This is a genomic window from Methylobacterium symbioticum, assembly GCF_902141845.1.
GTDB classification, from domain to species: domain Bacteria; phylum Pseudomonadota; class Alphaproteobacteria; order Rhizobiales; family Beijerinckiaceae; genus Methylobacterium; species Methylobacterium symbioticum.
This window is the reverse complement of sequence record NZ_CABFPH010000006.1, coordinates 57,672-108,280: the sequence shown is the minus strand read 5'-3', so window position 1 is coordinate 108,280 and position 50,609 is coordinate 57,672. Positions and strand designations below refer to the sequence as shown.

The following is a 50,609-nucleotide window of genomic DNA, read 5'->3' as shown; positions in this document are numbered from 1 at the left end:
CGCGCCCGGCCTCGGGCACGCAGGAGGCGCCGCGCGAGACCTCCGGCTCGCACGAGGGCGGCGCGGCGCGCCGGGCCGCGCGGACGGAGGCGGATCGCGGGCGGCAGGCCGAGTCCCCCTCGGAGATTCCTGCGGCGGGCTGGAAGGATATCGGCCTGCGCGTCATCCACGACGTCTCCGAGAACCGCCTCGTCACGGTCGCGGCCGGCGTGACCTTCTACGTGCTGCTCGCGATCTTCCCCGCCACCGCGGCGCTCGTCGCCTGCTACGGCCTGTTCGCCGACGTGAACGAGATCAACCGCCACCTCGCCAGCCTGCACGGGATCCTGCCGTCGGGCGCGGTCGACATCGTCGGCGATCAGGTCAAGCGCATCGCCGAGACGCGCGACGGGACCCTGGGGCTGACGGCGGTCACCGGCATCCTGCTCTCCCTGTGGAGTGCCAATGGCGGCGTGAAGAGCGTCTTCGACGCTCTGAACGTCGTCTACGAGGAGCGCGAGAAGCGCGGCTTCATCCGTCTCAACCTGATCTCGCTGACCTTCACCGTCGGGGCGCTGGTCTTCATCCTTCTGGCCTTCGGCGCCATCGTGGTGCTGCCGGTGCTGTTCCAGACGGTCGGGCTCAGCACGGATGCATGGTACGTCGCGCTGCTGCGCTGGCCGGTGCTGCTCGTCGCCGTCCTGCTCGCGCTCGCCGCGCTCTACCGCTACGGGCCGAGCCGCGACGCGCCGCGCTGGCGCTGGGTGACCTGGGGCAGTGCCCTCGCCGCCATCCTCTGGCTCGGCGGCTCGGCCCTGTTCTCGTGGTACGTCGCCCATTTCGGCACCTACAACAAGACCTACGGCTCGCTCGGTGCGGTCATCGGCTTCATGACCTGGATCTGGCTCTCGACGATCATCGTGCTGATCGGGGCCGAGGTGAACGCCGAGATGGAGCACCAGACCGCCCGCGACACCACGCGGGGCCGGCCCGAGCCTCTGGGCCGCCGCGAGGCCCGCATGGCCGACACGGTGGGGGAGGCCGTCGGCACGTCCTGAACGCGGTGCGCAGGCTCGGTGCCGGGAGGGCGCCGGCTGGAAACATTCGCATACAATGCGCGGGCCGTCGCCCTGTATCGGGCGGTCACGTTGATTGGAAACATTCGAATTTGAGCGAGATCGGCCGGTCGAATACCGCGTTCGTCTTGACCGGCAGGCCGACCGGCCGCTAGAGCCGTGCCCGATCACGCCGGATCGGGCACGGCCCAAGGTCTCTGATGTCTCGCGCTCCCTCGCGCCGAACCGACCCCCGCTTCGGCGGAGCGCGCGTCCCATCGGCCCGCCCCGCGCACGGCAGGAGCCGGTGAGCGCGATGCGTCCGAGCCTGCGCACCGTCCTGTTCCGGACCCACTGGCTGCTCGGCCTCACCGCCGGCCTCGTCCTGGCGCTGATGGGCGTCACCGGTGCCCTGATGAGCTACGAGGAGACGGTGACGGACGCGCTCAACGCGGAGCGCGCCGCCATCGTCCCGGCGGACCGGGCGCGCCTCGCGCCCGAGGCGCTGGTCACCCGGATCGAGGCCGACCACCCGGGCCTGCGCGTCGGCGGCCTGACCCTCTACGCCGATCCGACCCGGGCGGTGCGCGTGCGCTTCGCGGGCGCGGTGCCGGGCGAGCACCTGTCCTCCCACTATGCCGACCCGTATGACGGCGCGGATCGCGGGGCGGTCGCGGGCGAGGCCGCGTTCGAGACGATCCGCGAACTGCACCGCTGGCTGCTCCTGCCCGGCGGCGGACGCGGCTGGGGCCGCACGATCACCGGGATCTGCGCGATCGCGCTTCTCGTCTTCCTCGGCACGGGGCTCTACCTGCGCTGGCCGAAGCTGCACCGCTGGACGATCTGGCTTCGCCCCAGCCTCGCGCGGCCTGGGCGCCCGCGCTGGTGGTCGCTCCACGCGGTGGTCGGCACCTGGGTCATGCCGATCTACCTCGTCATCGCCCTCACGGGCCTGTGGTGGTCCTTCGAATCCTACCGGGCCGGCGCCACCTACCTGCTGACCGGAAGCTGGCCCGAGCAGCGCCCGCCGCGGACCGCCGCACAGACGGAACCCGCCCAGCCCGAGCGGGGCCGGCGCGAGGGTTCCCGCGCCGAACGCCGGCCCGTCGCCCTCGACAGGGCGTGGCAGGCCTTCGCGTCAAGGGAGGGGGCCGGCGCTGCCGTGGCCGTCGTGACCCTGCCGAGAGGCCGGGACGGCGACATCCGGATCCGCTACCTCGCCCAGGCCGACGATCCCCTGAGCGCACGCTCCGAGGCGATCTTCGATGCGGCCTCGGGAGCCCTCGTCTCCGTGTCGCGCGCGGCCGACAAGTCGCTCGGCAGGCGCATCGCCGACAACATGCTGGAGGTCCATCGCGGGCGCTTCTTCGGGGGCGCCGTCGCCCTGGTCTTCTGCCTCGCCGCGCTCGCCATGCCGCTCTTCGCGGCGACGGGGCTCACCCTCTACATCCTCCGCCGCCGCGCGGCGCGCCGACGGGCGGCGCTGCCCGTCCGAGGCGAGCCGGCCCGCGCCTGAGGACGGCGGTTCCCGCGACCGCATCGGGCGTTTCCGTCGGGCCGTTATGGCTCTAGACAGGGCCACCCGCACCGCACGCGAAGGCCCGATGAGCGCGCAGACCGAGACCCAACCGAGCGCGGACGCCGCGGACACGGAGAAGCCCGTCGGCCCCGACGATCAGGTCATCCTGGTCGATGGCTCGTCCTTCATCTTCCGGGCCTACTTCCAGTCGATCAATCAGGACCAGAAGTACAACTCGCGCCCCTCGGACGGCCTGCCCACCGGGGCCGTGCGCCTGTTCTGCACCAAGATCGCGCAGTTCCTGCAGGACGGTGCGGCGGGCACGATGCCGACCCATCTCGGCATCGTCTTCGACAAGTCGGAGGGCTCGTTCCGCAAGGAGATGTTCCCCGACTACAAGGGCCATCGTCCCGACGCGCCGGACGACCTCAAGCGGCAGATGCCGCTGATGCGCGACGCGGTGCGCGCCTTCGGCCTCCACGCGGTGGAGCTGGAGCGCTACGAGGCCGACGACCTCATCGCCACCTACACGCGGCAGGCCGAGGCGCGGGGGGCGGGCGTCATCATCGTCTCCTCCGACAAGGACCTGATGCAGCTCGTCGGGCCGCTGGTGCGCTTCTACGATTTCGAGTCCGGCGCCAAGGGCAAGCCCGGCTACCGGCCCGAGCGGAACCTCGACGTGGACGCCATCGTCGCGAAGTGGGAGGGGCTGCAGCCCGCTCAGATCGGTGACGCCCTGGCGCTCATCGGCGACACGTCGGACAACGTGCCGGGCGTGCCGGGCATCGGCCTGAAGACGGCGGCGGCGCTGATCAAGGAATACGGCAGTCTGGACGGGCTGCTGGAGCGGGCCGGCGAGATCAAGCAGCCCAAGCGCCGTGAGACGCTGCTCGCCAATATCGATCAGGCGAAGCTCTCCCGGAAGCTCGTCGCCCTGATGGAGGATGTCTCCGTCCCCGTGCCGCTCGACGCGCTGCGCGTGCCCAAGCCCGATCCGGAGCGCCTCGTCGGCTTCCTCAAGGCGATGGAGTTCAACACGCTCACGCGGCGCATCGCGCAGATGCTCCACGTCGATCCCGAGGCGGTGAAGCCCGATCCGCGACTGCTGCCCGGCGCCCGGCCGCACGGCTACGCCAATGCCGAGGGCGGCAGCGACGCGCTGCCCTTCTTCGGCGATGCCGTGCCGCCCGACCCCGAGACCCAGGCGGCCGGCGCCGAGCGGCCGCCGGGCGCGGCGCCCCCGGGATCCGGTGAGCCGGATCCGTTCGCCGAGTTCGACCTGCCCGACGCGGCCCCGAAGCCGCGCACCCCGCCCGAGCCGACGCCCGGCAATCTCGTGGCCGCGCGCGCGGCCGAGTCGGTGAAGCCGTTCGACACGGCGGCCTACGACACGGTGCTGAGCCTCGAACAGCTCGACGCCTGGATCGCCGAGGCCGAGGAGGCGGGCGTGGTGGCGGTCGATACCGAGACCGATTCCCTCGACGCGAACCATGCCGGGCTCGTCGGGGTCTCGCTGGCGGTGGCGGCCGGCCGGGCCTGCTACATCCCCCTGGCCCATGTCCGCGCGGCCAAGCCCGACCGGAACGAGGGCGACCTGTTCGGCGAGGGCGCAGCACCGAGCGACGCGGTCGAGCCGGTGCCGGAGCAGATTCCGATCCGCGAGGCCCTGGCCCGCCTGAAGCCGCTCCTCGAGAATCCCGGCGTCCTCAAGGTCGGCCAGAACCTGAAATACGACTGGGTCGTTCTCGCCCGACACGGCATCGAGGTGGCGCCCTTCGACGACACCATGCTGATCTCCTACGTGCTCGATGCCGGCAAGGGCGGGCACGGCATGGACGAGCTCGCCCGCCGCCATCTCGGCCACCAGCCGATCACCTTCTCGGACGTGGCCGGAACCGGCCGCGCCAAGGTCACCTTCGACCGGGTGGCGCTCGACAAGGCCACCGCCTACGCGGCGGAGGATGCCGACGTCACCCTGCGGCTCTGGCGGATGATGAAGCCGCGTCTCGTGGCCGAGCGGCGGGTCGCCGTCTACGAGACCCTGGAGCGTCCCCTGCTGCCGGTGATCGCCCGGATGGAGCGGGCCGGCATCCGCGTCGACCGCGACATGCTGAGCCGTCTCTCGGGCGACTTCTCGCAGATCCTGGCGCGGCTGGAGGACGAGATCCAGGAGGATGCGGGCGAGACATTCTCGGTCGGATCCCCGAAGCAGATCGGCGACATCCTGTTCGGCAAGATGGGCCTGCCCGGCGCCAAGAAGACGCCGTCCGGCCAGTGGGCCACCCCTGCGACCCTGCTCGAGGAGCTGGCCCAGGCCGGGCACCCGCTGCCGCGCAAGATCCTCGAATGGCGCCAGCTCTCGAAGCTGAAATCGACCTACACGGACGCGCTCCAGCAGCATGCCGACCGGGAGACGGCCCGCGTCCACACCTCGTTCTCGCTGGCCGCCACCACCACGGGCCGGCTCTCCTCGTCCGAGCCCAACCTGCAGAACATCCCGATCCGCACCGAGGAGGGCCGGCGCATCCGCCGCGCCTTCGTGGCGGCCGCGGGAAACCGGCTGATCTCGGCCGATTACAGCCAGGTGGAGCTGCGCATCCTGGCCCACATCGCCGACGTGCCCCAGCTCCGTCAGGCCTTCGAGGAGGGCATCGACATCCATGCGGCGACCGCCTCGGCGATGTTCGGGGTGCCGCTCGACGCGATGACGCCCGACCTGCGGCGGCGGGCCAAGACCATCAATTTCGGTATCATCTACGGCATCTCGGCCTTCGGCCTCGCCGACCGGCTCGGCATCGGCCAGCCGGAGGCCTCGGCCTTCATCAAGCAGTATTTCGAGCGCTTCCCGGGCATCCGCGCCTATATCGACGACACCAAGAAGCTCTGCCGCGACAAGGGCTACGTCACCACCCTGTTCGGCCGCGTCTGCCACTACCCGCAGATCCGCTCGAACAACCCGCAGGAGCGGGCGAGCGTGGAACGGCAGGCGATCAACGCGCCGATCCAGGGCACCGCCGCCGACATCATCCGCCGCGCCATGGTGCGGATGGAGGAGGCGCTCGCGGCCGAGAAGCTGACGGCGCGCATGCTCCTCCAGGTGCACGACGAACTCGTGTTCGAGGCGCCGGAAGACGAGATCGCGCGCGCGCTGCCGGTGATCAGGACCGTGATGGAGCAGGCGCCCGCCCCCGCCCTCGACCTCAAGGTCCCCCTCGTCGTGGAGGCTCGCGCCGCCGCGAACTGGGAAGAGGCGCACTGAGCGCCGCCGCCATGAGAGTCCGGGTTTCGAAAGGGGTCACCCCTTTCGTGGGTCCAGGGCGGAGCCCTGGGGGTTCCGATCAGGGCTCCGCCCCGATACCCCGCCAAAGGGACTTGTCCCTTTGGGATCCCCATTACTGAGGACAGCGCGCGTGACCCGACCCTTGCGCCTGCTGTTCTACACGCACGCCACGACCGGCGGGGGGGCGGAGCGCGTCTGGGCCTCGCTCGCGGCCAAGCTCGCCGCGCGCGGCCACGCCGTCACCTTCGCCTACGATCACGAGGAGAATCCGGCGCCGATCCCGGGCGTCGCGCTGCTGCATCTCGGGCGCGGCCATGCCCATGCGGTCCTTGGCCTGCGCCGGCATCTCGCCGCCGAACAACCCGACATCTCGATCTCGGCGCTCGGCGTCTCGAACCTGAAGCACGTGCTGGCCGCGATCGGCGCGGGCCGGCACCGGCACGCCCTCATCTCGTTCCACGGCCATCCGCAGAGCGAGCCCGAGCGCCTGAGCCGCCTCGGCAACCGGGCGACGCCGCTGCTCTCGCGCCTGACCGCCCGCTCGGTCTTCGTCTCCGAAGGCTTGCGCGACCACTACGTCCGCGAATGCGGAGCGGCCCGCACCCACTGCATCCACAACCCCGTCGAGATCACCGCCGCCGTGCCGGCGCGGGACGTGGGCGAACTCGCCGCGCGCGGGCCGGTGGTCCTCGCGGTGGGCCGCCTCGTGCCGGCCAAGGACTTCCCGACGCTGGTCCGCGCCTTCGCGCGGCTGCGTGCCGATGCCCGGCTTGTCATCGTCGGGGAGGGGCCGGAGCGCGGCGCGATCGAGGCCGAGATCGCCCGGCTCGGCCTCGGAGACCGCGCCCGGCTCGCCGGCCATGTGGAGCAGCCCTGGCGCTTCTACCGGGAGGCTGCCTGCTACGTCTCGTCCTCGCGGGCCGAGGCGTTCGGAAATGTCGTCGTCGAGGCGCTGGCCCACGGCCTGCCGGTGGTCGCCACCGCCTGCGACGGCCCGGCCGAGATACTGGCCGACGGGGCCCACGGCTGTCTGGTCCCGGTGGGGGACGAGGCGGCGATGGCGGAGGCGATCGCCGCAGCGCTCACCGATCCTGGGCCGCCGGGCCCCCGCACCGAGCGCGCCCGGGCCTTCGCGGCCGAGGTCGCCGTCGACCGCTACGAGGCCCTGTTCCGGGAGGTGGCCGCCGGGAACGGCGCCTGAGGCCTCAGGCGGCCACGACCTGCCGCGCGCCGGCCCGGTCGCCGCGCAGCGCGCGGTGGCGGGCGAACAGGCGGCTCATCTGGTTGGTGATGGCGTAGGGCTCGACCATCGCGGCGACGCGCTCCGGATCGATGCGGCCCGCCTTGATGCCCTCCCAGATCTCCACGAAGCCCGCGGCGAGCGCCTGCGCGGAGGCCTCGGGCTGCGTCTGCCGCTCCACCAGGGCGCCGCTCACGCCCCGCACCACCAGCGGGTCGTATTGCGGCAGGCGGATCGCGCCGAAGGGGCGCCCCGCGGCGAGCCCTTCGAGCAGGTAGCAGGGCATGCCCTCGAAGAACGAGGTGAGGATGCCGGCATGGCAGCGGGCCATGATCCGGGCGACACCCTCCGCATCCTGGAAGCCGTGCCGCACGGTGACGTCGCGGATCGCGGCGAACTCGGCGTAGCGCTCCGGGTCGGTCGCGCCGATATAGTGCAGCTCGACCCGGCCCAGGTTGCGCCGGAGTTCCGCCACCGTGCGGAACAGGAGCGGCGGGTCCTTGAACTCGTCGAGGCGGCCGGCGAACACGATCCGCAGGGTGTCGTCGGCGCAGTCGAACGGCGTCGGCCGGAACAGCCCGGTATCGACCGAGACGCTGAGCAGCTCCGCCTTCGGATGGGCGTGCGGGAACTCGGTCTTGAGGCGCTCCACGATCGCCGGGTTCACGCAGTAGATGCCGCGGGCGAGCCGGAGCGCCAGCCGCTCGCCGGAGCTGTGGATGTACCAGTAGGTCTTGATGAGGGAATCCATCCGGTCCTTCTTCGAGCCCTCGCCGTGGATCATCTGGATCGCGGGCAGGCCGAGCAGCCGCGCGAGCGGCGCGAACTCGAAGCGGTGGAGGTCGGCGGTGGCGGGGCCCGGCCCCAGCGCCCGGCGGATCGCGCCGATATGGCGGAGCGCGCCGAGCACGTAGCGGAGCGTCGTCGACTGGGTCAGGCGCTTGGCGGCCCGGTTCACCGCCTCCGGCTCGATCCGGGCGACCGGCAGGAAATCGAAGCTGCGTCCGCCGACACTGAGGCGCTGCACGGCGCCTAACGTGCAGTCCCCGCGCTCGTCGGTCCCGACGAACAGGACCGAGAAATCCTCCGGATGATGCCGCAGGATCTGCCGGATATGGGTCTCGATGCCGCCGACCTTCGCGCCGCGCGGATCCATCGTGTACATCAGCAAGAGACGGTGCATCGCGCTCGCTCAATGGCCTTGAGGGGTCTCGACGGGGAGGCGCAGCGGCGCCGGCTGGCCGCGCGCGGCACGCTCGGCCAGTGCCGCCACGAGGGCGATCACGCGACCGCGGTCGGATTCGGCGAGGCGGTTCCAGCGGTCGAGGTTGCTCGCCGCGAGGGTCACCTGCGCGGCGCGGGCCGAACGTTCCTCCGCCCAGGTCCCGATGCGCCGGGCGCTCGCCGCAGCGTCGGCCGGGTCGATCAGAAGGCCTGAGGTGCCGAGCACCTCCCGGAAGACCGTCGCGTCCGGCGCGATCACGGTGAGGCCGGCGAACTGCGCCTCCAGGAGCGGCAGGCCCAGGCCCTCGTCATGCGAGGTCGAAATCAGGGCGTCGGCGCTGCCGAGCAGGGCGCGGACCTGCGCGCGCTCTTGGTAGCCATGCAGGATCACGCCGGGCGTGGCGCGCAGGCGCTCGGCATCGGGTCCCCATCCGGCGCGGCCGACGACGTGGAGGCGCGCCTCGGGGAATCCGGTGCTGCGGAGGGCCGTGAGGATGGCGGCGGCGGCGCCGAGATTCTTGCGCGGCTCTACGGTGCCGAGCGCCACCAGATCGAGCCGGCCGGGCACCGGCACGGCTTCGGCGCGGGCGCCAGGGGCGAGATCGAAGACGTTGCGCACCCGCGGCCGGTAGAGCGTGATCTCGGCGTCCGGCCGGCAGAAGCGCTGAAGCTCGGCCCTCGTATGCTCTGAGTTCACGAGGAACCGTGGCAGCGTCCGCACCGCCCGGCGGAAAGACGGCACCATGTAGAGCTTGGCCCGCGGGTTGAGGTCGGCGGCGCGCGTCAGCAGGAACAGGTCGTGGATGTAGGGCAGGACCCGCCATCCGAGGACCGTCAGCGGCAGCGAGGGCGGGAAGCCGGGGCAGAGGATGATGGCGCGGCGGTCCATCAGGCCTGCGGCCGGCAGCCCGGCGATCTGCTGCAGCACCATCCGGTAGCGGTCGCGAGCGGTGACCGCCTCGACCGGCAGCGGCGCCAGGGCCAGCGGGGAGAACAGCTCCTGGGCGATCCGCTCCAGGCCCGTCGTGCGGCGGCCACAATGGGTCATGTCGACGAGGATGCGCCCGGCGGTCGGTTTGGCGGCGTGATCGTCTGTCATGGGGCGTCCCCAGTCTTGTCGGGAGGGATCAGAAGGCGCGGTCATGCGCCATGCGCGGCGCGCGCCAGCCCGGGCCGCCGGGGCCCTCGTGCCGGGAGCCTGTCTCGCGTAGGCTTGCCGCGCGGCTGTTGCGACGGCGCGCCGCCTGCTGCCGCAGATGGTTGAGGATGCCCGCGGCGAGGCCTGCCGCAAGCGCGCAGGCGAAGGCGATCAGCATGACGGCCCGGGTGTTGGGGCTCGCGGGCCTGGTCGCCGCGAGGGCCGGGGCGACGACGCGTGCCACCGGCGGGCTGACGCTGTCCTGGGCCACGTTGCTGCTGGCGCGCAGGAAGCGCTGGAACACTGCCTGGCTCGTCTCGACCTCGCGCTCCAGCTCGCGCAGACGAACGATCGCCTGGTTGGTCTTGGTGGCGTTGCGCTTCTGCTCCTCGATCTGCCGTTGGATCTGCGCCTCGTTTGCCTCGGTGCTCGCGAGCTCGGCGCGCTGGGCCGCCGCGAGCCGGCGCAGCTCCGCCGTGATCGAGCCGCGCAGACCGAGGAGCTGCTGGTTCACCTCTAGCAAGGCAGGATGGCGCGCACCCAAGGTCGTGGCGAGGTTGTCGCGCTGGCGCTTCACCTCGGCGTACTGGATCCGCAACTGTTGGATCAGGGCCGAGCGCAGAGCCTCCCCCGTGGCGCCCGGATCCGAGCCCGCCTGCATGGCCTGCTCGATCTGCTGGAGCCGCGCGCGGGCCTCGAAGGTTTTGAGCTGGGCGCGGGCGAGCTCGTTCGTGCCGGTCTCGAGCTGCTGCTCGTTCACCAGCCGGCCGTTGACGGTCAGGATGCGGTTCTCGACCTTGAAGGCCTCGACGCGCGCTTCGGCCTCGCGGATCTTCCCGTCGAGCTCGGCGAGGCGCGTGCGGATCCAGGTGCCTTCGGCATTCGAGGCGCGGGCCTTGGCATCGACCTGATCCTCGATGAAGGCGTCGGCGATGTCGTTGGCGAGGCGCGCCGCGGTCTCCCCATCCCGCGACCAGACGTCGAGATCGACCACGAGGGTCTTGTCGGCGCGCTTGACCACGAGCCTGTCCGCGAGCCCCGACATGGCGGTCAGGCGCTTGCCCTCCTCGCTGAGGGGCTCGGCGCGGATCCCGAGCATGCCCTTGAGGCGCTGGGTCAGACCCGGGGGCGGCACGAATTCCGGATTCTCGGCGAGGTGTTCCTTGTCGACGACGCGGCGAAGCACGGCCGCGGTCGAGATCAGGCGGATCTGGCTGTCGACCACGCTGGTGTCGATGCTCTGGCGCAGGCTGGGATCGGCGCTGAGGCTGGTTCCGCCGCGCAGGTCGAGCAGGAGGGTGGCGGTGCTGCGATAGAGCGGCTTGGCGAGGGCGAGATAGAGGCCGCCCGCCACGAGCACGCTGGCAGAGACCGAAAGGATGATGCGGGACTGATCGCGCAGGATCACGGCGAGGTCCCCCAACGTGACCGTCTCGACGGAGGACTCCGGAGAGCCTTGCGTCTCGGACGAGATCGCTGCGGGTCTGGCGAGGCTCACTCGAGGTCTCCGTTCCGGCACCGATCCGTCCCAGTCTGGGACGGATCGCTCGACTGCATCCGCTTGGTGGCATCCCTCATGCCGCGCAGCCGTGGCCTGGACTGGCTTATAGCGCATGCTTAACAATTTGATTTAAGAATAGATCTCATTTCGCGCGAATTACGAAACGGGATCCACCGGGTCGCCGGGCTATGGATATCGCGGGCTTCAAATCAGGCATCGCTCTTGCCCGATCGGGAGCTGTCAAACAACGCCGTGCTGGTGCTCGTATCGGATCGAAACAGCCTGTGCCAGCAGGATACGTTGCGTGTCTCACGTCTCGATCAGCCCGCGATGCGCGCATCGTCCGTCGATGCCGGCAGCCGACCTAGAACCAGCTTGAGGATGCCATGACCGCGACCGAAGCCCCGATCTTCACCGCCTGGGACCAGCGCGATGCCCAGCTCTGGCAGACGCAGCCCGTCCGGCTCGCCCACCGCCTGCACGAGTTGCCGCTGTTCTCGCGCGCCGGCCTCGCCGCGCTGATCGAGCGCTATCCGTCGCAGCACTACAACCTCGTCCATATGGGCCCCGCGGGCCAGCGCCGGTTCTGGCGCGAGGGCGAGATCGGGAATCTGTCCGGCGCCGAGGTGCTGACGGCGATCGAGCAGGGCCGCATCTGGATCAACCTGCGCAACGTGGCCAAGATCGATCCGGCCTATCGCGACCTCCTCAAGCAGATCTTCGTTGAGCTGCAGCAGCGGATGCCGGGCTTCAGCACCTTCAACGAGGGCATCGGAATCCTGATCTCGTCGCCGAACGCGCAGGTCTACTACCATGCCGACCTGCCGGGGCAGGCGCTCTGGCAGATCGCGGGCCGCAAGCGCCTCTATCTCTACCCGAACACCCAGCCCTTCCTGGCGCCTGAGCATCTCGAGGGGATCGCGCTGTTCGGCCACGAGATGGATGTGCCCTACGAGCCCTGGTACGACGAGTACGCCAAGGTCGTGGAGTTGCAGCCGGGCCAGATGATGCACTGGCCCCTCAACGCGCCGCATCGGATCGAGAACCTCGACTGCCTCAACGTCTCGATGACGATGGAGTACTGGACGGACGACATCCGTCGCCGCCACATCGTCAACGTGGCGAACGGCATCCTGCGCGAGGGCTTCGGCATCGCGCCGCGCAGCCGCGCCACCGCCGGCCCCGCCTTCCTTGCCAAGAAGGTGATGCAGAAGGCCCTGCGCAATCGCGACTGGAGCCCGAAGGACAAGCCGAAGCGTGGCCGCCCGCCGGTGGATTTCCGCCTCGATCCGGCCCGTCTCGGCCAGATCGTCGACCTGAAGCCCGCCGGCGCCTGAGGCCGATCCGATGTCGCTCCTCCTCGCCGCGTCCGGGAACGCCGCCGTCAGCCGCGCGACCCCGATCGCCTACGACGTCTCGGTCGCCAACGACTGGGCCGAGGTCGATCGGGTCTGGGCTCCGCTCGTCCGCACCGGAGGGGCGGCGACGCCCTTCCAGGAGCTGCCCTGGCTGGCGGCCTGGTATGCCTGCCTCGGCAGCCAGCCGGGTGTTCTGCCGCTTCTGGTGACGGTCCGCGAGCGGGGCAGCGGTCGGATCGCCGCCGCACTGCCCTTGACGCTCGCCCGATCCGGCGGCCTGCGGGTGATCGCCTTCGCTGATGATGGCATCACCGACTACAACGCGGCCATCCTCGGACCTGCGGCACCGCAGGACGCCGCGGGCTGGCGCGCACTCGCTCAAGCGGTCCGCGCGGCGTTGCCGCGCGCCGACCTCCTGCGGCTGGAGAAGCTCGCAGGTCCGACCGCGCTCTGGCCGGGCGCGCGGGACTCGACCCTGTTCGGCAACCTGATCCGGATAGGCGATTCCTACGAGACCTATCACCGCTCGAACGAGAAGACCTTCCGCAAGGAGCTGGAGCGGAGCTGGCGCGTGTTCCAGCGCCATCCCGGCGCCGCTCTGCGCCGCGTCCGCACCCGGGCAGAGGCGGATTCCTTGATGGACGCCCTCGAACGGCTTCAGCGGGAGCGCATCGCCGAGCTCGGTTTGCCCTACATCCTCGACCGCCCCGACATCGCGCGGCACTACCGCAGGCTGGTCGCCGAAGGCATCGAGCCGGGCAGCACCGTGTTGACCGCCCTGGTGGCGGGAGACGATGTGGTGGCCGCCCTGTTCGGCCTGCGTGCCGGAGAGCACTATGCCATGGTCCGCCTCGCCGTGACGGGTGACGAGACTTGGCGGAACACCTCCCCGGGCCGGCTGCTGATCGCGCAGACCATGGAGCATCTCCACGGCGAAGGCGCGCGGATCTTCGACTTCACGATCGGGGAATACGCCTATAAGCGCCGCTTCAATGTGGAGCGGGTGCCGCTGGCCACCGTCCTCGCGCCTCTCTCGGCACGCGGCGCATTGGTCTGCGCCGTCGACCGCGCCAAGCGCCTCGCCAAGCGCTCCGACCTGCTCGTGCGCTTGCGTCGCCGCCTGCGCCCGGCGCCGCAGACCGACGTGCCGTTCTGAAGGCACCCGAGGCCGAGGATCCCGAAGGCACGCTGTCCCTCCGGTGGGATGCCGGAGCAAGGCTCCGGTGTCCTTCCCGAGTTCAACCCGGACTCGCGAGAGGGGCGATCCCTCTCGACCATCGATCAGCCGGCCCGGCGGCGGGTCGGCCAGTATTCGCGGAACAGGAGGGCGAGGGCGACGAGGTAGAGCCCGCCGGACCCGGCGATGGTGAGGACGAGGCGGAGCTTCGCGCCGAGTTCGCCCTGGAGCGAAGGAGCAAGGGCGAGGGCCACGACCATCAGCGCGGTCGCGGCCGCGATCTTCAGGAGCGGCGGAAGCGTGAAGCGCAGGCCCTGCCGCCACGCCCCGACGAAGCAGATGACGAAGCCGAGCGCCGAGCCGGCGAGGCAGCCGATGCAGGCGCCCGGCAGGCCGCCCCAGGCGAGCCCGGCGGCGCAGCCGGCGAGCGTGGCCGCGGCCTCGGCCAGGTTTACGCCGAGGAGAAAGCCGGTCCGGCCGAGGAGAAGGAAGACCTGATCGACGCAGTGGACGCGCAGGTTGCGGATCGCGGCCGCGACCGTGGCGATCGGAAGGAGCACCCGGGTGGCCTCGCGGAAGTCCGCGCCGATCAGGAGATCGACGAGGGGCGGCGTCAGCCAGATCACGCCCACCGTCGAGGGGACGAGGATCGCGAGCAGCAGCAGGCTGCTCCGGGAGACCTGCGCGTAGGCGGCCTCTGGACCCGAGCGCTCCATGCGCTCCACGGCGATCGGGAAGGCGGCGGCGGTCACCAGCATGGCCGCGACCGACATCAGCCTCTGGCCGAGGCCCCAGCCGACCGAGAGCAGGCCGACCGCCGTCGCGCCCTCGAACTGCTCCACGATCACCCGTATGCCGTTCACCGTGAACCAGCCGACCGCGCCCGCAGCGAGGAGGGGGGCGCTGAAGAAGAAGGCCCGGCGCAGCACCGTGCGGTCGAGGGAGACGGTGCGCGCGGGCACCACCGCGAACCAGAGCAGGGGCAGCACGGCGATCTGCGCGATGGCGAAGCCCGCAAGTGCCGCCGCCGCCGTAGGCGTCCAGAGCACCAGCCCGATCGCGATGCCGAGACCGAGGACCGGGCCCACCGTCTGCGCGGCCGTGTAGAGGCCGATCGCCTGTGCCGCCCGTGCGCGCTCCGCCATGTGCATCGTGAGGCTGCGGCTGATCGTGTAGCCCACCGCGGCGGCGAAGAGTCCGGGGGTCAGCGGGGAATCGCCGACGGTCAGCAGCGCCACCGTGACGGCGAGCTGCAGGGCGGCGCTCACCAGTAGGACGGCGTTCTCATGCGCGCCCTGCCGCTGCCGTTCCTCCGGGCTCGTCGCTGCCGCCGCGTAGCGCAGGACGTAGCTCGACCACCAGGCGAGACAGAGTTGGAACACCAGCTCCTGCATGGCCAGGATGAGCGCCACCGTGCCGTAGGCGGCCGGCGGCATGAGATGCGTCCAGACCACCACCGCCGCAAATTGGGCGAGCGGCCCGATCAGCTGCGCCGGCAGGTAGAGGAGCGTGCGGGATAGGAGCACGGGCGCCTCGTTCAGGCCCCTCACCGCCGGGATCGGCGCGAAGCGGGCGGGCTGTGCAGGAGAGCGGCACGGGGCGGGGCACCGGTGCTCGCGTGCAGCGATTGGCGCGCCGGGATCGACGCGCGGGACGCTCGTTCTAGCCGTATCTTCTCTCCAAGACGTGAACCGGCCCCGCGCCTGTGCAACCGCTCGGATCTGTTTATCGACCTCAGCACGCGAAGGTTGCGATATCTTAAGCTGCTGTCCCCAAGCTCGTCCGGTGCGGCTGCGGCCGCTTCTCGACGGTACGCATTTCGGACAGCCTCGCCTTCCATGACCGTACAGATCCCCTCCGAGGCGGACCGGCTCGAGGCGCTGCGCAGCCTCGCCGTGCGTCCGGTGCCCGAGCCGGAATACGACGCAGTCTGCCGGACCGCCTGCGCTTTGTTTAATGCGCCGATCGCCTGGGTATCCCTGGTCGAGGCCGACTCACAATGGTTCAAGGCTCGCTGCGGTCTCGATCTTGACGGCACGACGCGCGGTGCCTCGTTCTGCACCCATACCATCCGGTCCGACGAGATCCTCGTCATTGAGGACGCATCGCAGGATCCCCGCTTCGTCTCGAGCCCCCTTGTGCGGGGCGATGCCGGCGTCCGCTTCTATGCCGGCGCGCCCCTCGTCCTCGGGCCCGGCCTGCGCCTCGGAGCCCTCTGCATCGTCGACCGGATGCCGCGCCGCTTCTCCGAGCGGGAGCGCGCGCAGTTGCAGGACCTTGCCCAGGTGGTGATGGCGCAGTTGCAGGCCGGCCGGGCTGCGCGCGAGGCCCGGGAGAGCGCGGCGAGCTTCCGCCTGCTCGCCGAGAGCACCAGTGACATGATCACCCGATGCGACCTGCAGGGTACGCGTCTCTACGTCTCGCCGGCCTCCGAGACCCTGCTCGGCTACAGGCCGGAGGAACTCATCGGCACGAAACCCCGCGACCTGATCCATCCCGACGATGCCGAAGCCTATGGGCGCCTGCTCGGTCAGGTCCGCAGCGGCGCGATCTCCCGCGCGGTCACGCAGCATCGCTACCGGCACAAGGACGGGTCCTGGGTCTGGGTCGAGGTGTCCTTCGGCTTGGCACGGGCGGATGAGGGCGAGCAGCCCGCGGGATACATCGCCGCCGTGCGCGACGTCTCCCGCCGGAAGGAGGCCGAGGATCGCATGGCGCATATGGCGCGCCACGATCCGCTGACCGACCTGCCGAACCGTCTGCTGTTCCGCGAGGAACTCGATCGGGCGCTGGCCCGACTCGACCGCGACGGAACCGGCTTCGCGCTGCTTTGCCTCGATCTCGACCACTTCAAGAGCGTCAACGACACGTTGGGCCACCAGGCCGGCGACCGCCTGCTGCGCGTGGTGGCGGGCCGGATCCGCGGCGTCCTGCGCCGCGGCGACGTGGCGGCGCGCCTCGGCGGCGACGAGTTCGTAATCATTCAGGCGGGTTGCGCCGGGCCGGAGGACGCGATGGGGCTCGCCGCGCGGGTGGTCGAAGCGATGGCCGCACCTGTCGATCTTGGTGGCTACCCGACCGGGATCGGCATCAGCATCGGCATCGCGCTTGCTCCCTGCGATGCGCGCGCGCCCGAGGATCTCCTCGCCCGCGCTGACGTAGCGCTCTATCGCGCGAAGGCGGCCGGTCGGAACACGTGGCGCCTCGCGGAGGGCGAGGCCATGCCCGATGCGGCCCCGCTGCGGACCGAGGCGCCGGGCCGCCGCCGCGCCGCCGCGGCCGTGCCGGCGATGAGGGCCGAGACCGCGAGCCGGGTTCGGATCGGTGGCGAAGTCCGCGCTGCGCTCGCGGCGCATGAGATCGTCCCCTTCTACCAGCCCAAGGTCTGCTGCCGGACCGGGCAGGTCAGCGGCTTCGAAGCGCTCGCCCGCTGGCAGCATCCGACGCGCGGCGTCCTGACGCCGGGCTATTTCGGGGCGGCCTTCGAGGATCAGGACCTCGCGACGGCGATCGGCGACACGCTGTTGCGACAGGTTGCGGCTGACATGCGCGCCTGGAACGCGGGAGGGCTCGCGTTCGGCCGCGTCGCGGTCAACGTCTCCTCGGCGGAGTTCCGCAAGCCCGACCTCGCGGGCAGCATCCTGGAGGTTCTCGCCGCCTACGGCGTGCCGACCACGCATTTCGAGCTTGAGGTCACCGAGACAGTGTTTCTCGGGCAGGGCGCCGAGAATGTCCCGGCGGTGCTGAACCGCCTTCACGACAGCGGCGTCCTCGTGACGCTCGATGATTTCGGCACGGGCTTCGCATCGCTGACGCATCTGAAGCAGTTTCCGGTCGATCACATCAAGGTGGATCAGAGCTTCGTGCGAAACATGGAGCAGGACGGTGACGATGCCGCCATCGTGGCGGCCGTGGTCGGCCTTGGCCGCAGCCTCGGCATGCGTGTAACTGCCGAGGGCGTGGAGCGTCCTGGTCAGGTCGAGCGCCTGCGCGCTCTCGGCTGCGACTACGCCCAGGGCTACCATTTCGCCAAGCCGATGGCGGCGTCCCGCGTGCCGTACTTCCTGCGAAGCTGGGTCCTGTCTGCGCCGGATCCGATCCGATTCAGATCGGTCTGAGCGTCGCTGCAGACGAACCCTTCGCACGGTCACCGCTGGCAGGAGAATGCCCGGTGAGCGGGCGTCGATCGAGAGAGTCCGAGGCACGCCGGATGGGCCGGGTCTAATCCCGATCTGTTTTGATCAAAGATCCGTGATTCTGTTGATCGACTTTGGACTCAAATGCGCTGTTATTTTGAATAGGTGAGCCTTAAGGCGATGTTTACCACTGTAGTCGGATCGCCTATCTGACTCAGCCGGCCGCCCTGCCGTGGAGTCCGGAGGCGGTCGGTCCGGTTGAGTGCACCCCACGAAGCTCTCGAGCAACGGGAGCCTCCGCTCCGGCCGCGATGGCGCGGCGGGCGCTTCGTGAGAGACATTCAGGGTTGTAATTGGCGGGAAGCGCGTCAGGGAGTCCGAGGTGCCGACACGTTCGCTCATGCGGCCGCGCGAGGAAGGACAGGGCGGGGCGTCGGGCGCCCAGGCCTTTTCCTCCCGGCATTTCCTCAAGCTCGTCGAGGATACGGGCGAGGTCGGCTTCTGGTCGGCCGACCTGCGCCGCGATCAGCTCAACGCGTCGGTCGGCCTCTCCCGCATCCTCGGCCTCGATCCCATGGCTGAGGCGACGTTCAGCATGGTCCTCGACATGCTCCACCCGGACGACCGGGCCGCGCATGTCGACCAGTTCGCGGTGCTGCGCAGCGGGCAGCCGATCAGCCGAGAGTTCCGCATCGTCCGGCCGGACCGGACCGCGCGCTGGCTCCTCCACCGTGCGGAGGTGATGATCGGCCCGGACGGACGGCCGCACCAGGCCATGGGCGTGGTCTTCGACGTGACCGCTCGGCACGACAGCCTGCGCTCGGTCGAGCAGCGGCACGACCGCTTCAATGCCTTGCTCTCGGTGACCGCGGCGGTCGTCTGGATCGTCGGTCCGGACGGTGAGCAGCGCGAGATGCCGCAATGGCAGACCCTGACCGGGCAGAGCCAGGCCGAGGTCCAGGGGATGGGCTGGCTGCGGGCCGTCCATCCGGAGGACCGCGAGCGCACGGAGGCAGCGTGGCGCACGGCCATCTCCCACGCCTCACCCTACAACACCGATTACCGGATCCTGTGCGCGGACGGCGTCTATCGCTGGTTCAACGCGCGCGGCGTGCCGATCATGAACCGCGACGGCTCGATCCGGGAATGGGTCGGCGTCTGCCTGAGCGTGCCCGGCAACAATCGTTACGGGTCGTCCGCCGCACGCGCCGAGGCCCAGGTCCCCCTCGTCGACACCTCCGACCGCGGGATCACCGCCGCCCAGGTGCGGGCGGCTCGAGGGATGACCGGATTGTCGAAGGACGAGCTCGCGCGCCGAGCCCGCGTCTCGGTCTCGACCATCGTGCGTCTCGAGGATGAGGAGACGACCGTGCGCCCCCGGGCCGACACCGTGCTCGCGGTGCGCCGGGTGCTGGAACAGGCGGGCGTCGAGTTCACCTTCGACCCGAGCGCCATGCCCGGCGTCCGGCCCGCGCTGGTCCGGTAGGACCTTCGTCCGCGGCCGACGCGGACCGGATCAGAGGTGCTTGACGCCGAAGCTGTCGAGCAGGGGCAGAAGCGTGTCGCGGGCACGCAGGCGGTGGGTGCGGGCGCTCTCCATTGCCCCGGCCGCGTCGCCGACGCGGATGCAGTCGATGATCCGCCGATGCTCCTCGACCGACGCGCCGAGCTCGCGCCGAAGCTTGAGCGTGAACATCCGCGCCCGGTGCGACTGGTCCGTGATGGTCTGGATGATCCGGATCATGCGGCCGTTGGCTGCCCCCTCGACAAGGGCGCGGTGGAAGTGCTCGTCTGCCTCACCCCAGCTGCGCAGGTCCTGCTCCGTCCAGGCCGCGTCCATCGCATCGGTCTGGACCGCCAGATCGTCCGCCACAGCTCGGCGCTGGTGCTCGGGTCTTGCGGCGATCAACTCGGCGGCCCGTCCCTCGATGGCAACGATGACGTCATAGATCTCGCGCATGTCATCGGGGGCGAGCGCGCAGATCAGGATGCCGCGGCGCGGCAGCACGCGTACGAGACCGTCCTCCTGCAGGCGGATCGCGGCCTCGTGCACGGGCGTGCGGCTCATGCCGAGGCGAAGGGCGATCTCCTGCTCTGAAGCCTGATAGCCTGGCGCGAAGCTCGAATCGCGGATCGCCTGCTTCATGGCCGCGTAGGCGTCATCCACGAGGGACGGACGCCGCTCGCTGTCCCGATCCGCGTCGGCCCGTCCGCGCACCATCATCGTCCCTCCGGATCCGCTCCGAGCGTACCAGCTTCCATGCAAGCTGCAATGGTCACTTGACAAGACGATGAGAGTCGGCGCAACTCATGCCATCTTGCATGCAAGTTGGCGCGCAAAGATCCGCTCAAGGATCGATGCAAAGATCGACGCATGTCGGGTCAAGCCGGAGGAAACGATGGACGCATCGCTCGAGCGGGCGACCATGCGCAGGGTCGCGTGGCGCCTGATCCCCTTTATCTGCCTACTCTACTTTATCGCCTTCATCGACCGCGTGAATATCGGCTTCGCGGCGCTGACAATGAACAAGGACCTCGGCTTCTCGTCGTCCGTATTCGGCTTCGGGGCCGGGGTGTTCTTCTTCGGCTACTTCCTGTTCGAAGTGCCTTCTAACATCATCCTCGACAAGGTCGGTGCGCGACTCTGGATCGCCCGCGTGATGATCACCTGGGGTATCATCTCGGGCGCCTTCGCCTTCATCAAGGGCGAGACGAGCTTCTACGTGCTGCGCTTCCTACTCGGCGCGGCCGAAGCCGGGTTCTTTCCCGGGATCATCCTCTACTTGAGCTACTGGTTCCCGGCCCGTTACCGGGCCGGCGTCGTCTCGCTGTTCATGGCGGCGGCGCCGATCTCGGTGGTGCTCGGCTCGCCCCTCTCCGGCGCGTTGCTTGAGATGGAGGGCGTCATGGGCCTCCATGGCTGGCAATGGATGTTCCTCATCGAGGCCATCCCAGCCGTGCTGCTCGGCATCATGGTGCTGTTCTACATGACGGACCGGCCTGAGAAGGCGAAGTGGCTCTCCGACGATCAACGGGCCTGGCTCGTCGCAGAGATGAACGGGGAGCGCGCCTCCAAGCAGATCTCCGCCAAGCACAGCATCTTGAGCGGGATGGCCGATCTGCGCGTACTGGCCCTGGCGCTCGTCTATTTCGGCACTTCGGCCGGCCTCTACACCCTCGGCATCTGGGCGCCGCAGATCATCAGGAGCTTCGGGCTCTCCCCGATGACGGTCGGCTTCCTGAATGCCGTGCCGCCGACCGTCGCGGTGGTCGCGATGATTCTGTGGGCCCGCCACTCCGACCGGACGGGCGAGCGCACATGGCACGTGGTCATTGCCTGTCTCGTCGCGGCTCTCGGGCTGATGCTCGCCGGCGGGGCGTCCTCGGTCGCCGCGGTCATCGCCGCACTCAGCCTCGTCAATATCGGGATCAGCGCCGCCAAGCCGCCGCTCTGGGCCATGCCGACCATGTTCCTCTCCGGCTCGGCCGCGGCGGTGGGCATCGCCACGATCAACTCGATCGGCAATCTCGGCGGCTTCGTCGGCCCCTGGGTGATCGGCTGGATCAAGGACCAGACGGGCGGCTTCACGGGTGGGCTGGTCTTCGTGGCCGCGCTGCTCGTCCTTTCCGCAATCCTCAGCCTCGTCGTCGCCCGCGTTGGGCGCCGGCCCGACACCGCCGGCGCCGTCGCGCGCTGAAATGCCTGTTCCCTGTCACGGAGATTTCTGATGAAGACCTACAGCATCGCCGCCATTCCCGCCGACGGCATCGGTATCGAGGTCATCGCCGCGGGCATCGAGGTGCTCGACGCGCTGGCCGAGAAGACCGGCAGCTTCCGGTTCAAGTTCGACCATTTCGACTGGGGCTCGGACTACTACAAGACGCACGGCGTGATGATGCCTGCCGACGGGCGCGAGCAGATCAAGGACCACGACGCGATCTTCTTCGGCGCCGTGGGAGCGCCGGACGTGCCGGACCACATCACGCTCTGGGGCCTGCGGCTCGCCATCTGCCAGCCCTTCGACCAGTACGCCAATGTGCGGCCGACCCGGATCCTGCCGGGGATCACCAGCCCGCTGCGCCACGTCTCCGGCCCGGAGCTGAACTGGGTGATCGTGCGCGAGAACTCCGAGGGCGAGTATGCCGGGGTCGGCGGCCGGGTCCACCAAGGCCATCCCAATGAGGTCGCCACGGACGTCTCGATGATGACCCGCTCCGGTGTCGACCGTATCATCCGCTTCGCGTTCAAGCTGGCGCAGTCGCGTCCGCGCAAGCTCCTGACCGTGGTGACCAAGTCGAACGCGCAGCGCCATGCCATGGTGATGTGGGACGAGATCGCGGCCGAGGTGGCGAAGGACTTCCCCGACGTGACCTGGGACAAGATGCTCGTCGATGCGATGACCATGCGCATGACGATGAAGCCGGAGACCCTCGACACGATCGTCGCGACGAACCTTCACGCCGACATCCTCTCGGACCTCGCGGCGGCGCTGGCAGGCTCGCTCGGCATCGCGCCGACCGCCAACATCAATCCCGAGCGGACCTATCCCTCGATGTTCGAGCCGATCCACGGCTCGGCCTTCGACATCACGGGCAAGGGCATCGCCAACCCGATCGCCACCTTCTGGACGGCGTGCCAGATGCTGGAGCATCTCGGCGAGAAGCCGGCCGCCGACCGGCTGATGCGGGCAGTCGAGCGCGTCACCGCGGATCCGAGCCTGCACACGCCCGATCTCGGCGGCAAGGCAACGACCCGTCAGGTCACGGATGCGGTGATCGCGGCCGTGCAGGGCGACAACGAGTAGGCTATCACGCACTCGAATCCGGGATTCCGAAGGGACCTCGTCCCTTGGAGTTCCGGGACCTGAGGTCCACGCTTGCGAGAGGCGGCCTGTCCGGGCCGAGGACACCATGCGTCGTCACCGCCACGCCAAGATCGTCGCCACGGTCGGACCCGCCACCCATACGCCGGAGATGCTGAAAGCCCTGTTCCTGGCCGGCGTCGACACCTTCCGTCTCAATTTCAGCCATGGCATCCAGGCCGACCACGCCAAGGTTCACGCCGCGATCCGCGCGCTGGAACAGGAGGTCGGCCGTCCCATCGCCATCCTGCAGGACCTGCAAGGCCCGAAGATCCGCGTCGGTACCGTCCGCGACGGCCGGCTCGCGGTAGCGCCGGGCGAGAGCCTGCGCTTCGTGCTGCGCGGCGCCGACGGCGACGCCCGCGCAATCCCGCTGCCCCATCCGGAGATCTTCGCCGCCGTTGTGCCCGGTCAGGAACTCCTGATCGATGACGGCCGCGTGCGGGTGCGCGTCACGGGCATCGAGGCGGAGGCGATCGAGGCCGAGGTGGTGATCGGCGGCGCCATCTCGAACCGCAAGGGCGTGAACCTGCCAGGCACGCTGCTCGATGTGTCGCCGCTGACGGAGAAGGACCGGGCCGACCTCGCCTTCGGTCTCGATCTCGGCGTCGATTGGGTGGCCCTCTCCTTCGTGCAGAAGCCCGCCGACCTGATCGAGGCGCGCGGCCTGATCGGGGACCGGGCCGGCATCATGACCAAGGTCGAGAAGCCGCAGGCGCTCGACCGGATCGAGGACATCATCCGACTCTCGGACGCGGTGATGGTGGCGCGCGGCGATCTCGGCGTCGAAATCCCGCACGAGGACGTGCCGGGCCGCCAGAAGGAGCTGATCCGGGCCTGCCGGCTGGCGGTGAAGCCCGTGGTGGTGGCGACCCAGATGCTCGACTCGATGGTGTCGGCCCCGACGCCGACCCGGGCCGAGGCCTCGGATGTGGCGACCGCGATCTATGATGGCGCGGATGCCGTGATGCTCTCGGCGGAATCAGCCACCGGCCGCTATCCGGTCGAGGCGGTGGCGATGATGGACCGCATCATCCGCTCCGTGGAGGGACACAAGCTCTATCGCTCGATCGTCGCCGCCTCGGAGCCCGGCGAGGAGGAGACACCGCCCCACGCGGTCGCCACCGCGACGGCCGAACTCGCGCAGGCCGTGCACGCTTCGGCGATTGTGACCTACACCCTGTCGGGGACCACGGCCGCGCGCGTTGCCCGCAAGCGCCCGGCGGTGCCGATCCTGGCGCTGACGCCGGATCTGGGCACGTCGCGGCGGCTGAGCCTGCTCTGGGGGACGCACAGCGTGCGAGCGGACGAGGTCTCGACCTACGAGGAGATGGTCGCCAACGCGACGGCGCACGCGGTGGAGGAAGGCTTCGCCCGCGCGAGCGATCTCGTCGTGATCACCGCCGGCATCCCCTTCGCGGTGATGGGGACGACGAACAACATCCGCATCGCGCAGATCCCGGTGACGTAGGGACGGAAACCAGCGTTCTGAGGCGAATGACAGTAGAGCTTTTCGCCGATTCTTGTCCGATCTCGAATTCTGCGCCTGTCCGGATTTGCGACGCGGGACCGCTCTCGACACGACCGTTTCCGTCGGGATCAAGCTTAGCGGGTTCGGCTTCCGACCGTTGACGCGACGCCCCACAATGGCCGACACGCGGGCAGTTTCTGCTCAGGAAGGCGCGCCCTGTGTCCGACGACCGTCATCCGCCCGCCCGTTTCAACGCCGCCCGCTACTGCCTCGGCGCGAACGCGGCCGTGCGGCCCGACAAGACCGCGCTGGTGATGGTAGGGGAGGGCGGCGCGGTCGCGAGCCTGACCTTCGGTGAGGCGGACCGTGCTGTGCGCGGCATCGCGGCAGGGCTCCTCGGGCTCGGATTGCAGCGCGGCGACCGCGTGATGATCCGCATGGGCAATGAGGCGGATTACGTGCTGGTCTATTTCGGCGCGCTCGCTGCCGGCCTCGTCGCCTTGCCGTCCTCGCCGCAGCTGACGCCGTCCGAGGCTGCTTTCCTGATGGAGAATTCGGGCGCGGCCGCCGTCGCGGTGGCGAGCGGCTGCATGGTCGACCGCGCGGCGCTCGCCGGCCGGATCCTGCTCGGGCCCGACGACATCGCTGCGATGAAAGCCGGCGGGCCGGTCGCGGACTACGCCGACACCGCAGCCGACGATCCGGCGACCCTCGTCTACACCTCCGGCACGACGAGCCGCCCGAAGGGCGTGCTGCATGCTCACCGCACCATCTATGGCCGCCGGCCGATGCTGGCCCACTGGCTCGGTCTCTCCGAGAGCGACGTGATGCTGCATGCGGGTACCATGAACTGGACCTACACGCTGGGCGTCGGCATCACCGACCCCTGGGCGGTGGGGGCGACCTCGGTGCTCTATAACGGCCCGCGCGACCCGGGCGTGTGGCCGCGCCTGATCGCCGAGCGGCGGGCCACGATCTTCGCCGCAGTCCCGAGCCTCTATCGGCAGATCCTCAAATACGGTGACCTGCCCGCCCACGACCTCGCTAGTCTGCGCCACGGCTGCACGGCGGGCGAGGCGCTGCCTGTTGACATCCTGGAGGCCTGGCGCACGGCGACGGGCAAACCGCTCTACGAGGCTCTCGGCATGAGCGAGATCTCGACCTACGTGTCGAGCGGGCCGACGATCCCGGTGCGCCCTGGCTCGCCGGGCAAGCCGCAGCCGGGGCGGCGCGTCGCGATCCTGGCGCCCGAGGGCGCGCCTGAGCCGCTGCCCGCGGGCGAGACGGGCTTGCTCGCCGTCCACCGCTCGGAGCCTGGGCTGATGCTCGGCTACTGGAACCGTCCGGACGAGGAGGCGCAGGTCTTCCGGGGCGACTGGTTCGCGGGCGGCGATCTCGCCCGGCTCGATGCCGATGGCTACCTCTGGTTCGAGGGCCGCAACGACGACCTGATGAACGCGATGGGCTACCGCGTCTCGCCGAACGAAGTGGAGGGCGTGCTCGCCGAGCACCCGGATGTCGCCGAGGTCGGGGTGGCGGAACTCGCTGTGCGGTCGGATGTCCGCGTGGTCTGCGGCTTCGTCGTTCTGCAGCCGGGAGCCGAGCCGGACGCCGAGGCGCTGTTGGGTTGGTGCCGCGCGCGGCTTGCCGCCTACAAATGCCCTCGCGAGATCCGCTTCCTCGAAGCCCTGCCGCGTACGGCCAACGGCAAGGTGCAGCGCAAGCGCCTCGCCGACGCCCTGGCCTGAGGTCCGGCGATGTCCGTCCCGCACGCGGTCCTGCCGCTCTCCGTCTTCATCATCGCCAAGAACGAGGCCGACCGGATCGGCGCCACCATCCGCGCGGTGCGCGACCTGACCGACGACCTCGTCGTGGTCGATTCCGGCTCGACGGACGGCACGCAGGCTCTCGCCGAGAGCCTCGGCGCCCGGGTGATCCACAATTCCTGGCCGGGCTACGGGCCGCAGAAGCGCTTTGCCGAGGAGCAGTGCCGCCATCCCTGGCTCCTGAACCTCGACGCCGACGAGGTGGTGCCGCCCGAGCTCGCCGCGGAGATCCGCGCCCTGTTCGCGCAGGGCGAGCCGCGCCTGCCCGCCTGGCGCACCGGGATTGCCGAGATTTTTCCCGGCGAGGGCCGGCCGCACCGCTGGGCCTACACGCTCACCCCCGTGCGCCTCTACCGGATCGATGCCGGCCGTTATTCGCCGTCCCCGGTCCACGACCGGGTGGATTTGCGACCGGGGATCGTGCCCGGGCGCCTGCGCGGGGTGATCCACCATTTCTCGGTGCGCTCGCTCGGCGACCAGCTCGACAAGCTGAATCGCTACTCCGACCAGCAGGCGGACGACCTTGAGGCCCGCGGCGTTGTCATCCCGAGCTGGCGCGTTTTCGTCGAGCTGCCGGGCAATTTCCTGAAGGCCTATCTCGGCCGGCGCCACTTCGTGCGCGGCGTCTACGGCTTCCTCACCGCGATGAACTACGCGATCTCGCGCCACCTGCGCGTCGCCAAGCACTACGAACGCCGTCGCACCGCTGCCACAGCCCCGGCTTCAACGCGGGACCGGGTTGACCGACGCGAGGCGAACTCTTAGAGCCGGTGGTGCCGGAGACGTGGCCGAGAGGCTGAAGGCACTCGTTTGCTAAATGAGCATACCCCTAAAAAGGGTATCGAGGGTTCGAATCCCTCCGTCTCCGCCACTCCTTCTCTCGTCCTGCAAATCTCTGATTCGGAACGGCTTTTTCGCTCGCTGTTTTCATATTTGTCCCCGATTTGTCCCCGCAGAAGCCGGCGCCCGAAGGACCGGGTGGAGTACAGAGGAAAGAGATGCCGGCCGTCGTGACGGCGGCGGCTCGATATTTCGTTCCTTCGAATCCCTGCGAATCGCAAAGTCACCTCCGCCGGCCGATGTCGGGTCAGGTCCCGCGACGGCGCTCCCCGTCGCGGTGCCCGGGCTGGAGCGGGATGCGTCGGTTAGCCGATCTGCGGTCCCTGCGCGGCGAGGAGCGCTCCGTCGGCTGCTCGGACAGATCCCGCCCGGCTGGCCGGATCGACCCCCAGCCGCTTCGACCACTCCGACAGATTCTGAGGTCGGTAGGCGGGGTTCGCACGCCATCGTTCGAAGACGCTTCCGTCGATGGTCTCGTTGATGCGGGAGGTCGTCTTCGTGGATCCGACCCTTGGCGGCGACCCCACCGGCCGATCGAAGGGACGTGCGATCATGCGGAGGGGAGCGGGCACGAACTGGGCATAGGAATCCGCGATCGGCGCCGTCGCATCCGACGCGTCGGTCTCGAAACCTGGGCGGAACCGGAGTCCAGCGAGCGCCGCCTTGTCCATCAGCCATTTCAGAGGCGCCTGGGCGAGGATGTCGCTCGAATAGCCTCCGCCCACGTTCGCATGCGCACCGACGAACCAGCGCTGTTCGACTTCGTCGAGCGACCGGGTCGGTCCTGCGGCCGGCGTCGTGCTCTCGATCGTGCGGGTCCAGAAGGTTGGTTCGAAGGAACGGCGATGCTCGTCGAGGGCGAGCGCGTGGAAGGCACGCCTGTTCCAGCGATAGAGGTGGGTGTCGAGGAAGCGATATCTGGCGATGCGCGACGACAGGCTCGACAATGGGCTGCCCATCGAGCCGACGGTATCGAACACGCCGACGAACTCGATGTCGGCGGCATGGCAGCAGGCGGCGACCCAACGCTCCTCCAGGCTCGACGGCGCGTTAGCAGGGGCGCCCAGGAGGGTTCTAATCGTCTTCTCGTTTCCGCGCCGGTAGCGGGCGTAGAGCTGCTCGAGCGAGAGCGGAGCTCCCGGGCGCAACACGCCGCACTTGGCGATCAGCCCCGAGAGGCTTCTGGCGGCATAGGCGCCCCGGCTGAACCCGAAGATGAAGATCGCGTCGCTGGGCTCGTAGATCTGGACGAGCCAAGCGTAGGCATCGAGGATCTCGTCGTCCAGGCCGTGCCCTCCGACGCCGCCGCGCCACTTCTCGAGCAGGCGGGTGCCGACGCCCTGCCCGTAGTAGACATGCTGGTCCGGGGCCGCCGGGTCGCAGAGCGACTTGAGGCGCCAGACGTTCGTGTTGTTGCCGAGTGTATTCCAGGTGCCGTCGAGGAAGATGGCCAGCCGCTTCATGCCCCTGCTCTCCGGGAGGTTCGAGTTCGAGATCGCCGGGCGCGCCGACATGCAGCCGGCGCACCCGGGCCTGGCATCGGCTAGAATCTGCGGGCCAGATACCGCTTCAGCCGTTCCAGGAGCCCGGTCTGCTTCTCCGGCGGAGGCGGTCCGGCCGGCGGGCTCGCGGCCGGCCCGGATCCGTAGTGACGGGCCTTCGCCGCAAGATCTCGCTCCCGCTCTGCGGCGATCTGCTCGTCGCTCCAGGGGCCGGCCTCGATGACCTTGCCCTTCCGGATAACGTAGTGGGATCGGCAAGGCTGATGCCAGTTGCCGACGGACGGGTTCAGGCTGACCGTGTCGCCGTCGTAGGTCATGGACCAGTCCGTCGGCGTGAGGGGCGTGTAGACGTCGGTGCCGCAGCCGCAGCAGCAGCTGTGGGCGACCGTGCCGTACTCCATCGAGACGTACAGCACTCCCGGATCTAGCCGATCCGGGAGTAGATCGACGAAGCGATGCTCGAGGCGCCGGTGCCGCGTCATGCCGCCACCTCGTTCACCAGCAGGTTGCCGTCGGTCGTGTAGGTGCTGTGGAGTTCGCCTTCGAAGTCCCGGTAGAACCCCTTGAGCTTTTTCCACTTCACGACCGCCATGATGGCGTTGAGCGCATTCAGGTCGGCGACCTGGATGTTCGATGCATAGACGTCTTCGTCGCCGCCGCCGGCGAAGGAGACGTGCCGCCCGATGCGATCCCGTGCGCCGGGCGTGCTAGCGGTGACCCGGAGGATGCCGCCGAGCGTCCCGTCGACGAGTTCGAGCCCCATGCCGCAGTCGATGAACGACGCGCCGATCTCCTCGAGCTTTTGCATGATCAGGCGTTTGGCCTCGCCGGAGTCGACGCAGATGAAGGCGAAGTCGATGCCGTCGAGCAGGTGGAGATTGGTTTCGTCGAGCGCGACCGGATGGGCCGAGATGCCGCGATGCATGTTCGAGTAGATGCCCGCGAAGTGGTCGACCTTCTTGGGGACCTCCCGCAGATCCTCGATCGAAGGTGCGCCGGGGGCCCGAAACGCGTTGTGCTGAAGGAAATCGTCGCCGTCGAAGAGGCGGATCTCCGAGACCGGCGTCTTCGCGACGAGATCCAGGACGTATCCGCCCGAACCGCCGAGCCCGATGATCGCCACTTTGCCGCAGAGCTTCTCCGTGAGAGCGCCGATCCGGGCCCGGCCCGAGGCCGTCTCAATGTATCTGAAGACGCCCTCCTCGCCTTCGTCCTCGGGCGTGCGGTAGACCCGCGGGTCCGCCGTTGGATCGATCTGTCGCGCCGGCCCGGAGAGGATGCCGGCGTAGGTCGCCATCTTCTCGAAGTAGTCGGCATAGCCGCCGTCGGGCTTGCTGGAGAAGGAGTGCCGGGACGCAAGACCGTGACCCCACCGCTGCGGGCAGCTCTGGTAGCGGATCGCATCGATGGGCCTGCCGGTCGCGTCGCAAGGGTAGTCGCCATCGAGATGGACGACGTGACCGTTCACTTCCGCATCCGGTCGGCGGGCGACGTCGCCCGCCAGAAGAAGGTTCGAGATGAGCGTGCCTCTGCGGATCCGCCGCTGCGCGTCCACGTACGGGACTTCGCGCATGACGAGGTACCCGCCGACGATCTGGACGCAATAGCCTTCGTCGCGAAGACGCTTGAGGTCCGGACTAGCTCTGAACGGTGCGGGTGACATTGAACCGGCTCCCGTTCTTGACGTCCACGGCGCCGCCTGCCGTCAGGCTCCCGGCATGCGGCTCGGACGCCGCGCGCTGGTAGGTCATGGTGAACACGACGTTCGCCGCCGGGGCGGAGCCCGGGAAGGCGAGCCGCACGATCTGCTCGAACGTAACCCGGAAGCCGATGACCGTATGGGGCCGGGCATTGACGATGATTTCGATCTCGGTCGGCGGCTTGCGCGCCACGACGAAGCGCTCGACGCCGGGTGCGGTGAGATCGAAGGTCTCGTCGGGCTCGATCAGCCGGTCGGTGCCGCCCGGAACGTCGAGGAAAACCGCCTCGTCGGCGCCGGGCGCCGCCAAGGCATAGAGGTCGGCGCCGGCGATCTCGGGCTTGCCCCAGGTGATCCGGGCGTCCCGTACCACGAAACGGAAGTCGCGGTCGGAGCGGAAGGCGACGAAGCGCCCGACGCCGCGACCGCGCAGATCGAACGTCTCGTTGGAACGGACATTCTCGAAGTCGCCGGTCTGCAGGATCGCGAACAGACTGAAGTCGTCGGGAGGGTGCAGTCCGGCCTCGCGGAGGATCAGGCTGCCCTCTGGGACGGGATCGGGGATCCGAAGCGGACGGAACTGCAGGTTCCCGTACGCCAGTTCGATGCGGTAGGTGTCGTGGTGGTCGTCGTGACCGCGGTCGGGAAGGGGAGGCATGATGTGATTCCTTCGAGGATGGGCCGGACGGCGTCCGGTCTCGAAGGATCAATCGAAGGGATTAGGCTTGACCGGTAAGCTCGGCCGCGGAAAATTTCATTCCGTCGTGTCGAAGGAGCGGGCTGCCGGCTGCGCGCCAGGGCCGGCGCAGCCATCGACGGATCGACCTCCGCTTCACCCCGACGGCGACGTGGATTGCACCCCGGTGCGCGCGCGTGGGGACCATCTGTCGATGATGTCACCGATCTCCGAAGCCCGGCGACGAGACAGCCTCGCGGCCTCGGCGAATTCGGGCCATTGCCCGATCGCCTCGCGAACTTCTTCGACGACCGCCCTGGCGTCGGCCGGAGAAATGGATGCTTCGGCGGCGACCTTCATGATCTCTGGCTCGCCGGGATTTCGGCTTTCGCCGGCGACGGCGAGATTGTGTTCGCCGCAGGGTCCCACCGAACAGGTGAGGTCATAGGCGGGAGCGGTCGTCCAGCGCCCGTCGGACGACATCTGGAAGGCGTGGTTTTTGGCGTGGTCATCCCGGTTGTGGGCGAACACGTTGAATATCATGCGGCGGAAGACCTGCCGGACCTCCTGGACGTCTCGCGTCAGGTTGCCCGCGATTCTCATGAGGAGTCCATGGCTCCGGGGAGACGGTGGTCGGCCTCCGCGAGGCCCGACGCCGTGTGCAAGTGGACGCGGCAGGTCTCGGCGTGGTCGAACCTGCTTACGGTAAAATAGCTCCCCGCCTTCGTCCGGATCAGATCAGCCTCCGGGATGACGACGCCGGCGGCACGTGCCATGAGCGAGTAGGCATACTCCTCGGCACCGATCTCGGCCGGGTCGTCCCTCGGTCCGAATTTGAGCAGCCAATGCCCGTAGCCGTCGGGCAGACCTTCTCCGGCGTTGTAGCGGACAGTCCGGGTGGACGGATCGAAACCGATTACGACCTTCGGCCGGGCGCCCCCCGAACTGCCCTCTGCCTGCCGCAGGGTGTCGATGTCCGCCTCCGGCAGATCGTCTTCGACCTGCCGCGCCTGGCCTGCCAGCCATTCGAGATCGGCGACGCCTTCCGGCGACTGCTCGTCCAGCGGCATTTCGGGCACCTACCGCAGCGTACTCATTCCCCTGGTCCCGACCGCGGCCAGCCGGTCCAGCGGCGTCAGAAAGCGATAGTCGTAGCCTCGCTTCCGCAGACTTCCTTCCAGGAGCCGCCGTCCTCAGCCATCGGGAAGGCTGTCGTTGAAGAGACCATGAAGGCCTTCGAACGTCTGTGCCCGAGCCGACGTCACACCAGCCTTGGCCGGGAGGCGGAAGGGCGAGATTGGAAGCGGGGCGCCGAGGAAACCCCGATCGAACTCGAAGTAGGCCCTCCGTTCATCCTTGCGCCAAGCCAGCCTGCCGAGCGGGCGGCTTCGGTCGCCGATCGCGATCTCGACGCCGAGGGCGCCGATCTGCAGGAAGGACTTGTTCCGTCGCTTCGCGGTCATCGCCGGCGGCCCCTTGCTATCTTGAGAGGTTGCGCCATCACCTGTTCGAGAGTCTCGAACTGCCGGAGTATGAACAGGCTATCGAAACCGCTCTCGGCCTGTAGGGCGAATGCGATGTCGACCGAAGCGCTTGAGGGAGCCCAGGCTCACTCCCGACCGTTCGGCGAGCGCGTCCTGGGTCAGCTGTTCCCGCAGACGGCACTCCTTCGCCCAGGCGGCACCCGACGCCAGGATCTCCGAAGGTGCATTGAGGGATAACATGTTATCTTCACGGCCCTGGTTAAGCAGATAAGAGATAACATATTGTCTCTTGATGGGTAAAAACCGACGTGTCGAGGCACGTGTCCGCTAGGGCAACGCGAAGAGTGCGGCGGTCCTAGCAGCGCCAACCACCCGACACGTGATGGCTACCAGTTGCGCGACAGCTGGCCCTCCGGCACCGGTCCGCAGATGAAGAAGGCCGGGCAGCGAGGGCATGTGTCGGTCCCGGGATCGGTGGGAAACCGGCCGGCGCGGATATGGCGCAGGGCTTCCTCGAGAGACCGCTGCCGATTTCGGAGCATCGTCGGCTTCATGCCCACCTCGGAGACCTTGCCGTCGGCAAGGTGGACAAGTTCGGCGACGGCATCCGGATATGCCTGCCGCGTGGCAAGGGTCAGGATCGCTGCGGCAATATCCGTACCCTCCTTCGACCGCCTGTGCCCCGTCTTCACGCGTCTGAAGCGTCTCCGGCCGTCCGAGTGCATGATGAGATCGTCGGCGCGAACCCGGATCGCGTCGGCGCCGATCCGGAGGACGACGTCGTCGGTCGTCTCCGGCCGATGCCCGTCCCGCGTCGCTACGAAAAATTCCAGGAGCGCGCGCGCGTGGACGCCGTACTGGCGGAAGTCGGGATCGGGCAGACCGGCCTCTTCGAGGGCTACCGCCATGGCTCCGTCCAAAGCCGTCGGAGCGGGGGCGATGCTGCCCTCCACGATGCCGTGGACGACGACCCGCACGGCCTCGTGCATGCGCATGAACGGCGACTCGGTCCGACGTCCCCCGATCCGCAGCACATGGGTGTAGAAGAAACGGCGCGCGCACGACTCGTAGAGGCCGATCTGCTCGCTCGTGAAGACCATCTCGCCGCCGACGCGCAGGCTGATCACCGCATCCTCGACGGAAGCCGCCGGCTTCGGAACGGGCTGCACGTGATTTCGGGACAACCCTTCGCCGAGGCGGTCTACGAACCGCGACAGCGCGCGGGCGCCACCATCCGATCTTTGGGTCGCCGCGTAGAGGAGGAGTCTATCCCGCGCCCGCGATGCCGCGACATAGAAGAGGCATTCCTGCTCCTCGTCGTGGCCTGCATGCAGGGTCTCGATGCCGCCGCGATCGGCCCCCTCGATCATTCCATCCGGGGGCGGGCATGGCGGCGTCTGCGCCGGTCGTGGCAGCGTGTCGGCGTTCATCCCCGGCACGTGAACCACCGGGAACTCCAGCCCCTTGGCACCGTGGATGGTCATCAGATGGACGGCGTCCATGGTGCGCGCAGATGCCGGCAATTGCCTCAGATCGCGATCGTCCCGAAGACGGACCAAGCGCTTGATGCGCTCTAGGAGGCGCGGCACCGGAGCGCCCCGACCGGGCGGCTGAACCCGCAGGAAGTTCATCAGCTGCCACACCGCGATGCCTCGCGTGCGGCCGGCGACGTCACCGGCCTCCGACATCTCCGCCGCCAGCCTGGAACGGTCGAGAAGCAGGCTCGCAAGAATCGTCCAGGGGTGCGACCCGGCATCGAAGCCGGCGCATGCCGCGGCCACCGCCGCGAGCCCCTTCCGGCCGCGCTCCGTCATGCTCGAGCGATCAATCCAGACGTCCCACTCGCCGGGGAGGCAGGGACTGCGGCGCAACTCGGACAGCGTGGCATCGACATCGGGCATCGACATGGCGAAGCACGGGACGGACGCCAGTCTCACGATGCCCATTCCCCGCGGATCGCACAGGACCGACAGGAAGGACAGAAGGTCCTTCACCTCGGGCCGCTCGAAGAGACTGCCGAGATAGAGGACCGGGATGCCTTGGAGCTCGAGTTCTCGGGCGAAATCCGACAGCTTCTCGTTCCCGGTGCAGAGCACGGCTTGGTCGCCGTAGGAGTATCCCGCCCGGCGCATCTCCTCGATCGCTTCCGCGATCTTCTGCGGCAGAGCTTCCTTGCTGTCGACCTTGCGCAGCTCGGGACCCGCACCGCTTCGCCCTCGGCTCGAACTCAGGCTTCCGCCACCCGTCGGCATTTCCTCGGCGAAGGCGGAGAACGCGCCAACGATCTCGCTCGTCGAACGGTAGTTCACCTGCAGCCGTCCCCGGCGCCCTCCTTCGAAGTCTTCCTTGCCGAAGCGGCTCATGTTGAACGACGAAGCCCCCCGGAACCGGTAGATCGACTGGCGGGCGTCGCCCACGGCCCAGAGATTCTCTCCCTTGCCGCATAGCGCCTCCAGCAACCGGACACTCGCTCGGTTCACGTCCTGATACTCGTCGACCAGGACATGGGCGCATTGCTTGCGCATGATGTCGCGGACCTGCTCGTCGTTCTCGAGCAGAACGACCGGCCTCATCACCAGATCGCCGAAATCCAGGCACCCCTCGTCCGCCTTGAGACGCTCGTACGCGGCGTAGACTTGGGCGACTTCTCCTGCCCTGGCGGCGATCTTCTCGGCGTCGGCCGACGCTGCAGCCGCCGCCATGTCTCGGGCGAGTTCGGCGTATCGCAGTTCGTCCACCACCTCGTCCTTCGCGCGGGAGATGGCCTTCAACATCTCCGACACGATCCGGGTCGGATCATAGAGGTTGCGGTACTCCTTCAGATCGAAGCCCGGAAAGCGCTCTTCGAGAAGTTCGACCGCTTCCGCCCGGTCCATGAGCCGTCTTGGTCGGAGCGAAGGAACGAACCGCTTGATCAGGTCGAGCCCGAAGGAATGGAAGGTGCCGATCTGCATCGCCGCCGCGGCATCTCGATCGACCCGGGCGAGGCGGTCGGCCATTTCCCCCGCGGCCTTGTTCGAGAACGTCAGCAGAAGGATCGAGCGCGGATCGACGTTCTGGTCGAGAAGCCACGAAACACGTCCCGTGAGAGTTTGCGTCTTCCCGGTACCCGGACCCGCGGCGAGCAGATACGGACCGGAGAAACGTCGTGCGGCAACGCGCTGGCGCGCGTTGAGAGACGGGGGCGGCAGCCCTTCTTCGGTCTGCGCCTTCGCCGGAACGATCGGGAGCAGCAGCGCGTCCAAGAGCTGCTGGGCCACCACCTCGAAGGGCATCCCGAACTCGTCGGCGATCGCGGACGCCATCCTGCCATCGACGACATGGAACTTGCGGACGACGTGGCGCGGCATCAGCAGTTCGCGTCCGAAGAGGTCCATCTGGATCTCGCGGCGCTGCTGCCGGTTGTAGCCGATCCTTTCGAAACCCTCGGGCGAAGGCTCCGATGCACGTGCCGGGTCCATCGGCTCCGCTGGCACTCCCGGCGGCGCCTTGCCGTCACCGAGTTCGGCGTGGCCGATCTCATGAGCGACGAGGAAGGCCTGTTCGAACGGGGAGCCCACGTTCTCGTGGACAATCAAGTCGTCGGCAGGCGCGTATGTCGCCCGCGATCGGTCGAGCGTGACCGCACCGGGCCGAGCCTTCTCGACGTCGATGCCGCGAAGAGCGGCCGCGGCTACGGCGAAGGCGTAGGGATCCCTAGGATCGTGACCCGCCGCGACCGTCGCGTCGTGCAAGGCGGCCGCAGATTGCCGCGCGATCTCGACCGCATCCATGTCAGGCGTCTTCCGACATCAGAGCTTCGAGCCGCTCGCCTCCGACCTCCGCGTCGATCAGGACCTGTTCGAAGGTCGCGAGCCCGTCGTTGCCCGGTCGTCCGTCCGATTTGTAGCTGCGTGCTCCGGCGGGAACCGGGCTCCCGAGCAGACCACCGACGAGTTTGTCGACCGTGACGTCCAAAGCCGCCGCGAGCCTGCCGAGGAACCGACGCGGGACGGAGGAGAGACGGATCCTCCGTTCACGGAACGCAGCGATCACTTGTCGAGGGACGTCGAGCTGTCGGGCGATCTCGCGCAGGCGGCCCGTCTCAAGTCCGGCGAAAGGGTCTCCGGCTTCTCCCAGGGCCACGAAACGATGGGCCTCGAGCGCGTTCTCGATCAGGCGTTTGTCCTCGTCGGACAAGGGCCGTTCGTCCTCGACGAACGTGCGCGACAGCTCGCGCGCGAGATCGACGAGATCGCGCGCGAACTGAGGATATCGTGTCAGATAGGTTTCCAGCGTCCGACGATCGTGGTCGGGCTCGACCGAGAAGGCGTCGAGGACGTCGTCCCGGGATGGCTGCGAGGAAGCGGCGCTCATCGGTCGTCTCCATCCCTCATGAAGCGTTCGATGGCGAGGTATGCCTTGTCGCGATATGTCCTGATGGTCTTCTCCGAACGCCCTAGAGTCTTGGCGATCGTGACGGCGAACGTCTCGTTCGAGTCGATCGGTATCCCGAGCCGCAGCATCTCGATGATCCTGATTTGTTCCGCAGGTAGTTCGTCGATCGCTGCGTCCAGCCTCAACCGGTAATTCGTCGACGATTTTTCGGCGACGTCGAACGGATCGTATTCCCCCGCCGCATGCTCGACCTCCTTCGAAAGCTCGCCGGATTCGTCGTCGTACGACAGGCCGGTCGTCCGCTTCTCTTCGCGCCAGACCTTCCTCTCCGCATCCACCCGAAGTCTGCTCATCGCGCTGTCGAAGCGGATCTCGAAGAAGTCGAGCTTCTCCGAGTAGAGGTGGTGGTCTTCGGACAGTAGCGTCACGAAGCGGTCGAACATCCGGTCGCGGATCTCGCCGATGCTGTAGGATTCGACTTCGCCACCGGCGCGTTCGGCGTTCGGAAGCCGTTTGAGGACTCGCTTCAGCAGTTGTGCGTACAGTCGGTCGAAATAGCGGTCTGAGTTGTCGATGCGCGTGCTTCTGACGAAGTAGAGGAGACATTCGGTTTCGACGTACTGCGGATTGCCGCGCGGGATCTCGCAGCGCTCCACGAGTTCGTCGCGAGACAAGAGGTCGAGCTCCTCGAGCTGCGCAGTCGTCTCGGGACGACGCTCGTACGGCTCGCCTGGACCGTGGTCAGCCAGCCGACGCTTCCGCAGCGGTGTAATCAAAGCGATGCCCCCCGTGCATCTGCGATCACCGCTCGATGGACGCGGTGTTCTCCGGACTGCGCCGGCTGATGCTGTCTACCGATTTCGGTTGCCGGTTTGAACTGAGCACCTCCACGTTCCATGGAGCTGTGCACGCTGAATCGGGCCCGAGCAGGCCGACCGTCGTGCCGACGCGCGCGATAGGGCCGCGCTCGGCATCGACTTCAACCCCGACTGGATCGGCCTGCAGGGTGCGCGGTGCGTCGTGTCAGGCTGCGCGGTAGGACGGGGACCGTCTTCTAGGAAAACTATCCTGTTCGAGTGTGGATGGCGCGGCCGGTGTCCGAGGACCGGACGTGCCGCCGCCCGGCCCGTAGGACCCGGAGTCGAAGCTGCTGAAGGCGAACATCCGACCGACAGCAGCCACGGTTGCGCTCCCCCAGTGGCAGAGGATGCGCGTTGTGATCACCGGCCGATCCCATATCAGGTCCCGCCGGGTAAGCTGCCTGGAAAGCCGCGAAGGAACCTCGCGGCTTCACCGGCGTCAGGCTATTTGACCTGGACTGTCTCCCGACGCCGGGTCGGCGTCGCATTCCTTCCTTGCCTGGACGAAACGAGTTGGACCGATGCCGGTGGCCGATGAGACGCTCTACAGGCTGCTCCAGGTTTCGGATCTCCACTTCGGCAACATCCCGGCCGGACAGTCGACCGCTTCGAGCGCTCCATCTCCGCGCCTGATCGGTTTGAACCCGCTCTTCGACGGGCAATTGGGGCATCACGCTGCGGGTGTTCTGGCATTGAACGATTTCCATGCGAGGTTGCGTCGGCGGTGCGAAGGCTTCGACATGGTCGTGACCGGCGACGTCACGGCCAACGGTGCCGTCGGTCAGTTCGATCTGGCAGGGTCCTTTCTGGGGGCGGGGCCTTCGCAGTTCGGCTTCCAGCTCGGCCGTTCGGATTGGGCGGATACGGGCATCTCGGGCAACCACGACCAGTGGAACGGAAACAACTCGATGATTGGGGGGCCGACCCAGGGCCTGGCTCGGCATCTCCCACAACCAATGCCCAGGGTACGGGCCAGGATCCTGCCCGACGAGACGATGTTGAAGTTCCTCTTCATCGACACGGACGCCGACGTATCCGCCTTCAGTCCGAACCGCATCCTCGGCCGCGGAGCGTTCCATACGCAGTTACAGGCTCTGGAAGGACTGCCTCCCATCGGAGAACGCGAGATCCGCGTTCTGGTCATGCACCATTCCGTGGTCGGTCCCGTCAAACCAATCCCCGATCCCTCCCGTCCGGGCGTGGTGCAGATCACGCGTGGCGGAAGACGTCGGATGATGGAGATCGCCGATTTCTCGATGCGGTTGCTGAACCATTTCATCGTCGACAAGTCGATATCGGTGGTCCTCTCAGGGCATATGCACGTGGCCCTGTTGTCCGAATTGGTCGCCACCAACGGTCCCTACACCCGGCGCTACCTGGAAGCCCGCTGCGGATCGACGACACAACGCGACAGATTCGAATACAAGGACTTGAAAGGCATGCCGCAGGCCCGCGCGCTTCGCCCGAACACGCTGCTCATGCATGAGATCGTGCGCGAGCAGGGTAATCTGGTCTGGAAGAGCGTCGTCCATTGGCTGGCGCCGGCCGGGCGTTTCGTTCCGCTCCCGCCGGCCAACGTACCCGCACCTGCGACTCCCGGTCAGGTGAGCTTCGTGCTGAGTTAGGAAATCAGACCTCCGATAGATCCGAGGTCGCGCGGCTGCCGCCCGCCAGAGGCAGCGACCTCCAGCGGACGAAGAAATCGTCCTCGATCTCGTCCGTCAGCCTGAGGCTCACCTCATCTCCGATCGGTTGCGCGACGAAGTCGTCGAACAACAAGGGGACGAACCCCGCCGCCTCCACGAGCCAGCGCGTCGTACGGCGGGCGGCCTCCGCGTCGAGTTCTGCGACCAGCGAGACCTGTCCGACTGCTTCGTCCAAGTCGACCATAGGTCGGCCGCTGCCGCCTTCGCCCAGTCGGATGGCGGAGCCCGGTTCCAACCTCAACCGGTCGCATTCACGTCGCGCCAAGCTGGCAATGGCGTGGGCGGCAGCGACCAACGCCGCGGGCGTCAAACCATAGACGGCCAGTTCACGGGCGGCCGGCCCACCATGGCGCACCGTCGGGCTCGCCTGAAGCCGATCGCGTGTTTCGGGGTCCGCGACCTTGAGGCCGAGGAAATAGGAGCTCAAGTCCCGCAGCTTCGGAGACAACCCCGGAACGAGCGACTGCCTGAACGCCTCGCCGATCGACACCTCCTGGCTTTCGTAGGCCGTCACGTAGGGGAGTTCCACCTCCCGAAGGACCTTCGCATCCTCTTCGCCGGACAGGGCTGAATAGATTCTCGCGAACGCATCTGCATCCGCCTCGGACAGGACGGTGTCGTCGTCCAATCCTTCGAGATGGTCGAGGACGGCATCCGCGTGAAGCCGGATCCGCTCCATGGCCTGCTCGCGCGCCTCGGATGGTTCGCCTGCGGCGTCATGCAGGAGTGTCTTCACATCCGACCTGGACAACGACTTCTTCTCCCCCGTTCGGGTAGAGTCCATGTGACCCATGTCGCCTGTTCCCTTCACGGTCTCGGCAAGCAGGCGGAACATCCTGGTCCGCACGGCTTGTACTTCGGGAATCGTCAGTTTCAGGTAGCTCGCCGTTTCCTTGGCAGTCCTGTGGTCACGCCAAAGTGCGACGACGATCGCAGAATCCGGTTCGGGAAACGCGTCGAGGTCGCCCAGCTTGGCGGCGACATTCCCGAAGATGTCAGCCAGCTTCGAACGAAGACGATATCGCGTAATCCCAAGCCGATCCGCGATCTCGCGCTCCGAGCCCGCATCCTTTATGTAGAAGTCGAGTATGATCCGATCCTGATATTCCATCGACTCCACGGCGGCTGAGACGAGGTACAGGTCGAAGGATCGTTCCTGCTGCGCCTCGACGTATTCCCATTGTTCGTGCCGACGCAGAAAAGCGGAGGGATCAACGAGATTCGTCCGCCAGCGGGCCAGCTTGACGATCCTCGGTCGGGCGAAGCTCGCGAACGAAAGGTGAAGGAAAGTCGGGAATTGCGCCTTGTTCGGATCATACCGAGTGACGACCTCGGGCCAAGCCTCGACGAAAAAATCGTGCACGAGATCCAGGCCATCGCCCGGCGGCACCGCGTAGCCGTCGCGCGCAAGCCTACCGAGTACGCGGAGCAGGAAGGGGCGGTAGGTCAGGTAGTCCTCTCCGCGGATGCCTGCGGCGCGTGAGGTGATGTCCGTCAGGCGGTATCGTCCTCGCTCTATGCGCATGTCCGTCTCGGATTGGCCGCATGCCGGGCTGCGGGCGCAGCCCCGGAGATCCTTATTGGTCGCCTGAAATCGTCCTGGTCGAAAAACACGGATTTTTTCGGACGACCGGCTTCCGTACGGCACCCTGCATCCACCGCGCCAAACTTCGCGTCATGGACTTTCCCTCCGTCGCGAGTCCGGGAATGTGCATCTTCGGACCCGGATTTTCGAGAGACCGGGACGTGGCCAGCCGTCCCGGACGCCAAATGGCCGTGGACTGCGCCGGGGCGGACAGCTGCCGGTGGCCGGGTCGACCTACGCGACCGGACATCCGCCGTACGATCGGTGGTGCGGTTCCGGAAGTTCACCTGTGTCCGGGACGGGCGGCCCTCGATCGCAAAGTGGTACCGGGCGGCGGAATTCAACCGGACGTCGTATGAATGCCGACGCCGGGAGAGATCAGGCGCCGTACGCGCTCGCAGCTAACCTCGGGAACTTTCGCTGGCGGCGTCGGGAACGACGCGTCTCCCCTCGGGGCCTCAGCGCCGTCGCGGCTGAATCGATCCCGGCCCTGCATCCGAACGGCTTCGACCCAAGCGACCGGCCGCCTTCGGTGTCGGTCGCGGAGGAATTCATGAAGTGGGAGATTGCGAGCGGCGATGCGGTCCGTCGCGTTCCTTCACTCGGTTTCCGATGTCGGACACCGGCAATGGGAACGTGAAGGCACCGACCGGCCCGAACGTAGAAGTCCTCGCACCATCATCGCGGGCCGGCCGCCGGCAGCTCGCGCCCCAGGATCGCGGCAGCAAGGCCCCGCCTCAGCATCGCCTTGACGCGATGCTCCCGGCTCATGCGTCTGAGCGTGCGGGCTCCGCCCCTGTCGCCGACACCCGCATGGACGCCCGCCGCTTGCGCAAGAGCGTCGGCGATGTATTCGAGCGTCGCGGCCTCGCGCACAAGTGGTGCGATTCTTTCCTGCATGGGTTCTCCCCGTCGTTCGGACCGGCCGAGGCCGGTCGAACTTTTCGTCCGTGGGCATCGCAGGCCCGACGGCTGTCGCCGCGCGCTACCGCAGCGTGAACGCGTCCAGCCAGCCGCGTGCGGCGGCGTAGCGGATGATCTCCGCTCTCGTCTTCAGGCCGAGCTTCTCGGCGGCCCTGGCCTTGTAGGTCTCGACCGACTTCACGCTGACGTCGATCCGCCGCGCGATCTCCTTGTTGCTGAAGCCCTGCGCGATCAGCCGCAGCGTCTCCGTCTCCCGTGGACTCAGCGCTTCTCCGCCACCGTCCGCGTCCGCTCGTCCGGTCGTGGTCGAGGAATCCAGGGCATGGCTCGCGATGGACGGATCTAGGTAGATGCCACCTGCGGCGACCGCATGGACCGCGCGCAGGAGGTCGTCGGCCGCCGAGCGTTTCAGGAGGTAGCCGCGTGCGCCCGCCTCGAGCAGTGGCCGGACGTAGGCCGCATCCTCGTGGACCGTCAGCACCAGCACGCGCGTGCTGGGGCACTCGCCGGACACCCGCTCCGTCAGTTCGAGGCCGTTCAGTCCGGGCATCGACACGTCGACGACGGCGACGTCGGGCCCGGCGGAATGGATCATGGGTAGGGCGTCGGTGCCGCTCGTGGCCTCGCCGACTAGCTCGATCCCGGGGTCGGCGGTCAGAAGCGACCGGATGCCGGCGAGGACGATGGGATGGTCGTCGGCCAGAGCGACGCGGATGCGGTCCATGGGCATGCTCCTCGGGGCTCAGGCCGGGTACGGAACCGGAATGTCGACGAACAGCGTGGTTCCCACCCCCGGGGAGGTCTCCAGCGCGAGCGTGCCGTTGAGAAGCGACAGGCGCTCGCGGATGCCTGACAGGCCCAGCTGCGGCTTGGCCGGCGAATCATCCGTTGGAGGTCCGGGAACCGCTTCAGCGTCGAAGCCGACGCCATCGTCCTCGACGACAACCCGCATCTCGTCGGCACGGTGCTCGACCGAGACGCTGACCGTCGAAGCCCGCGCGTGCTTTAGGACGTTGGTGAGCGCCTCCTGCACGATCCGATAGGCGGCGGTCTCGATCGGCGCCGGCACCCGTGCGGCCTCGCCCACGAATTCCAGGTCGGCACGGATGCCGTGACGTCGGCTCCATGTGCTCAGCAAGGTGGCGAGCGCTTCGCGCAGGCCGAGGTCGTCGAGGGCGGTCGGTCGTAGGTCTACGGCGGCGCGGTGGATGTCGCGTCCGATCTCGCCGGCGAGCGTCTGAAGCCATTGCACGTGGCGGTCGGCTTCGTCCGATGCTCCTCCTGCGAGGAGCCGCTCCAGGCTCTTCAATCCGAGAGACAGGCCGGTGACCGTCTGGCCGACCTGGTCGTGCAGTTCGCGGGCGATCCGGCGCTGCTCGTTCTCCTGCGCTTCGCCGAGGCGGCGGAGCAGGTCGAGCCGCTCCGCTTCGGCACGCTTGCGCGGCTCGATGTCCGATACCACGCCGTAGATGAGACCGACGGGCTTGTCCTTGTGGAGCTTGGGTACGCGCCCGGCCACCCGCACCCAGCGCGGCTCCGTCCCCTGCTGGACGATCCGGAACTCCACGTCGAGCGGCGCGCCGTCCGCAATGCTTCGCCGTACGGCCTCGGCCAACCGCATGCGGTCTTCTACTCGAACCGCCTCCAACGCCTCGTCGGCATCCGTTTCGGAATCCCGCCCCTCCGGGGCAACCGCCTTCCAACCGAGGAGATGGGCGGTTCGCCCGGAGCCGCTCACTCGTCCACGCACCGTGTCCCAGCGCAGGGTGCCGAGCTCCGCCGCTTCCGCGGCGACGGCACCCTGCTCCTCGCTCGACCGGAGCGCGAGATGGAAGCGCGCCTGTTCGCCGGCCCGGCGCTGCGCCATGTCGCGGCCTACCAGTCCGACCAGCACGAGGGCCAGGCCGATGCTGAGCACGCTGCCGCCTGCGAGCACGAGGTAGGAGCGGGAGACCGGTGCGTTCAGCGTGGCGACCGGCATGCCGAAATGTACGGACCAGCCGCCGGTGTCCTCGAGGGTTCGATATACGACCTCGACGTTCGACCCCTCGGGCGTCGGTCCGGTGTAGAAGCCCTGCGGAGCTCGCCGGATGGCCGCCTGCAGAGCCGAATTCGCAGGATGTCCGAGTTCCTCCGCTTCGGCGCGTGTGCGGGCGATCGTGTTGCCGTTCGCGTCCACGATGGTTCCGACCCAGCCCTCCGGCGCCCCGGCGTCGCGCAGGATCGAGCTTACCGCGTTGGTGGCTAGCCGGACCGACAGAACGTACCGGAGTTCCCCGTCGCGGAGGACCGGTACCCGCAGGGCGACAAGACGCTTGCCCGAGATCGGCCCGACCGGGCCGATACCACCGATCGCCGGGCTTCTCGTCCGGACGACGGCGTCGAAGCTCATGCGGTCGGCAGTGGGGCCGAGTTCTTCGTCGAGGGTACGGAGCAGGTTGACGATCTGCGTGCCGTCGGGGCCGGCGAGCTCGACCGTCTCCCAGCGCGGATGGGCCTGCCTCAGTCGCTCGGCCTCGGCGTAGAAGTCGGTGAGATCCGGCCGATCGAGGGTGCTCGAGGCGGCCTCCGCCTCAAGCACCGTCACCTGCGAAGCGATGTCGGAGGCGACGCGTTCGGCCACGCGGGTCGCGCTGGCCACCGCGGCGCTTCGGTCGAGGTCGCGTTGCTGCTGAGCCATGAGCGTGGCCACCCAGCCGCTGAGCAGCAGGACCGGAATGGCGGCCGCGAGAACCAGCGCGGCGAAGGTGCGGCCGTTGCCGCGATTCAGCTGGTGCTCGGCGGCCGGCCCACTCCCATCTGCCGTCATGCTACCCATTCGCGCATGCTCCGCCGCCCCGACCTCGGCGATCCGTCCCGCGGATGCAGTCCACGCGTACCTATCGCCTTCCAGGCGTGCGGCCGCAGGCATCAGGCCCGACGTCCGCATTCCACGGAAGTTGCCCGCGCGGATCGGTGGCCGAAAGCTCCTCGGTCGAAGCCGGTGCAGCGTCGTCACCCAGAAGACGTCGGCCTGACGCGATGACCTGCAGTGCCTGACGGTCGCCGTCCGACGCGAGCACGTCCCGCTCGAGCCGCCGCAGGCGCTCGATGAGATCTGGAGGCGCAGCGTCGCGATCATGCAGCCCGGCTTCAACGAGGACGGTGACCACGCGCTCCAACCGGCCGAGAACGCGGCCTTCGAGCGAAGGTGACCGCATTTCTTTTGCTGAGGCCTTCCCGCGATTATTCATAGCCGTGCCTAAGGGCTACCGCCTTGGACATAAGTCGCGCTGCAGGGAGGGGGAAGGTCGGAGGCGGCGAAGCTGATGGCTTATGGCATCGCTCGCACCGGGTGCAAGGCGGCCCTGCCATTCCCCGCCGACGAGGTGCCAGCCGAGGCCGTCACGTCCGGATCGGGGAGCGGTGCATCGTGATCCCAAGCGGATCCGTCGAAACCCTCGAACCAAGCTCTGCGCTCGCGCGAATCCGCCGGATAGGGACAGGCATCTCGCGGTCGGCCGAGGATCCGGGCCCGCGCACCTTGTTTGATGACTTGCATGATCATGGCCGCTGGTCTTCTTGCCATCCCGAAATCCTGGTGACGCCTTCGGGTAGTCCCCACGGCAGGCGATCGGCAAGGAATTTATCCCACGCCGCCGTTCTCACCGACAGGTGTCAGGCTCGTCCCGACGGAGCATGAAGCGGAAGAAGCTTGACCGTTGTGGCAAGGTGGCATCCGCTCGTTCACGAATCGGACGTGGGTCTTGCGAGGGACCATATCGGCGGCCCCTCGCAGACCGACGATCAGATGGCCTTTCTGTCGTATTTGAACTCGGGCGCACTCTTCAGCGCTTCCTTGTCGGCGTCCACCAACGCCTTGAGCTTGCCGTCCGCGCGTTGCAGGAAGATCGACGACGGGTCGACCAGCACGTAGCGCTCGCCCACGCCGAGGAAGCCGCCGACGCTGACGACGACACCGGTCACCGTCTTGCCGTTCTCCATGACGAGATCCTCGATCTCACCGACCGTCTCGTTCTGCTTGTTGTAGAGATTCTTGCCCACGAGCTTCGAGGACGTCACCTCGGCCGGCTTCGCAGAGACGAACTTGATCTTGGCGGTCGCCGTGTCGGCCCTCGTCAGGCCGCCGCCTCCCGTCGAAGCACTCGTGGCGTCATTCGAGGTTGGGGACGTCGCGGTGCCGACCGGCGGCGTTGCCATGGACTTCGTTGGGGAATCGGACGGCTGGCTCGGCTGCTTGTCCTGCGCGAACGCGGGGACCGAGAGCATGACGCTGGAGACGAGAGCACCGACGATGATTTTCTTCATAATACTAGCCTGATGACATGAGTGAAGTCAGGGTTCGATGGAGAGGACGCTCCGGGCGGCATCCGCGCCGCCGGTATTCCTCGCGGCCGCGTCTCAGTAGCCGCACCCACAATATGGCCGACCCACGCCGGAGCCGTAGCCAACCGGTGCGTAGGGATATCCGTATCCGTCAGTCGGGCCACGGTAGGCGGGCCTGAATGCCGATGCGGCCAAGCCGAAGCCTAAGCCGCGATGACCGAAGGCGTATCCGTAGCGGCCGTGATGGCTCCCGTAGCCATGGTGCCCCTGTCGGAAGCCGACGCCGCGATGGCCGCGATAACGGTGGCCGAAGCCGGCCGATCCGTAGCCATAGAAGTCGCGACGACCTGCCCGAAGCCCGTGGCCCACGGCGTGGTGGCCGGCGTAACCGTGTCCTCCGCCAAGGGGCCTGGCTTCACTCGACGATCCGAGCAGGACGAGGGTCGATATCCCCGCAATGGCGATTGCAATACGATTCATGGTCTTGGCTCCTCGATGGCCGTGAAGAGGACCGCGCGCGGCGTCGGGGCGACCGCGTAGCGGCTTCGGCGGTGCGGCGTGCCTTGCCGATGCTTGGCGCGCATGCACGGCCTAACGGCGCGCCTGCGGGACGGTCCGCACCGATGAAGACTCTTTCGTCTCCATCTCCGTCCGGGATCGGGCGAGGCCCTTGGGTCAAGGCATCGACCTTCGTCCCGCTCGGTCGGTGATCTGTGGCGGGCAGTCGGGACCGGCAGTCGGAGAAGACCGTGGCGCTGTCGGGAGAACCCTGACACTCCCACGGACGCCTTCCTGCCAAGCCCGGACCAGCGGTTGCCGTTTCGCGAATGGGCACGCACGATCCCGGAACCTCGGGTCGACCTACGAGGCGGTGTTCCGCGTTCGCAATGGACAAGGCCGTCGGCGACGGGGCGAGCGCGCAGGCCGAAGGCACGGACCCTCACGGGGCCTTTGCGAACGGTCGGCAGCGAGCGTGTGAAAAGGAGCGGCATGAGGGCGGCATTGGCACGGACGGCGCAACTCGCGCGTGACTGGCGCGGGATACGATCCGGAGCGGAGCCATCGGCGAAGGCCGAAGGGTGGCCTTCGTCCAAACGATCGCGTTCCATCGAGGATTGGGCGCGGTACGGCGGCGGCCTCAGCACTCCCGACCTCGCCGACCATCGCGCCGCGGGCCGGCTTGCCGAAAGTGGGGCCTACGAAGGATGCTCCAGGCATGTCGTGCCGCCATCAGCTTGACGTAGCACCCACGGGATCCATGGAAGGTGCGCCGTCCGGTTGCCGCAGGTGGCGGCGCTGGCCAAGCGACCTTCCCGGCCCCGCGAACGACAACGGCGGGCACGTCACCGGACGAATGTTTCGAGCCCTCGCGAAGCTCGTCAGTGGCGTGCCCAGCCGGCTGTGGCGTTTGCTCGCTCTCGAATCCTGATTCGTACACTGCGACCGCCCGATCTTCCGGCGGCGCAGTCGGGAGTGTCATCCGCCACCCATCCACAAGGGCGAACGTGAGCCGGAGACACCGCATGCGGATTGGAGTTCATCTCCTGCAGCATCCCGCATTCGGCCTTGGAATCGGTCGTATCGCGCACGTCCGATCTTCCGCTGGTCCGTTTCCGAGACTGGATGCTCGGCACCTTGCAGCCTGCCGATGGTCGCCGCTCCGGTCTCCGACCTGCCACGGCCTTTCGGTGGAGTACCAGGACGGATTCAGACACGCCCGACGGTCCGGTCGTGTTCCCCCTAGCGACAAGCCTTCGCGGTGGGCGATTGTGCCATGCCCGTCACACGGGGCGCGACAATCGGAGACAGCAGTCGCCGCTGCGAGGAACAGGGGATGACTCCGTTGACTTCGGCGGTCGGAAGGTGACGGTGGAAGCGTCGAGGTTCTCGTGGTCCCGTGACCGCGAGCTAAGTGCCCGTCCAATAAGGGTCTGAGGCGGGGTTGAGTGGCCGGGATGGCGGTGATTCCAGGAGGGTGCTGAAGCCTGACCTGGAAGCGCCATGTGGACCCCGACCACCCGGTGGCAGCATAGCCGCGCGGACCTTCGCTATGAAACTGATCTGACAGACGCCGAGTGGGCACTTATCGGTCCGCTGATGCCGGAACCCGCCTCGTGCGGCCGACCGCCCGTCTGGACGATGCGGGAGATCCTGAACGCCATCTTCTACGTTCTACGAGGCGGCATCGCGTGGCGGCTGATCCCCAAGGACCTACCTCCACGAAGCACGACGTATGGCTACTTCAGCCGCTGGCGCGACACCGGCTTGTTTGGCCGGATCAACCACCATCTCGTCATGGCAGACCGCCAACGGGTCGGACGCGAGGCCTCGCCGTCTGCCGCGGTGCTCGATAGCCAGAGCGTCAAGACGACGGAGAGCGGCGGCCCGCGCGGCTACGATGCCGGTAAGAAGGTCAAGGGCCGCAAGCGCCAAGCGCTGGTCGACACGGATGGACGTGCCGTCGTGCTCGATCCGCAGCCAGCCGACGTGCAGGATCGCGACAGAGCCGTTCCGGTGCTGCGCCTGTCGCGCCGGACTTTCCCGTTCATCGCAAAAGCATTCGCCGATGCGGGCTATGCAGGCGACAGGCCAGCGACCGCGACGATCATCGCCGTCGAGATCGTGCGCAAGCCGCCCGGACAGGTCGGCTTTGCCGTGCATCCTCGCAGATGGGTCGTCGAACGGTTCTTTGCCTGGATCAGCCGCAACCGACGTCTCTGGAAGGATCCGGAGGCGACCCTCGCCTCCGCCAAAGCCTTCCTCTACGCCGCAGCCGTCATCATCCTCATCAGACGCCTCGCCCGCTCAGCCTGACTTCTCGGACGGACTCTAAGCGGATGCCGTCGATTTCCGCGGCGGGCGGCGTGAGTAAAAGAGCAGGGCCGAATCCGCATGCCGGTCGTTCATTCCGTGCGAGGTTGCCGTGCGGAGGCTCGACTGGTTGCCTTGGCCGGCCTGCATGCATGGCAGCCAAAGCCGGATCGAGACAATTTCCCATCGGGCATCTCTCCTCGACTTCCCGAACTCGCGGGTCGTCGCGTCGAGTCGCACCGTCCGTGAATGTGTTCTTGCTCGGAATTATGGACGCTGAGGCCGAAGTGCTTCCCCTTCCGTCGATGCCAAAGACCGGTGCCGTGCCGACCGGCATGTCGCGGCAGGTCGGTCGGCATGCGCGGCAACGATCCGGTCCCTGATTACCCGGGGCCTCGGCCACGTCCACAGACGAGATAGTCGGTCAGTTTGTCTCGTCCATGTCGAGTTTATGTCAAAGTATGCCGACTTCGGATGGCATAAAAATAATAGTATAATTCTAAAAAACGTTGTCGTCTGCGATGATTTCCGAGCAAATCGCGCTAAGTCCGGACTTGACGGATCGATAGGTGACGATCAAATCTGAAGCTGTTCCGCAGGTGGGGCGGCCGTGAAAGCCACTTGGACGAGTGAATGTTTGCAAGGTATGGACTATTATCTTGGTATGATTGCCGTAGTTGTCGACCTGCATCGTCGGCGCGGCCTCTTCGCCGCCCGGTCCACCTCCCTGCCAGTTGCTCGGCTGACCTGGCGCAACAGTACCGTCCGAAGTCGGCATAATCCGTCGCTCTCGGTTGTTCGGGGAAGCTGGCGAGATCGCAGAAGGCATGCGGAACCTGCACGGTGAACGTCAGCAGCGCGGCTTCGAGTTGTCGACTCAGGTTGGGATCAGTCCCGGCACACGTGATGGTGCGAAGGCAGCCGTCGTTCCGCACGACGATGTCGTGCCGCAAGGGCCGAGCGAGGAACTGCAGATGCCCGAGGTGGTCCACCGGGACCCGATTGCCGTCGTCCCATGGGCAGGCGAAAGGCAGCGGTCACCGAACGGTCAGCGCGGCACGCCGGGCGCGTCGCGATGAAGCCCGATCCCATGACCCTCGATCTGCTGGCGACGCTCGACGTCGTCGACGACGACGTCTGCGCGGTGGTGGATGCCTATCTGGCCGATCCGCGGCCGCGCATGATCGGTTTCGGGGATGGCTATCGGATCGACCCCTCGGCCGCGGTCGAGGCCCACCCTTTCGCCGATCAGCTACTCCGGCAGCCCTGGGCCTCCGACGAGTTGCGTCGGGCGGCGGTCCGCGCCGCCATCCTGCTGGCACGGCCCGAACGAGCAGCGTGACGTCTACTGCCATGCAGTCGTCGCAAGCGTGCGTCGGCTGAGGTGACCGAAGGCAACCAGGGCGGCGAGGCGCGCAAGATCGGCTACGTCGGCCTGGTGCGCATTAAGGATTCTGCAAAGAAGGCCCGCAAACCGGTGACCGAAGGTATGCTTGCCTTCACGATCGAGAACTTCGACAAGGTCGACGACCGGCACATCATCGTCGGAAGCGACAACAATCTACCGTTTTCGGCCAGCCGGGACACGCACCAAGTGGACGACGACGAGTTCGTGCTGCTCGAGGTGAATGATTTTTTGAAGACGAAGTAGGGGGCCGGTGCCCGAAGCCTCCGCACGAGGTCCCGGGACACCTGATTGAGATTGTTGCCGCGATGCGGCGGCAATACCCCTCGGACGTGCATGGGACGGCTCTGCAGGAGACGGTTCTGCACAGCCTCGTCGAAGCGCGCCTTGCCCATCTCAAGATCGCCGAAGCGTGGTTCCTGAATGGCGCCACCTTCGAAGCCATGGACCTTTGCCGGACGAGTTGGAACGGTCGCTTGGTCTTCGGTCGCCGTCCCGAGTTGGAGCGGCGTCGCAAGAGCATGATCAACTGCGACGGCTGGCGGGGAAACCGCCTGCGCCTCTGCCACACATGCGGCGACCGCATCCTGCTGGGCGACCATCACTTCCGCTTCGCGCCGCAGCCGGCACCTGCCTGCTTGCCTTCCG

At 68.0% G+C, this 50,609-nt stretch carries 40 protein-coding genes, 1 tRNA gene and 1 pseudogene (1 of these 42 only partly in view); 20 read left to right on the top strand and 22 right to left on the bottom strand.

Annotated elements, in window-relative coordinates; all coding sequences use genetic code 11:
• The 4 genes from MET9862_RS04070 to MET9862_RS04055 form a co-directional block, all read left to right on the top strand.
• On the top strand, positions 1-1,037 hold a 1,037-nt coding region (locus MET9862_RS04070), incomplete at its 5' end, for a YihY/virulence factor BrkB family protein (protein ID WP_142581823.1).
• Between the two features lie 313 nt (positions 1,038-1,350).
• Positions 1,351-2,550 carry a PepSY-associated TM helix domain-containing protein gene (locus MET9862_RS04065; RefSeq protein ID WP_142581831.1) on the top strand — a complete coding sequence of 400 codons (1,200 nt, stop codon included), beginning with the start codon at positions 1,351-1,353 and terminating at the stop codon, positions 2,548-2,550.
• Between the two features lie 88 nt (positions 2,551-2,638).
• Positions 2,639-5,812, top strand: a complete 3,174-nt coding sequence (polA, locus tag MET9862_RS04060) for a DNA polymerase I (RefSeq protein WP_142581822.1) — start codon at positions 2,639-2,641, stop codon at positions 5,810-5,812.
• 151 nt (positions 5,813-5,963) lie between these two features.
• Positions 5,964-7,034 (top strand): glycosyltransferase, encoded by a 1,071-nt coding sequence (locus MET9862_RS04055; RefSeq protein WP_185156741.1) that lies wholly within the window; start codon positions 5,964-5,966, stop codon positions 7,032-7,034.
• A 4-nt stretch (positions 7,035-7,038) separates the two neighbouring features.
• Here the strand turns inward: MET9862_RS04055 and MET9862_RS04050 are convergent, their stop codons facing one another.
• The 3 genes from MET9862_RS04050 to MET9862_RS04040 are packed head-to-tail and all read right to left on the bottom strand — an operon-like array spanning position 7,039 to position 10,933.
• Positions 7,039-8,256, bottom strand: a complete 1,218-nt coding sequence (locus MET9862_RS04050) for a glycosyltransferase (RefSeq protein ID WP_142581820.1) — start codon at positions 8,254-8,256, stop codon at positions 7,039-7,041.
• A 9-nt stretch (positions 8,257-8,265) separates the two neighbouring features.
• Positions 8,266-9,396 carry a glycosyltransferase gene (locus MET9862_RS04045; RefSeq protein ID WP_142581819.1) on the bottom strand — a complete coding sequence of 377 codons (1,131 nt, stop codon included), beginning with the start codon at positions 9,394-9,396 and terminating at the stop codon, positions 8,266-8,268.
• A 28-nt stretch (positions 9,397-9,424) separates the two neighbouring features.
• Positions 9,425-10,933, bottom strand: coding sequence for a GumC family protein (locus MET9862_RS04040; RefSeq protein ID WP_185156740.1), 1,509 nt, complete (start codon positions 10,931-10,933; stop codon positions 9,425-9,427).
• A 389-nt stretch (positions 10,934-11,322) separates the two neighbouring features.
• Here MET9862_RS04040 and MET9862_RS04035 point away from each other — a divergent pair, with 389 nt between their 5' ends.
• Both MET9862_RS04035 and MET9862_RS04030 read left to right on the top strand, forming a co-directional pair.
• Positions 11,323-12,273, top strand: coding sequence for a cupin-like domain-containing protein (locus MET9862_RS04035; RefSeq protein ID WP_142581817.1), 951 nt, complete (start codon positions 11,323-11,325; stop codon positions 12,271-12,273).
• 10 nt (positions 12,274-12,283) lie between these two features.
• Positions 12,284-13,450 (top strand): GNAT family N-acetyltransferase, encoded by a 1,167-nt coding sequence (locus MET9862_RS04030; RefSeq protein ID WP_142581816.1) that lies wholly within the window; start codon positions 12,284-12,286, stop codon positions 13,448-13,450.
• Positions 13,451-13,575: 125 nt separating this feature from the next.
• Here the strand turns inward: MET9862_RS04030 and MET9862_RS04025 are convergent, their stop codons facing one another.
• On the bottom strand, positions 13,576-14,997 hold the full coding sequence (locus tag MET9862_RS04025) for a lipopolysaccharide biosynthesis protein (protein ID WP_142581815.1): 1,422 nt from the start codon (positions 14,995-14,997) through the stop codon (positions 13,576-13,578).
• A gap of 312 nt (positions 14,998-15,309) precedes the next feature.
• Here MET9862_RS04025 and MET9862_RS04020 point away from each other — a divergent pair, with 312 nt between their 5' ends.
• Together MET9862_RS04020 and MET9862_RS04015 are read left to right on the top strand one after the other, a co-directional pair.
• Positions 15,310-17,589, top strand: coding sequence for a putative bifunctional diguanylate cyclase/phosphodiesterase (locus MET9862_RS04020; protein ID WP_142581814.1), 2,280 nt, complete (start codon positions 15,310-15,312; stop codon positions 17,587-17,589).
• Between the two features lie 400 nt (positions 17,590-17,989).
• Positions 17,990-19,093 (top strand): PAS domain-containing protein, encoded by a 1,104-nt coding sequence (locus MET9862_RS04015; RefSeq protein ID WP_244612556.1) that lies wholly within the window; start codon positions 17,990-17,992, stop codon positions 19,091-19,093.
• A 30-nt stretch (positions 19,094-19,123) separates the two neighbouring features.
• Here the strand turns inward: MET9862_RS04015 and MET9862_RS04010 are convergent, their stop codons facing one another.
• A complete protein-coding gene (locus MET9862_RS04010) occupies positions 19,124-19,828 on the bottom strand; it encodes a GntR family transcriptional regulator (RefSeq protein ID WP_142581829.1) in 705 nt (234 codons plus the stop codon).
• Positions 19,829-20,006: 178 nt separating this feature from the next.
• Here MET9862_RS04010 and MET9862_RS04005 point away from each other — a divergent pair, with 178 nt between their 5' ends.
• The 6 genes from MET9862_RS04005 to MET9862_RS03980 all read left to right on the top strand — a co-directional run bounded on the left by MET9862_RS04005 (position 20,007) and on the right by MET9862_RS03980 (position 26,637).
• Positions 20,007-21,305: an MFS transporter gene (locus tag MET9862_RS04005; protein WP_142581813.1), complete on the top strand. Its 1,299-nt coding sequence runs from the start codon at positions 20,007-20,009 to the stop codon at positions 21,303-21,305.
• Between the two features lie 30 nt (positions 21,306-21,335).
• On the top strand, positions 21,336-22,412 hold the full coding sequence (locus MET9862_RS04000) for a tartrate dehydrogenase (protein WP_142581812.1): 1,077 nt from the start codon (positions 21,336-21,338) through the stop codon (positions 22,410-22,412).
• Positions 22,413-22,518: 106 nt separating this feature from the next.
• On the top strand, positions 22,519-23,940 hold the full coding sequence (pyk, locus tag MET9862_RS03995) for a pyruvate kinase (RefSeq protein WP_142581811.1): 1,422 nt from the start codon (positions 22,519-22,521) through the stop codon (positions 23,938-23,940).
• Positions 23,941-24,158: 218 nt separating this feature from the next.
• A complete protein-coding gene (locus MET9862_RS03990; RefSeq protein WP_244612555.1) occupies positions 24,159-25,688 on the top strand; it encodes a class I adenylate-forming enzyme family protein in 1,530 nt (509 codons plus the stop codon).
• Positions 25,689-25,697: 9 nt separating this feature from the next.
• A complete protein-coding gene (locus tag MET9862_RS03985; protein ID WP_142581809.1) occupies positions 25,698-26,531 on the top strand; it encodes a glycosyltransferase family 2 protein in 834 nt (277 codons plus the stop codon).
• Positions 26,532-26,544: 13 nt separating this feature from the next.
• Positions 26,545-26,637, top strand: a tRNA-Ser gene (locus MET9862_RS03980).
• Positions 26,638-26,911: 274 nt separating this feature from the next.
• Here the strand turns inward: MET9862_RS03980 and MET9862_RS03975 are convergent.
• The 10 genes from MET9862_RS03975 to MET9862_RS03935 all read right to left on the bottom strand — a co-directional run bounded on the left by MET9862_RS03975 (position 26,912) and on the right by MET9862_RS03935 (position 37,018).
• Complete coding sequence (locus tag MET9862_RS03975; RefSeq protein WP_142581808.1) at positions 26,912-28,069, bottom strand: T6SS phospholipase effector Tle1-like catalytic domain-containing protein; 1,158 nt, start codon at positions 28,067-28,069, stop codon at positions 26,912-26,914.
• An 80-nt stretch (positions 28,070-28,149) separates the two neighbouring features.
• Positions 28,150-28,590 carry a ubiquitination-like system serine protease family protein gene (locus MET9862_RS03970; RefSeq protein WP_109950268.1) on the bottom strand — a complete coding sequence of 147 codons (441 nt, stop codon included), beginning with the start codon at positions 28,588-28,590 and terminating at the stop codon, positions 28,150-28,152.
• On the bottom strand, positions 28,587-29,771 hold the full coding sequence (locus tag MET9862_RS03965; protein ID WP_142581807.1) for a ThiF family adenylyltransferase: 1,185 nt from the start codon (positions 29,769-29,771) through the stop codon (positions 28,587-28,589). Before MET9862_RS03965 ends, MET9862_RS03970 begins: the two co-directional genes overlap by 4 nt.
• Positions 29,746-30,465, bottom strand: a complete 720-nt coding sequence (locus MET9862_RS03960) for a multiubiquitin domain-containing protein (protein ID WP_142581806.1) — start codon at positions 30,463-30,465, stop codon at positions 29,746-29,748. Before MET9862_RS03960 ends, MET9862_RS03965 begins: the two co-directional genes overlap by 26 nt.
• 174 nt (positions 30,466-30,639) lie before the next feature.
• The gene (locus tag MET9862_RS30405; protein WP_280178949.1) at positions 30,640-31,086 is read right to left on the bottom strand and encodes a HipA domain-containing protein; all 447 of its coding nucleotides are present in this window, start codon (positions 31,084-31,086) and stop codon (positions 30,640-30,642) included.
• The gene (locus MET9862_RS30400) at positions 31,083-31,553 is read right to left on the bottom strand and encodes a HipA domain-containing protein (protein WP_280178948.1); all 471 of its coding nucleotides are present in this window, start codon (positions 31,551-31,553) and stop codon (positions 31,083-31,085) included. The genes MET9862_RS30405 and MET9862_RS30400 overlap by 4 nt, the downstream gene beginning before the upstream one ends.
• A gap of 123 nt (positions 31,554-31,676) precedes the next feature.
• Complete coding sequence (locus tag MET9862_RS29940) at positions 31,677-31,946, bottom strand: HipA N-terminal domain-containing protein (protein ID WP_244612554.1); 270 nt, start codon at positions 31,944-31,946, stop codon at positions 31,677-31,679.
• A gap of 407 nt (positions 31,947-32,353) precedes the next feature.
• Positions 32,354-35,740: a UvrD-helicase domain-containing protein gene (locus MET9862_RS03945; protein ID WP_142581805.1), complete on the bottom strand. Its 3,387-nt coding sequence runs from the start codon at positions 35,738-35,740 to the stop codon at positions 32,354-32,356.
• Between the two features lies 1 nt (position 35,741).
• Positions 35,742-36,323, bottom strand: a complete 582-nt coding sequence (locus MET9862_RS03940; protein WP_142581804.1) for a hypothetical protein — start codon at positions 36,321-36,323, stop codon at positions 35,742-35,744.
• Positions 36,320-37,018, bottom strand: a complete 699-nt coding sequence (locus MET9862_RS03935; protein WP_244612553.1) for a DNA-binding response regulator — start codon at positions 37,016-37,018, stop codon at positions 36,320-36,322. Before MET9862_RS03935 ends, MET9862_RS03940 begins: the two co-directional genes overlap by 4 nt.
• Positions 37,019-37,725: 707 nt before the next feature.
• On the opposite strand from MET9862_RS03935, the gene MET9862_RS03930 reads away from it, so the two are divergent.
• Complete coding sequence (locus MET9862_RS03930; RefSeq protein WP_142581802.1) at positions 37,726-38,829, top strand: metallophosphoesterase family protein; 1,104 nt, start codon at positions 37,726-37,728, stop codon at positions 38,827-38,829.
• Between the two features lie 4 nt (positions 38,830-38,833).
• Here MET9862_RS03930 and MET9862_RS03925 read toward each other — a convergent pair whose 3' ends face one another.
• The 7 genes from MET9862_RS03925 to MET9862_RS03895 all read right to left on the bottom strand — a co-directional run bounded on the left by MET9862_RS03925 (position 38,834) and on the right by MET9862_RS03895 (position 45,727).
• Positions 38,834-40,435 carry a sigma-70 family RNA polymerase sigma factor gene (locus MET9862_RS03925; RefSeq protein WP_142581801.1) on the bottom strand — a complete coding sequence of 534 codons (1,602 nt, stop codon included), beginning with the start codon at positions 40,433-40,435 and terminating at the stop codon, positions 38,834-38,836.
• A gap of 738 nt (positions 40,436-41,173) precedes the next feature.
• A complete protein-coding gene (locus MET9862_RS03920) occupies positions 41,174-41,395 on the bottom strand; it encodes a hypothetical protein (RefSeq protein ID WP_142581800.1) in 222 nt (73 codons plus the stop codon).
• Positions 41,396-41,480: 85 nt separating this feature from the next.
• Positions 41,481-42,143, bottom strand: a complete 663-nt coding sequence (locus MET9862_RS03915; RefSeq protein ID WP_142581799.1) for a response regulator transcription factor — start codon at positions 42,141-42,143, stop codon at positions 41,481-41,483.
• 18 nt (positions 42,144-42,161) lie between these two features.
• Positions 42,162-44,330 carry a sensor histidine kinase gene (locus tag MET9862_RS03910; RefSeq protein ID WP_244612552.1) on the bottom strand — a complete coding sequence of 723 codons (2,169 nt, stop codon included), beginning with the start codon at positions 44,328-44,330 and terminating at the stop codon, positions 42,162-42,164.
• A complete protein-coding gene (locus MET9862_RS29935; RefSeq protein WP_244612551.1) occupies positions 44,299-44,571 on the bottom strand; it encodes a hypothetical protein in 273 nt (90 codons plus the stop codon). The genes MET9862_RS03910 and MET9862_RS29935 overlap by 32 nt, the downstream gene beginning before the upstream one ends.
• Positions 44,572-44,732: 161 nt before the next feature.
• Positions 44,733-44,960, bottom strand: coding sequence for a ribosome modulation factor (locus MET9862_RS30565; protein WP_306438892.1), 228 nt, complete (start codon positions 44,958-44,960; stop codon positions 44,733-44,735).
• Between the two features lie 245 nt (positions 44,961-45,205).
• Positions 45,206-45,727 carry a PRC-barrel domain-containing protein gene (locus MET9862_RS03895; RefSeq protein WP_142581797.1) on the bottom strand — a complete coding sequence of 174 codons (522 nt, stop codon included), beginning with the start codon at positions 45,725-45,727 and terminating at the stop codon, positions 45,206-45,208.
• Positions 45,728-47,746: 2,019 nt separating this feature from the next.
• On the opposite strand from MET9862_RS03895, the gene MET9862_RS03880 reads away from it, so the two are divergent.
• From MET9862_RS03880 to MET9862_RS03860, 5 genes and pseudogenes are all read left to right on the top strand, one after another.
• Positions 47,747-48,559 (top strand): IS5 family transposase, encoded by an 813-nt coding sequence (locus MET9862_RS03880; protein WP_142581794.1) that lies wholly within the window; start codon positions 47,747-47,749, stop codon positions 48,557-48,559.
• Between the two features lie 824 nt (positions 48,560-49,383).
• Positions 49,384-49,635: a hypothetical protein gene (locus MET9862_RS03875; protein WP_142581793.1), complete on the top strand. Its 252-nt coding sequence runs from the start codon at positions 49,384-49,386 to the stop codon at positions 49,633-49,635.
• An 11-nt stretch (positions 49,636-49,646) separates the two neighbouring features.
• Complete coding sequence (locus MET9862_RS03870; RefSeq protein WP_244612550.1) at positions 49,647-49,898, top strand: hypothetical protein; 252 nt, start codon at positions 49,647-49,649, stop codon at positions 49,896-49,898.
• 39 nt (positions 49,899-49,937) lie between these two features.
• Positions 49,938-50,207, top strand: a pseudogene (locus MET9862_RS03865) (esterase-like activity of phytase family protein); the annotation flags it as partial.
• A gap of 62 nt (positions 50,208-50,269) precedes the next feature.
• Positions 50,270-50,609 carry the 5' portion of a hypothetical protein gene (locus tag MET9862_RS03860; RefSeq protein WP_142581790.1) on the top strand. 110 nt of this gene lie beyond the right edge of the window, so 340 of the gene's 450 nt are visible here — the first part of the coding sequence; its start codon is at positions 50,270-50,272; its stop codon lies beyond the right edge, outside the window.

Coding starts and splice junctions, on each gene's coding strand:
- MET9862_RS03880 (WP_142581794.1), top strand. CDS start 47,747: ATGTGGACCCCGACCACCCGGTGGCAGCATAGCCGCGCGGACCTTCGC.
- polA (WP_142581822.1), top strand. CDS start 2,639: ATGAGCGCGCAGACCGAGACCCAACCGAGCGCGGACGCCGCGGACACG.
- MET9862_RS04045 (WP_142581819.1), bottom strand. CDS start 9,396: ATGACAGACGATCACGCCGCCAAACCGACCGCCGGGCGCATCCTCGTC.
- MET9862_RS03930 (WP_142581802.1), top strand. CDS start 37,726: ATGCCGGTGGCCGATGAGACGCTCTACAGGCTGCTCCAGGTTTCGGAT.
- MET9862_RS03870 (WP_244612550.1), top strand. CDS start 49,647: ATGACCCTCGATCTGCTGGCGACGCTCGACGTCGTCGACGACGACGTC.
- MET9862_RS03920 (WP_142581800.1), bottom strand. CDS start 41,395: ATGCAGGAAAGAATCGCACCACTTGTGCGCGAGGCCGCGACGCTCGAA.
- MET9862_RS03945 (WP_142581805.1), bottom strand. CDS start 35,740: ATGGATGCGGTCGAGATCGCGCGGCAATCTGCGGCCGCCTTGCACGAC.
- MET9862_RS04035 (WP_142581817.1), top strand. CDS start 11,323: ATGACCGCGACCGAAGCCCCGATCTTCACCGCCTGGGACCAGCGCGAT.
- MET9862_RS03875 (WP_142581793.1), top strand. CDS start 49,384: ATGCGGAACCTGCACGGTGAACGTCAGCAGCGCGGCTTCGAGTTGTCG.
- MET9862_RS03910 (WP_244612552.1), bottom strand. CDS start 44,330: ATGCCTGCGGCCGCACGCCTGGAAGGCGATAGGTACGCGTGGACTGCA.
- MET9862_RS30565 (WP_306438892.1), bottom strand. CDS start 44,960: ATGCAAGTCATCAAACAAGGTGCGCGGGCCCGGATCCTCGGCCGACCG.
- MET9862_RS04010 (WP_142581829.1), bottom strand. CDS start 19,828: ATGGTGCGCGGACGGGCCGACGCGGATCGGGACAGCGAGCGGCGTCCG.
- MET9862_RS03975 (WP_142581808.1), bottom strand. CDS start 28,069: ATGAAGCGGCTGGCCATCTTCCTCGACGGCACCTGGAATACACTCGGC.
- MET9862_RS04020 (WP_142581814.1), top strand. CDS start 15,310: ATGACCGTACAGATCCCCTCCGAGGCGGACCGGCTCGAGGCGCTGCGC.
- MET9862_RS03915 (WP_142581799.1), bottom strand. CDS start 42,143: ATGGACCGCATCCGCGTCGCTCTGGCCGACGACCATCCCATCGTCCTC.
- MET9862_RS04005 (WP_142581813.1), top strand. CDS start 20,007: ATGGACGCATCGCTCGAGCGGGCGACCATGCGCAGGGTCGCGTGGCGC.
- MET9862_RS03970 (WP_109950268.1), bottom strand. CDS start 28,590: ATGACGCGGCACCGGCGCCTCGAGCATCGCTTCGTCGATCTACTCCCG.
- MET9862_RS03960 (WP_142581806.1), bottom strand. CDS start 30,465: ATGCCTCCCCTTCCCGACCGCGGTCACGACGACCACCACGACACCTAC.
- MET9862_RS03940 (WP_142581804.1), bottom strand. CDS start 36,323: ATGAGCGCCGCTTCCTCGCAGCCATCCCGGGACGACGTCCTCGACGCC.
- MET9862_RS30400 (WP_280178948.1), bottom strand. CDS start 31,553: ATGCCGCTGGACGAGCAGTCGCCGGAAGGCGTCGCCGATCTCGAATGG.
- MET9862_RS03925 (WP_142581801.1), bottom strand. CDS start 40,435: ATGCGCATAGAGCGAGGACGATACCGCCTGACGGACATCACCTCACGC.
- MET9862_RS04030 (WP_142581816.1), top strand. CDS start 12,284: ATGTCGCTCCTCCTCGCCGCGTCCGGGAACGCCGCCGTCAGCCGCGCG.
- MET9862_RS03965 (WP_142581807.1), bottom strand. CDS start 29,771: ATGTCACCCGCACCGTTCAGAGCTAGTCCGGACCTCAAGCGTCTTCGC.
- MET9862_RS03985 (WP_142581809.1), top strand. CDS start 25,698: ATGTCCGTCCCGCACGCGGTCCTGCCGCTCTCCGTCTTCATCATCGCC.
- MET9862_RS03895 (WP_142581797.1), bottom strand. CDS start 45,727: ATGAAGAAAATCATCGTCGGTGCTCTCGTCTCCAGCGTCATGCTCTCG.
- pyk (WP_142581811.1), top strand. CDS start 22,519: ATGCGTCGTCACCGCCACGCCAAGATCGTCGCCACGGTCGGACCCGCC.
- MET9862_RS04065 (WP_142581831.1), top strand. CDS start 1,351: ATGCGTCCGAGCCTGCGCACCGTCCTGTTCCGGACCCACTGGCTGCTC.
- MET9862_RS29940 (WP_244612554.1), bottom strand. CDS start 31,946: ATGACCGCGAAGCGACGGAACAAGTCCTTCCTGCAGATCGGCGCCCTC.
- MET9862_RS04050 (WP_142581820.1), bottom strand. CDS start 8,256: ATGCACCGTCTCTTGCTGATGTACACGATGGATCCGCGCGGCGCGAAG.
- MET9862_RS30405 (WP_280178949.1), bottom strand. CDS start 31,086: ATGAGAATCGCGGGCAACCTGACGCGAGACGTCCAGGAGGTCCGGCAG.
- MET9862_RS04000 (WP_142581812.1), top strand. CDS start 21,336: ATGAAGACCTACAGCATCGCCGCCATTCCCGCCGACGGCATCGGTATC.